The 40,926-nt window shown below is 61.8% G+C and carries 30 protein-coding genes and 1 other RNA gene (1 of these 31 only partly in view); 14 read left to right on the top strand and 17 right to left on the bottom strand.

Going from position 1 to position 40,926, the window contains the following annotated elements; genetic code table 11:
* Nucleotides 1-168 precede the first annotated feature (168 nt).
* Both nrdF and nrdI read right to left on the bottom strand, forming a co-directional pair.
* Nucleotides 169-1,167, bottom strand: coding sequence for a class 1b ribonucleoside-diphosphate reductase subunit beta (nrdF, locus tag QWU43_RS08715; protein WP_370914314.1), 999 nt, complete (start codon nucleotides 1,165-1,167; stop codon nucleotides 169-171).
* Between the two features lie 13 nt (nucleotides 1,168-1,180).
* Nucleotides 1,181-1,633, bottom strand: coding sequence for a class Ib ribonucleoside-diphosphate reductase assembly flavoprotein NrdI (gene nrdI, locus QWU43_RS08710; protein WP_370914315.1), 453 nt, complete (start codon nucleotides 1,631-1,633; stop codon nucleotides 1,181-1,183).
* An 86-nt stretch (nucleotides 1,634-1,719) separates the two neighbouring features.
* Here nrdI and QWU43_RS08705 point away from each other — a divergent pair, with 86 nt between their 5' ends.
* A complete protein-coding gene (locus QWU43_RS08705; RefSeq protein ID WP_370917624.1) occupies nucleotides 1,720-2,124 on the top strand; it encodes a pyridoxamine 5'-phosphate oxidase family protein in 405 nt (134 codons plus the stop codon).
* Complete coding sequence (locus tag QWU43_RS08700) at nucleotides 2,121-2,636, top strand: flavin reductase family protein (protein ID WP_370917623.1); 516 nt, start codon at nucleotides 2,121-2,123, stop codon at nucleotides 2,634-2,636. The genes QWU43_RS08705 and QWU43_RS08700 overlap by 4 nt, the downstream gene beginning before the upstream one ends.
* Here the strand turns inward: QWU43_RS08700 and QWU43_RS08695 are convergent.
* Nucleotides 2,633-3,334 carry a metal-dependent transcriptional regulator gene (locus QWU43_RS08695; RefSeq protein ID WP_370914318.1) on the bottom strand — a complete coding sequence of 234 codons (702 nt, stop codon included), beginning with the start codon at nucleotides 3,332-3,334 and terminating at the stop codon, nucleotides 2,633-2,635. The two genes, QWU43_RS08700 and QWU43_RS08695, sit on opposite strands and share 4 nt — an antisense overlap.
* Before the next feature lie 193 nt (nucleotides 3,335-3,527).
* Between QWU43_RS08695 and QWU43_RS08690 the strand changes: the two genes are divergently transcribed.
* Together QWU43_RS08690 and QWU43_RS08685 are read left to right on the top strand one after the other, a co-directional pair.
* Nucleotides 3,528-4,043 carry a type IIL restriction-modification enzyme MmeI gene (locus QWU43_RS08690; protein ID WP_370917622.1) on the top strand — a complete coding sequence of 172 codons (516 nt, stop codon included), beginning with the start codon at nucleotides 3,528-3,530 and terminating at the stop codon, nucleotides 4,041-4,043.
* A 146-nt stretch (nucleotides 4,044-4,189) separates the two neighbouring features.
* Entirely contained in the window at nucleotides 4,190-5,719 is a 1,530-nt protein-coding gene (locus QWU43_RS08685) for a nucleobase:cation symporter-2 family protein (RefSeq protein ID WP_370917621.1), read from the top strand.
* A 1,229-nt stretch (nucleotides 5,720-6,948) separates the two neighbouring features.
* On the opposite strand, the gene QWU43_RS08680 is transcribed toward QWU43_RS08685, so the two are convergent.
* The 8 genes from QWU43_RS08680 to ftsE form a co-directional block, all read right to left on the bottom strand.
* A complete protein-coding gene (locus QWU43_RS08680; RefSeq protein WP_370917620.1) occupies nucleotides 6,949-7,788 on the bottom strand; it encodes a hypothetical protein in 840 nt (279 codons plus the stop codon).
* Nucleotides 7,770-8,882, bottom strand: a complete 1,113-nt coding sequence (locus QWU43_RS08675) for an HNH endonuclease family protein (RefSeq protein ID WP_370917619.1) — start codon at nucleotides 8,880-8,882, stop codon at nucleotides 7,770-7,772. Before QWU43_RS08675 ends, QWU43_RS08680 begins: the two co-directional genes overlap by 19 nt.
* Nucleotides 8,879-9,382, bottom strand: a complete 504-nt coding sequence (locus QWU43_RS08670) for a DUF262 domain-containing protein (protein ID WP_370917618.1) — start codon at nucleotides 9,380-9,382, stop codon at nucleotides 8,879-8,881. Before QWU43_RS08670 ends, QWU43_RS08675 begins: the two co-directional genes overlap by 4 nt.
* 162 nt (nucleotides 9,383-9,544) lie before the next feature.
* Nucleotides 9,545-9,922, bottom strand: a transfer-messenger RNA (tmRNA) gene (ssrA, locus tag QWU43_RS08665).
* Between the two features lie 116 nt (nucleotides 9,923-10,038).
* Nucleotides 10,039-11,127, bottom strand: a complete 1,089-nt coding sequence (locus QWU43_RS08660) for a hypothetical protein (RefSeq protein ID WP_370917617.1) — start codon at nucleotides 11,125-11,127, stop codon at nucleotides 10,039-10,041.
* A 91-nt stretch (nucleotides 11,128-11,218) separates the two neighbouring features.
* Nucleotides 11,219-11,710, bottom strand: a complete 492-nt coding sequence (smpB, locus tag QWU43_RS08655; protein WP_370917616.1) for an SsrA-binding protein SmpB — start codon at nucleotides 11,708-11,710, stop codon at nucleotides 11,219-11,221.
* A 92-nt stretch (nucleotides 11,711-11,802) separates the two neighbouring features.
* Nucleotides 11,803-12,705 carry a permease-like cell division protein FtsX gene (gene ftsX, locus QWU43_RS08650; protein ID WP_370917615.1) on the bottom strand — a complete coding sequence of 301 codons (903 nt, stop codon included), beginning with the start codon at nucleotides 12,703-12,705 and terminating at the stop codon, nucleotides 11,803-11,805.
* A 38-nt stretch (nucleotides 12,706-12,743) separates the two neighbouring features.
* Nucleotides 12,744-13,433: a cell division ATP-binding protein FtsE gene (gene ftsE, locus QWU43_RS08645; RefSeq protein ID WP_370914325.1), complete on the bottom strand. Its 690-nt coding sequence runs from the start codon at nucleotides 13,431-13,433 to the stop codon at nucleotides 12,744-12,746.
* A 305-nt stretch (nucleotides 13,434-13,738) separates the two neighbouring features.
* On the opposite strand from ftsE, the gene QWU43_RS08640 reads away from it, so the two are divergent.
* Nucleotides 13,739-15,391, top strand: coding sequence for an AbgT family transporter (locus tag QWU43_RS08640; protein WP_370917614.1), 1,653 nt, complete (start codon nucleotides 13,739-13,741; stop codon nucleotides 15,389-15,391).
* 104 nt (nucleotides 15,392-15,495) lie between these two features.
* Here QWU43_RS08640 and prfB read toward each other — a convergent pair whose 3' ends face one another.
* Entirely contained in the window at nucleotides 15,496-16,602 is a 1,107-nt protein-coding gene (gene prfB / locus QWU43_RS08635) for a peptide chain release factor 2 (protein ID WP_370917613.1), read from the bottom strand.
* A 38-nt stretch (nucleotides 16,603-16,640) separates the two neighbouring features.
* Between prfB and QWU43_RS08630 the strand changes: the two genes are divergently transcribed.
* The 5 genes from QWU43_RS08630 to QWU43_RS08610 all read left to right on the top strand — a co-directional run bounded on the left by QWU43_RS08630 (nucleotide 16,641) and on the right by QWU43_RS08610 (nucleotide 22,678).
* Nucleotides 16,641-17,573 (top strand): inositol monophosphatase, encoded by a 933-nt coding sequence (locus tag QWU43_RS08630; RefSeq protein WP_370917612.1) that lies wholly within the window; start codon nucleotides 16,641-16,643, stop codon nucleotides 17,571-17,573.
* Between the two features lie 137 nt (nucleotides 17,574-17,710).
* The gene (locus tag QWU43_RS08625; protein WP_370917611.1) at nucleotides 17,711-19,519 is read left to right on the top strand and encodes an HlyD family efflux transporter periplasmic adaptor subunit; all 1,809 of its coding nucleotides are present in this window, start codon (nucleotides 17,711-17,713) and stop codon (nucleotides 19,517-19,519) included.
* 113 nt (nucleotides 19,520-19,632) lie between these two features.
* Complete coding sequence (locus QWU43_RS08620; protein WP_370917637.1) at nucleotides 19,633-20,307, top strand: ABC transporter ATP-binding protein; 675 nt, start codon at nucleotides 19,633-19,635, stop codon at nucleotides 20,305-20,307.
* Complete coding sequence (locus tag QWU43_RS08615; RefSeq protein ID WP_370917610.1) at nucleotides 20,304-21,602, top strand: ABC transporter permease; 1,299 nt, start codon at nucleotides 20,304-20,306, stop codon at nucleotides 21,600-21,602. The genes QWU43_RS08620 and QWU43_RS08615 overlap by 4 nt, the downstream gene beginning before the upstream one ends.
* A 215-nt stretch (nucleotides 21,603-21,817) precedes the next feature.
* Nucleotides 21,818-22,678: a hypothetical protein gene (locus QWU43_RS08610; protein ID WP_370917609.1), complete on the top strand. Its 861-nt coding sequence runs from the start codon at nucleotides 21,818-21,820 to the stop codon at nucleotides 22,676-22,678.
* A gap of 123 nt (nucleotides 22,679-22,801) precedes the next feature.
* Here QWU43_RS08610 and QWU43_RS08605 read toward each other — a convergent pair whose 3' ends face one another.
* Both QWU43_RS08605 and deoD read right to left on the bottom strand, forming a co-directional pair.
* On the bottom strand, nucleotides 22,802-24,226 hold the full coding sequence (locus QWU43_RS08605; RefSeq protein WP_370917608.1) for an MFS transporter: 1,425 nt from the start codon (nucleotides 24,224-24,226) through the stop codon (nucleotides 22,802-22,804).
* Nucleotides 24,227-24,258: 32 nt separating this feature from the next.
* Nucleotides 24,259-24,975 (bottom strand): purine-nucleoside phosphorylase, encoded by a 717-nt coding sequence (gene deoD, locus QWU43_RS08600; RefSeq protein WP_370914333.1) that lies wholly within the window; start codon nucleotides 24,973-24,975, stop codon nucleotides 24,259-24,261.
* Between the two features lie 151 nt (nucleotides 24,976-25,126).
* Here deoD and hisN point away from each other — a divergent pair, with 151 nt between their 5' ends.
* Nucleotides 25,127-25,912 carry a histidinol-phosphatase gene (gene hisN / locus QWU43_RS08595; RefSeq protein ID WP_370917607.1) on the top strand — a complete coding sequence of 262 codons (786 nt, stop codon included), beginning with the start codon at nucleotides 25,127-25,129 and terminating at the stop codon, nucleotides 25,910-25,912.
* Nucleotides 25,913-25,941: 29 nt separating this feature from the next.
* Here the strand turns inward: hisN and QWU43_RS08590 are convergent, their stop codons facing one another.
* The 3 genes from QWU43_RS08590 to QWU43_RS08580 form a co-directional block, all read right to left on the bottom strand.
* Nucleotides 25,942-31,476 (bottom strand): Rib/alpha-like domain-containing protein, encoded by a 5,535-nt coding sequence (locus QWU43_RS08590; protein ID WP_370917606.1) that lies wholly within the window; start codon nucleotides 31,474-31,476, stop codon nucleotides 25,942-25,944.
* Nucleotides 31,477-31,803: 327 nt separating this feature from the next.
* Nucleotides 31,804-33,060 carry a S1 family peptidase gene (locus QWU43_RS08585; RefSeq protein ID WP_370917605.1) on the bottom strand — a complete coding sequence of 419 codons (1,257 nt, stop codon included), beginning with the start codon at nucleotides 33,058-33,060 and terminating at the stop codon, nucleotides 31,804-31,806.
* Between the two features lie 173 nt (nucleotides 33,061-33,233).
* Nucleotides 33,234-33,647 (bottom strand): hypothetical protein, encoded by a 414-nt coding sequence (locus tag QWU43_RS08580; protein WP_370917604.1) that lies wholly within the window; start codon nucleotides 33,645-33,647, stop codon nucleotides 33,234-33,236.
* Between the two features lie 171 nt (nucleotides 33,648-33,818).
* Between QWU43_RS08580 and QWU43_RS08575 the strand changes: the two genes are divergently transcribed.
* The 3 genes from QWU43_RS08575 to QWU43_RS08565 form a co-directional block, all read left to right on the top strand.
* Nucleotides 33,819-38,825 carry a DEAD/DEAH box helicase gene (locus tag QWU43_RS08575; RefSeq protein WP_370917603.1) on the top strand — a complete coding sequence of 1,669 codons (5,007 nt, stop codon included), beginning with the start codon at nucleotides 33,819-33,821 and terminating at the stop codon, nucleotides 38,823-38,825.
* A 310-nt stretch (nucleotides 38,826-39,135) separates the two neighbouring features.
* A complete protein-coding gene (locus QWU43_RS08570; RefSeq protein ID WP_370917602.1) occupies nucleotides 39,136-40,125 on the top strand; it encodes a lysostaphin resistance A-like protein in 990 nt (329 codons plus the stop codon).
* 80 nt (nucleotides 40,126-40,205) lie between these two features.
* A protein-coding gene (locus QWU43_RS08565; RefSeq protein WP_370917601.1) for a hypothetical protein crosses the window boundary here: on the top strand, nucleotides 40,206-40,926 show its 5' portion. 53 nt of this gene lie beyond the right edge of the window; 721 of the gene's 774 nt are visible here — the first part of the coding sequence; its start codon is at nucleotides 40,206-40,208; its stop codon lies off the right edge, out of view.

Genomic DNA, 40,926 nt, shown 5'->3' with positions numbered 1-40,926 from the left:
GCATGTTTTATGAAAGCCAGCGCGAGATTAGTCGGACAGAACGCCACCAGGCCGGGATCCGGGCAGACCTGGATCCCCACGCTTCTCCGGCCCATCCGGGTCATTGTGATCCATGCCGGCGCCGAACCTGGAGCCACCGGCGCCGGATGAACGGAAGGTTAATATTCCTCAGAAGTCCCAGTCCGATTCCTCGGTCGATTCCGCTCGCCCGATGACGTAGGACGAACCGGACCCCGAGAAGAAATCGTGCGTTTCGCTTGACTCCGGTGCAAGGGCTGCCAGCACATCGGGTTCTACGCCCGCGGATTCCGCCTCGAAACGTGCAGGGTACCCAAGGTTCATCAATGCTTTGTCCGCGTTGTAGTGGACGAAAGCCATCACCCCATCGATAATGTCGAATCCGGCATAGAGATCCGAGGAGTAGTCGAGTTCCATGCGAAGAAGTTCCTCGACGAAGGTTCCGGTGAAATCCTCCATCTCATTGCGCCGCTCGGGATGCGCATCGAGACCGCGCTGGTACTTGTATCCCGAGTAGTAGCCGTGAACCGCTTTGTCCCGGAGGATCAACCTGATCATGTCTGCGGTGTTCATCATCTGCCCGCGTGCGGAGAACCGTAACGGCAGGTAGAAACCCGCGTACAGGAGGAGTGAGCTCAACAGCGTGGCGGCGACCTTTCGTTTCAGTGGGTCATCGCCGTAGTAGTGCGCCATCACCGCGGTAGCACGGCGTTGCAGCAACGGGTTCTTCACCGCCCATTCATAGGCTTCATCGATTTCGGCGGTCGAACAGAGCGTGCTGAACACCGAAGAGTACGACCTCGCATGCACGGCCTGCATGAACGCGATGTTCGCGTAGACTGCCTGCTCATGCTCGGTACGGGCATCGGGGATCTGTGAGATTTCGCCGACGGTCGCCTGCACCGTGTCAAGGAGCGTCAATCCGGTGAATACCTTCACCGTGAGCTGACGGGTCACCTCATCCATGTTCCGCCACTGTCCGAGATCATTGGAGAGCGGCACCTTCTCCGGTAGCCAGAAGTTGGCGGTGAGGCGCTGCCAGATCTCGAGATCCTTCTCGTCGGAGAGCCGGTTCCAGTTGACCGGTCGCAGCGGGCGGTTCTCCCCCGGACGCCACTGGGGTGGGGTGAGTGATTCTGTCGTCGTCATTCGTTCCTCGCTTTCAGGGTTTCTTTGCCGTATCGGGGCACTGCGCGGAGACGTCAGCGCACAGGTCCCGGAAAAAGTCGATGAGTCCGGCCCTGACGCGCTCGACATCCCTTGTGGTTCCGAGGAGTTCGAAACGGTAGAGCTCGGGGACGCCGCATTTGGCGGCGATGATCGGGCCGGCGCAGCAGAAGGCTTCGCCGAAATTCGTGTTTCCGCTTGTGATCACGCCTCTGAGGAGTGCCCTGTTCCCCGGTTCGTTGAGAAAACGGATGACCTGCTTGGGAACAGCCCGGGCCCTGGACCCGCCTCCGTAGGTCGGGGTGATCAGAACATAGGGCGCGGTCGCCTCCACCTTCGGATCTGAGACCCGTAGCGGTAGTCTCTGGGCAGCGAACCCCAGCTTCTGCACAAAACGCTCGGTATTTCCGGAGACTGAGGAAAAATAGATGATGCAAGGCTCGGACATGACGAAAACGCACGAACTTTCATTTACGGCCCAACGAACTATACTGACGCCGGTAACCGTACCCGACGTTCCAAGGAGAACCAACCATGCCAGTCATCACCACTGAAATGCGCGAGATGCTGGGTACCCAGCTCCCCATCCTCGCGACCGTCACCGACCCCACCACCCCAAACATCGGCCCCAAGCGGTCCCTCCGCGTCCTCGACGACACTCATCTCATCTTCAACGAGAACACCGGTGGGCAGCATCAGGCGAATATCGTGGCGGGTTCACGCGTCGCCGTCGCGGTCATCGACCGCGAGGCTCTCGACGGATACCGGTTCATCGGCACCGCCGAACTAGTCGACGAAGGCCCCGCCTGGGACAATGCCATCGCTTTCGCCAAGGACAACGGCATGGGCACACCGAAGCACGCTGTGGTCATCACGATCGAGGAGATCTACTCACTGCGCTCGGGCGCCAAAGCGGGAACCCGGGTCGACGACAAATGAGTTCCGATGCACTCCCCGCAGGTGAAGGTCTCCGAACGTTCTTCCGCGGATGCGCCTCCGGTGTCTGGATCATCACCACGCTCGCTCCGGACGGTGCCCCCGTGGGGTTCACCGCTTCATCGGTCGCGTCAGTGTCGCTCGACCCGGCGACCCTGACGTTCTCACTGCAGGCCGGATCATCGTCCTGGCCTGCGGTTGAAGCTGCCGAGGAGGTTGCGATCCATGCACTCGGAGTCGGGGATGCAGCTCTTGCCCAACGCTTCTCGACGTCCGGTATCAACCGTTTCGAGGGCGTCGATCACCTTCCGGGACCAACCGGTCTACCGGTGATCCGGGGCCTCGGTGCGGTACTCAGAGCACGGATACTCACCACGATCCCGGTCGGTGACTCCCGGCTGGTACTCGCCCAATGCGTGGAAACCTACATCGCCGGCGACCGGCCACCACCGCTCATCCATTCAGCGCGGAGTTACTGGACCGCCGAACCGGTGCACGAGAGCGAACAGGACTAGTCTTCCCGTCCTTCATCCGGAGCGGACACCGGAACCACCCGGATGCTCGCCGCGACGTCCCTGGCGAGCGGCACATCGTGCCCCCGGTCGCCCGATTTCAGAAGCATGACACCGGAGGTCTCCCCTGCGTCGCTGACTGTGAACTCCGCCCCCGGTACGATCCCCAGACTCCCGAGATGCCGGAGAACCGCCGGATCCGCATCACGGATCCGGCTCATCTGTACGCACTCCCCGACCGAGCAATCCACGAGCGGACGGAATGAACGCTCCGGCAGAACACCGTCAGAGGCCGGAATCGGATCACCGTGCGGATCCCGCTCCGGGTGACCGAGCGCGGCGTCGATACGCTCCAACATCTTCTCCGAGATGGCATGCTCCAGCCGGTCGGCGTCCTCGTGCACTTCATCCCACTCGTAGCCGAGCATCTCGGCGAGAAACGTCTCCGCGAGCCGGTGCCTGCGGACCATCTGCAGGGCGAGCGCACGACCCTCATCGGTGAGTGTCACCGAACCATAAGGTGCGTGATCAACGAGCCCGGCCAACGTCAGGCGACGAATCTGATCCGACACCGACGACGGACGCAGATCCAGGTGCCGGGCCACCTCCGAAGGTGTCACAGCACCGCCCGTCCACTCGGACAACGTCCACAGACTCTTCAGGTAATTCTGCGCGCTGTCAGTCAGATCCTCAAGATTCATACCCACATCCCACCGCAATCCGTGAGGACGACAATTTCGCACTGGGCCAGCGCTCGTCCTCATCCAGGTTCCATTACCCCCGACCTTATCGTGCACCGGAGACTTCTGCAGCGCCGGTGAGACCGCCACCAAGAAAACGGGCGCACCCGTATGGGGATGCAGGTTCATCTTCACGCACGTACACTCGTCGACCATGAGCAACGAAGAATACAACCTGGACCGTGAAACCATCGTCGACAACCTGACCGTCTTCGCGGACGCCCGCGCCGACCGCGCGAAGAGCTTCGCCGGCGGCGACGCCAAGATCGATGACACCGACGTCCGCCAGTTCTTCACCGGCCTGTTCCAGGCCTTCGGGACCGACCCGGACCGCGTCACCACTAGCTTCGAGGACGCGGATCGCCTGTCCGAGGGGTCCGACAACCCCCTCGCCATCTACTGGCCCGGCGTCATCGCGGGTGTCATGAAGAAGCCCGGCTCCGACCTGGAGGACGCCATTCAAGGGGCCCTGCAGACTCTCGCCGCCCAGGCCGAGATGCCCGAGTATCTCCTCGTCACCGACTACGTGAACGTGGCCCTCATGAATCTCGCCGACGACTCCGAGACCACTAAGTTCCACGTCGGTGAGTTCCCGAAGCACGTCGACGAACTGATGAGCCTCGCCAAAAAAGAAATCGACCCCGAGGAAGAAGAGGACGAGTCCAAGTAGCACGGACCGTTTTCCCGCACGACCCCGACCGGACGCCCGTCCCGGCCGGGGTCTTCTTCGGTCAAGGGCTCATGTCCGAATTTTCTCACGGTAACTATTGAGTCCTGTCAGACAACTCGTACTAAAGTCTCAAGCGGTGTTTCCCGATGGGCACCACCCCGGAATCCCGGGTCAACGCGACCACCGCACGAACCTTGTCGACGGTGGCCCCGCCGCATCCCCGACCACCCCCGATAGATGGGTCCGCCACGTTGAGCTCCCCGAAGAACGAGTCCACAGCACTCGACACCCCCGACAACTCCGTCCACCCCGTCGACCAGATCCCGCCGGCCACCCAACTCTGGCCACTGTCCTTCCAGCATGTCCTGGCGATGTACGCCGGGGCCGTCGCGGTTCCGCTCGTTCTGGGTGGGGCGATGATCGAGGCCGGACGGATGCAACCGTCCGACCTGCCCTATCTGATCACCGCCGACCTCCTCGTCGCGGGTATCGCCACGATCCTCCAGTGCGTCGGCTTCCTGCGTCTCGGCGCACGCCTGCCGATCGTCCAGGGCTGCACCTTCACCGCCGTTCCCCCGATGATCGTCATCGGCGTCAACTACGGACCCGCCGCGATCTACGGTTCGGTTCTCGCCTGCGGCCTGTTCATGTTCCTCATGGCACCGGTGTTCGCGCGGATCCTCTGGATGTTCCCGCCACTGGTCACGGGAAGCGTCATCACCTGCGTCGGACTCTCCCTCATCCCCGTCGCCGCGAACAACATCTCCGGCGGCTACGGCGACGACGCGGGCAGCGTCGCCAACATCAGCCTCGGACTGTTCACCCTCCTCGTCGTCCTCATCATCGAACGCTTCGCACCCGTCGCAATCGCCCGGACCTCCGTCCTCATCGGACTCGCCGTCGGCACCATCGTCGCCGCATTCATGGGCAAGGTCGACCTCTCCGGCGTCGGGGAGGAAAACTGGGTCGGCGTCGCCACCCCCTTCCACTTCGGATTCCCCGAGTTCCCCGTCTCCGCGGTCATCGCCCTCGTCCTCGTCGGCCTGGTCACCCTCGTCGAAGCCACTGGCGACTTCCTCGCCGCCGGCGAGATCGTCGGGAAGAAGGCCACTCCCCGCCAGATCGCCGACGGCCTGCGTGCCGACGGATTCTCCACCATGCTCGGCGGCGTGTTCAACACCTTCCCGTACACCGCCTTCGCCCAGAACATCGGCCTGCTGGCCATGAGCCGGGTACGGTCCCGCTACGTCGTCGCCGGTGCAGGCGCCATCCTCGTGGTACTCGGCCTGCTGCCCAAACTCGGCGCAATCATCGCCGCTGTGCCGACCCCGGTTCTCGGCGGGGCCACCGCCGCACTCTTCGGCATGATCGCCGCCTCCGGAATCAAGACCCTGACCAAACTGGAGATGAACCAGAACTCCGTCCTGGTCATCGCGGTCTCACTGACGATGGGCCTGCTTCCGGTCATGCACCCGACCCTGTTCGAGCAGTTCCCCAACTGGTTCGGCACCGTGTTCAACTCCGGCATCACCACCGGAGCATTCACCGCGATCCTGCTCAACCTCCTCTTCTTCGGAACCAAACGAACCCCCGCCAACGCAGGCGTGGACCTCGACGAAGCAGAACTCGCGGGTATCGACGCCAACGTCTACAAAACAGGTACGGAACGCAGCTAATTCGCGCCCCGTACAACGGGCACGACCCCGCTCTCCGGCAGTTAGTGTCGTCGGAGGGTGGGGTCTTTTTCGGTTCAGGGCTGCGTCGGGGGGCCGGGCGACGATCTTTTACCGTGGGTTCCCCGCACCACTGCTCCGGATCGGGCTCCGGCAGGAATGTGATTCGGTCCGAGAGGTGGTCCGATCACACACGCGTCAGGCAACACCTTCCGGCGCCCCGGTTGAGGCTCCACCGACAGATAGGTGCGCACACAGCGACACCAACGGACTCCCCGATCTCTGAACTCCACCTGCCCAGACATCCTCCGTCCTTATCCGGAAAAGCTCCCCGGATTCCTGGACCGGCCCCGGCTCCTCCACGCTTCTTCCCGAGAGGTGACCATCATTCAGTCAGAACAACGCCGGGGAGACCCGAGGATGCAAACTGACTCGACCAGGAATCTGAAACTGACCGTCTGCGAATGAAGAACAGCCACAGGCCGGCGCCGGTATTCCAACCGAAGAACGAGCCCGGTGAACCCTGACGATTGTCGCGGTCAAAGGAGTATTCGCGGGAGAACCGGATCTCATCCAGGGCAGACAGTCGCGGCGATCAATGCATGCCATGTGCGAACCAGAGCGAATCTCCTCGCACTCGGCAACACGATCGACCCCATCAGACGGTATATACATGCGTTCACTATTCCGTCGCTGTCCACGCTGGGTATCGACTACCTGGGGAAAACCGGCACGCCGACAGCAGGCTGTCGAAGAAGTGGAATGCTCCGGACCGCTCCGCCACCGAGTGCCTTCCCATTCCGCTTCCCCGATCGGAGCTTGAGAGATCTCCGTATCGGAGGCTGTCTCGTATCCCCCCAACGGTGCGCGAAACCGTATCTTGAGTCTTTGTGACCAGATCCCCCCCCCGTCAGGCGCACACGATGTTCCCTCTCACCTTTCAAAAACACCGCACCAATCGCGGAACCCGAACCAAACACAGGCGTACCAATTCACGGTCTCACCGTTGCAACTCATCTGACACCGCGCAGAACCTGGATGGAGCCACCCCAGGAATTTCTGCGTGGCATTGAACACAGCGGTGGGCGGCGACTTTGTTGAGGCCGATCTATAGGATTGTCCTAGGTCGCAAAGGTTCTGGCGGGAACTCCAGGGACTCTGACCCCTCCCACAGTACGGGACCATCTGCCCTCGACAGGAGACGCCGATCCGGAATGAAATCAAAGATCACCCTAACCGAAAGTCTCGAGCCTTTTGAGCCACATTGATATGACGCCCGAACGGATTACCTGTTCAAACTCCGCCCCTCCTGTCAAATGACTGACATTCAACATCAAACAGATGACAGCAAGTATCTCTTCTTCACCCGAATTCGCAACAATCTCGCTGGAGTAATAGTCATACAGTCGCTTCGGGTGAATCACTTCACGCGGATCTTGAACCACGAGATTCAGTTGCAACATTTTTCCAGAGAATTGTTCCAATAAGGCGGAAAAGTCCTCTTCTCGCGCAGAGTTGTTGCCAACCTCTTCAAATCTAGGCAAAAACACCAGAAGCTCCCGAAACCGGTTGTGGTCCTTGTGCTTGTTCTCGACCTCATCCTTCAAGGAGCGCAACGAAAAGACCAGATCATCCTGATCTAGATCGAGGTGTTCAAACAGGCTCCGTAAAAAGCTGATCTTCGATTCCGTATTAGAACCAGGTGGAATGCAGAGTTCGTCCGAAACCCGAATAAAATCGATACCACGATCATTCGTTACAATATCTTCTGGCGACTGCAGGCGCCTGAGATAGAGTGACTTCTCTGAAAACTCCAATAGCTTGGTTCGATGATCCCGCACAAGAGTCCCCAGGACTCGGATCAACATTTCCTGCCAACTGGAAACGACGATCATTGATGAACCCAGGTCATAACCAACGATTGATCGACCGGTGAAGTTAATGTCCGATGACAGAGCTTCGGTTTCCAGAGAATTTTCACGCGGTTCGAATTTGGTTTCAGGATACGCCCAATAGGAAATAGCGAGCTCTTCGAGGATCTTTGCGCGAGATATCAACTCGGGAAGCCCCAAGATTCCTGCTCCTTAACCATTGCATTGAGCCTGTACGGACTACTGACAAAACCTTCGGGAGCTTCTTTCTTTTCCCGGAATGAACGATTGGAGTATTCGGAGTTGTATCCCGTAACCGTTAGGTTGGCTATACGGTGAACCCACTCCGCATGAATCTTTTCACAATCTTCTCCGAGCTCACTTCTCCATTTTTCCGTGAGAGTTTGTGGAATTATGTGCTCAATCGAGATATCACCTCGCTTCAACGCATTAGAAATATCTCGAACGTCTTTCGATTTGCCGTTCTCAAGACAGTCGAAGAGATACTGACGGTAACTTGGGCGCATTCGGTAGGAGTTTCTTTGCGTGAACTCTCTACGAAACTCTTGGTCACCCGGAAAACGACCTCCTCCACCCCTGCGGAGTAACAAGTAGGTGAGTATCTCCGAGTATGGTTCATCATTTTTACGTAGTTTAACTAAATCGGCATACGCGGTCGAAAATATCTTATTGAGCGAATTTGCAGCGATGGAGCAGGTTATTCTTCTATACAGGTAGCTCTCCAATATCTTGACCACTTGCAGAAAATCTTCGCCTGTTGTTACCTGCCTGCGAACATCCCGCAACAGAGGCATCAGGAGGGGAAGTACGACATCACCCTTAATATCATTAAACCTGCGAAGAACCGTATCGACTGCAACAATACCGGTTTCGGCATTTTCTATCTGTCGGCAAATGATAGAATACTCCAGCAGGCTTTCCAGAACCTCCGAAATATCTTGTTTATCTCGAAGGATGTATTCTTTAAAATCTTCATATACTGCATTTTTGTTCGGTGTGCGTCCAGTTTCTACCACGAGCCACCAGCGGATGAACCAGTCAGTATTATAGTCCACAGCCTTCTCCATCGGATTCCAGTACCGATCGTAGAGCTTGGCTTGCGTCACCGTGCCCTGCCCCATTAATACTAGATTTCGGATTTTATCGGCCTCGCTCAATGCGAGACCGGTGGAATTCAGGGACTCAAAAATTCTCTGAGGATTATCGTGAGCTTCCAAATCGAGTTGCATGACCTCTAGGCGCTGGATTGCTTTCCAAACATCATCCGCTGTCAAAGACAGGTATGGTCGAGCCTTTCCATGAAGTACAGATAATTGCTGATCACATTTGACGAACTGCTTCTACTCCCCCCTTCAACAAATAGCTGTTCATACGCGGAGAAATCATCTTTAACTGGTTTCAATTTGAGCTTGATGGTTTCGTTGTCGTCTCGCAGCAGTAGGTAGGATTCTTTGATGTTTTTCGACAGGGAACCGTCGCTACATTCGATTGCACCCTGCTCAATAGCGTGGACCAGTGCGACCATCAGGAGACTGACAGTGGTCAGCCGTTGCTGCCCATCGATGACCACCCATTTCCAAGAAGACTCGGAGACTCCAACTACGGCGCCGAAAAAGTGCTTCGGTCGTCCCTCGTCGATTATGTTTTCAAGGTCGTCAAATAAACGTCTGCACTGCTTGACGGTCCAGTCGTAGTTTCTCTGGTAAACCGGTATTATTATTTCTTTATTTGCCCCATCGTAAACTTTCCATACTTCTTGCATGCTCCCTTTCATTTTCCGCCCCCTTTCGGATCTAAAAAAGCAGTTTAGTTCGGGTAGTCTGTGGGCTGTAAATTCGTGCCATCGGGATCAAAATACTGCGATTCTGGAACATTATTCTATACTAATGAAAAAGAGGATGTTCCCGCCCAGCATGCTGGGCGGGAACATCCTCTTTTGTGGAGCTGCCGGGAATTGAACCCGGGTCCTCCGTAATCGCGCCAGGGCTTCTCCGTGCGCAGTTCGCGCCTGATCTCTGCTCGGCCCTCCGGCTCGGACGAACTCGTTCCGGATGATGGGCCCAGTCAGCGGTGAGAGTCCCGGACGGCCCCGCTGACGCGGCCGGACGGCAAGTCCCTTGATCGATGCCGGCTACCAGGTCAGGGACGAACCTGGGCCGACAGACACGCGGTCGCTGGTATTAGGCAGCGAGGGCGTAGTCGCGCTGAGTGTTCTCGGCGCTTATGAGGTTGCTACGACGCTTACGGTGGTCTCTAGCCTGCACCGGCACGCTTCCCCTGGCTTGATGCACGAAGTCGAAACCATATCAGCCCCTTGCATCCTGCGGTGTCTCCTCGGTTTCCCTCGGGTGGCCGCAGTCCTGTGGTGGGTCGTACGTTGACCACAGGAGCACTTACTTTACGCTGCGGGGCGCTGACCTGCAAGCGGGTTCATCGCTCATCTGGTTCATCCGGTTCCGACGGTGGTTCGGGGGTCTCCCCCTCGTCGAGGTCGTCCCGTCGCTCGTTCGGTTCCCCGGGTTTTTCTGTCCCGGGGCTTCTCCCGGTTCCGGTCTGCTTCCACTGCTCGCGGATTTTTCGGGATTTTCTGCCGTTGCGCAGCGATACGATCCCGACGATGAGTCCGATGACGATGGGCAACCATACTCTGGGGTGGTCGAGCAGCCATTCCAACCATCCGGGTATCTCGTAGTCGGGCCACGGGATCTTCGGGAGGTTGATGTCGGGCCAGGGGATGGCTGGAAACCTGATTATGGGCCAGGGGATGGAGGGGAGGTTGATGTCGGGCCAGGGGATGTCGACGTCGGGTAGCCGCTCGATGATCCAGTCGATGATCGTCCCGATGATGCGGCCGATCAGCGGCAGCAGTACCAGGGCAATGATTGCCCAGCCTGCTTTACCGAGGCCTGCCCCCAGTGGGTAGAGCAATCGTTTCCAGGGGGTTTCCTCCATCTGCCGGTATCGGTCTTCGGCGTGTGATCCGGGGGGTGGGGTGAATTCGATGATCTCGCCGCCCTTGCGGAACAGAACGGAGCGGATTTCGTGGAGGGCGTTTCTGTCGATTTTCAGGCAGGGCGCGCTCTTGTTCTTCGCTGCCCGGCTGTAGGTTCCGGAGGGTATCCGTTCGTCGATCCGTACCGTGATGGTCTGGGCCACGGGGAGTCGGCCCCGGATGGCGCCGTCGACGGTGATGAGGACGCCGGTGGTCACGGCGTCCCGTGCCCGGATCACCGCCGCGTCAATTTTGTCGCTGCGGGTTTTCAGCAGTGGTGTCCTTCTCGCGGTGTCGGCGGCGCCGTTGAGGAAGGAGGACATTGTCGTGGCGCCGAAGATGGCGCTCTCCGCCCAGTCGGCTTCCTTCTTCGCGTGTTTGTCCACGCTTCCGCCGGCTTCTTCCACCCCCTCAACATCCTCCTTGGACATCGGCCAGCGGGGGTCGAGTTCACGCAGTTCCCCGGGGCTGCCGAGGGTGAGTTCAATTCGGCCGATCTCGGGGTGGTCGAGGTGCCAGTGTTCCACTGCCGGGGGACTCCTTATGGGGTGGCGAACGCGTCGTTCCGCCAATTATAGGTAGCCCGAAACGACGGGGATGTGCGCCCCGAAACGGTTCCTATCCCCTGATCCCCTTGATGCGGCGGCCGAGCTCCCGGGTGATCTCCCGTTCTTCGGTGCGACGCTTGATGTCCTGGCGTTTATCGTAGTCCTGCTTGCCCTCGGCGAGTCCGAGCTCGACCTTCAGGCGTCCGCCGACGAAGTACAGCTTGAGGGGCACCAGCGTGCGGCGGCCGTCGCGGACCTTGCCCATGAGGGAGTCGATCTCGTTGCGGTGCAGCAGGAGCTTGCGGGTGCGGCGTGGGGTGTGGTTCGTCCAGGAGCCGCGGGAGTAGACGGGGATGTTGAGGTTGTGCAGCCACACCTCCCCGTTATCGATCATGGCGAAGGAGTCGACGAGGTTGGCCTTGCCCTCGCGCAGTGCCTTGATCTCGGTGCCGACGAGCACGATGCCGCACTCGTAGGTGTCGAGGATCTTGTAGTCGTGGCGAGCTTTCCGGTTGGTCGCGATCACCGGGTTCTCGTTCGCCTTTTTCTTCTTCTTTGCCATAACCCGTCCGATGTTACCGCACCTGTCGCGTGCCGACGCCCACCTCACTCTCCGCTGTTGCGGGAGGGGCGGGCGTCGGGTGGTACAGGGGGTTATTTGCGGACGTACAGGCGGAGGGTGACCTGCGCGGTGATCGCCGCGAACACGACGCCGACGAGGGCGACGACGGGCGCGATGACCCAGATGTCGCCGGTGGTGACGGGCGCGATGAGCTGGGAATCGTAGAGGCCTTTGAGCGCCTTGTCGACGACGAAGTTCTTGCCGGCGATGAGGCCGAGAACCGCGAGCACCGAACCAAGTAGCGTAGCGATGACGGCCTCCAGGACGAAGGGGGCCTGGGTGAACCAGCGGGAGGCACCGACCATGCGCATGATGGAAATTTCCTCGCGGCGGCTGAAGGCGGCGATCTGCACCATGTTCGCGATGAGGAAGATAGCGGCCAGCGCCTGGATGGCGGCGACGAGGAAGGTGGCGTTACGCACGGCGTCAAGGTTATCGGTCGCGGAGCGAAGATCGTCGATCTGGTCGATGACGGTGTCCACCTGGGGCAGATCCCGCACGGGGTCGAGCGGAGAAGTATCGAGGGGGTCCTCGAGCCTGACATGAACCGCGGCGGGAAGCGCGTCCGGGGACGTTGCCTCGACGAGCGCGGGATCGGTGTCCTTGAACACTTCGACGAAGTGCTCGTAGGACTGTTTACGGCTGCGGAAGGTGACGGACTCGACGCCGTCGGAGCCGTCGAGGGCGGTGAGTACCTCGCGGCATGGTTCGGTTGAGCAGTCGGTGTCGTTGGCGGAGATGTCCTCGTCGAGTTGGATCATCACCTCGACGCGGTCGAGGTAGATGTCCTTGGTGCGTTCGGTCATCCCGGTGACCAGGAATCCGGTGGCGAGCAGTGCCAGGGAGATGGCCGTGGTGATGATCAGGGCGATGGTCATGGTGAGGTTTCGTCCCAGCCCCTGGAACGCCTCGCGGGCGACGAATCGGTATCGCATGCTTTTTCTGATTCTCCTAGAGAGGTGACCGGGGTGGGTTAGTGACCGACGCCGTAGACGCCGTGGGCGTCATCGCGGACGAGCCTGCCGAGGTGCAGTTCGATGACTCGGCGGCGCATCTGGTCGACAGCCTGGGCGTTGTGCGTGGACATCACGACGGTGGTGCCGGTGCGGTTGATGCGGTTGAGCAGCAGCATGATGTCGTTGGAGGTTTCGGGGTCCAGGTTGCCGGTCGGCTCGTCGGCCAGTAGCACCAGGGGCCGGTTGACGAAGGCCCTTGCGATGGCGACGCGCTGCTGCTCGCCACCGGAGAGCTCGGCGGGGAATCGGGTGCCCTTGGCCTCCAGTCCGACGAGTTCGAGGGTTTCGGGGACGAGCTTCTCGATGACGCTGCGTTTCTTGCCGATCACCTCGAGCGCGAACGCTACGTTGTCGTAGACGTTCTTCTTGGACAGCAGGCGGAAGTCCTGGAACACGTAGCCGACCCGCTGCCGTAGCTTGTTGACCTGCGCACCACGGAGTTTGTTCACATGGAAGTCACCGACACGGACGTCCCCGGAGGTGACGTTCTCTTCGCGGAGCATCAACTGCAGGAATGTCGATTTGCCGGATCCGGAGGGCCCGATGAGGAAGACGAACTCGCCTTTGTCGATGTGCACGGAGATGTTGTCCAGTGCGGGCCGGGTCGAGGTTTTGTACGTCTTTGTTACCTGGTCGAAGGTGATCACACCCGTCACCTTAGTTCATTGGCGCCACTGGCGAAACTTTGGACACTTCCTGATCTGCACCTGTGCCGCTACTGTGACCTGCGGTTTTCTTCATCAAGGTGGTGCAAGTGACAGGCCAGGCCCCATGCGCCACACAGACCGCATTCCCGTACGAGACGGTGGTGGGGGGAACCACGACCGCTACCATCGTCCCAAAGGTCGCACCTCGGTAAGGTACGCCGCTGACCGGGTACTACATTCATCGCCCCCACCATCTGCCCCGACCCCCGTGGTCCCCGAACCGACACCAGGAGTCGTGAGAAGACATGACCGACAGCAAGAACGCCGCCACCCGTGCCCCGGCCACAACCCCAGACACAGGCACGGGCACGGCGAACAGAGAGAAAAAACGAGATCAGGCGGGTGGTTTCCTCGGACTCGTCGAACGCCTGGGGAACATGCTTCCCGATCCCTTCTGGCTCTTCGTCATCCTCTCCGGTCTGGTCCTCGTCTCCAGCTTCATCGGCGAGAAGATCGGCATGACCGCCACGAACCCCTCCACCGGCGAGGAGGTGCGGGTTACGAACCTGCTCTCCACGGACGGACTCCAGCGGATGATCAATGAGGCCGTCCCCAACTTCACCTCATTTCCGCCGCTGGGACTGATCATCATCGTCATGCTCGGTGTCGCCGTCGCCGAATACTCGGGCCTGATCGGCGCCGCCATCCGGGGAGCGATCGGGCGCGTCGGCCCGACGATGCTGACTTTCGTCGTCGCGCTGGCCGGTGTCACCGGTTCCATCGCATCCGACGCCGTGTACGTCATCCTCATTCCCATCGGAGCCACCGCCTTCCGACATGTCGGCCGCTCCCCCATCGTCGGCGCGATGGTGGCCTTCGCCGCAAGCTCCGCAGGGTTCAACTCTTCGCTGATCCTGAACATCACCGATGTCCTCCTCGCCGGACTCTCGACGTCCGCGGCGCAGATCGTCGAACCCGGCTACGAGGTCTCTCCGTTGGCGAACTACTTCTTCGTCGTCCCCTCATCCATCATTCTGGCTCTCATCATCACCGCCGTCACCGAATTCTTCGTCCGACACAAGGCCCGTGAGCTCATCGACCATGACCAGGTCAACTACGAGGCCGCCAGCTTCGGGGAGACCCCGCCCAACGCCGCCGATGACGCAGGTGACGCGGAGAAGGATGAGACCCAGCTCGAACTGCACGACGTCGAGAAGCGTGGACTCATTCAGGTCGCCGTGTGGTCGCTGGTTCTGCTCGCCGGTTACTTCGCCGCGATGTTCATTCCCGGTTCCCCGCTCCAGGGCGAGGATGGCTCCGTCATGGAGTCCCCACTGATCCGCTCCATCGCCGTCGCCATCGCCGTGTACTTCTTCATCGTCGGGATCATCTACGGTCGCGCCACAGGAACAATCACCGAAGCTGCGGACGTCCCCGAGTTCATGGCCAAAGGCATCAGAACACTCGTCCCCATGATGGTGTTGTTCTTCGCAGTCGCCCAGTTCCTCGCCTACTTCACCTGGTCCAACCTCGGGGTCTGGTCCGCCATCCACGGCGCGGAGCTACTCTCCCGGGCGGACCTGCCGAACCCCGTCCTCTTCGCACTGTTCGTGCTCCTCGTCGCTGTCCTGAACCTGATGGTGACCTCCGGGTCCGCACAGTGGGCGCTGATGAGTCCCGTCGTCGTACCGATGATGATGTACGTCGGTGTCTCCCCCGAGGTCAGCCAGATGCTCTTCCGCATCGGTGACTCCCCCACCAACATCATCACGCCGATGAGCCCCTATTTCGCTCTCGCCCTGACCTTCCTGCAGCGCTACTACAAGCGGGCCGGCATCGGGACACTCATGTCCCTCACGCTCCCCTACTCCATCGCGATGCTCGTCGGCTGGTTCCTCTTCTTCCTCCTCTGGTACATCCTCGGACTACCACTCGGCCCAGGGGTACCGGTGCGCTGACTCTCACGGCACCCGGATCACACGACAAACGGCCCTTCCCGATCACCACGGGAAGGGCCGTTCACATACTCAGTGCCGAAGCAGGCCCCGGCGGGTACGGCGGATCAGTTCTTGTTCTGCTGCTCCGACATCCGCCAGCGGATGCCCGCCTCCAGGAATCCGTCGATCTCGCCGTCGAGAACCTTCGACGGGTCATTGACCTCGAAGTTGGTGCGCAGATCCTTGACCATCTGGTAGGGGTGCAGCACATAGGAGCGCATCTGATTGCCCCACGAGTTCGACCCGTCCCCCTTCAGGGCGTCGAGCTCGGCGCGTTCCTCCTGGCGCTTGCGTTCCAGCAGTTTGGCCTGAAGAACCCGCATGGCCGACGCCTTGTTCTGGATCTGGGACTTCTCATTCTGGCAGGTGACCACGATGCCGGTGGGTTCGTGGGTGAGCCGGACCGCGGAGTCGGTCGTGTTGACGGACTGTCCGCCGGGGCCGGAGGAACGGTAGACGTCGACGCGGATCTCGTTGTCGGGAATCTCGATGTGGTCGGTGGTCTCCACGACGGGCAGGACCTCGACCTCTGCGAAGGATGTCTGGCGGCGGCCCTGGTTGTCGAACGGGCTGATCCGCACGAGGCGGTGGGTGCCCTGCTCCACGGACAGCGTGCCGTAGGTGTAGTCGCCGTGGACGACGAAGGTGGCGGACTTGATGCCGGCTTCCTCCGCGTAGGAGATGTCGTAGATGTCGACCCTGTGCCCGGTCTTCTCCGCCCAGCGGGTGTACATCCGCATGAGCATTTCCGCCCAGTCAGCGGCGTCCACGCCGCCGGCGGCGGAACGGATATTGATGACGGCCTCACGGGCGTCATACTCGCCGGAGAGCATGGTCTTGACCTCGTAGGCCTCAATGTCCGCGCGCAGATCACGGCGTTCCTCGTCGACGAGTTCGGTGGACTCATCCTCCTCCTCGGCGAGCTGGTACATCACCGGAAGGTCCTCGAGCCGCTGCCGGAGTTCCCCGACTTTGCGCAGCTCGGCCTGCATGTGGGAGAGCTTCGAGGTGACCTGCTGGGCGTGCTCGGGATCATCCCACAGCGTCGGGTCGGAGGCCTGCGCCTCGAGCTCACGGACGCGGTCGGCCATCGCCTCCGGATCCATCACCTTCTCGATGGTCGTCAGCGTGGCGTCGAGTTCATTGAGGTCTGCGATTACATCAGGTTGCACAGTGGTTAACACTACCGTGACGGTGCACAATGGGCAGCATGAGCGAGCCGCGCCAGCGCATAGAACCTCCGTCCGTCACCGCCCCCTCCACGGACAGGACCGTTCCGGACCCAACTGGATCCGCTACCACAGATCTGAGTCACTACTACGGAACGGACACCCGGAAGCTGGTTTCGGAGTTCACCACCGTGCACGCCGGATCCACCGACGTCGAACTCGCGTGTGCCCTGGTTCGTACCGCAGGCCAATTGGCGTTGACGATCCGGGAGAGCGGAGGACTCGATGTGGACTACAAAACATCGGTCTCGGACGTCGTCACGGAGGCCGACCGGGCGGCGGAAACCTTCGTCTCCGAGGCACTGGTTGCGTTGCGCCCGGATGACGGTCTTCTCGGTGAAGAAGGTGCTGCCCGGCGCTCGACCTCGGGGCGTACCTGGGTGATCGACCCGGTGGACGGGACCTACAACTTCACGTCGGGTTCGGACTACTTCTGTTCCGCTATCGCCCTCGTCGACGGCTCCCCCTCCGCGCCGTCGCGTCTACACTTCGGGGCGGTGCACCGCCCCTCCCACGACACCACGCATCTCGGGGGGCCGGGGATTCCCACAACGGTGAACGGAAAGGCAATCGGACAGCTCAACGATGCCCCCTGCGCCGAGGTGTCACTGGCCACCTACGTTCATCCGACATTCCTCGCCGAAGACACCGTCCGGGATGCGTGGTTGGCCGTCTCCACCCGCTTTGCGACACTCCGTATGCTCGGCGCAGGCTCCCTCGATCTCTCGGGTGTCGCGGAGGGAAAACTCGGTGTGTGGACCCAGCACAGCGTCGCGGACTGGGACTGGCTACCCGGCCGGGCCCTCGTCGAAGGAGCAGGCGGATCCTGCCGCAAGATCGAGGCCGGAGGAAAAATCTGGTGCGTCGCCGGCAACCCCAGGGCCGTCGAGGAGATCGCCGCAATCTGGTCGTGATGGTCGGGAGACACCCGCGCGGTGTTGATTCACCCTCAAATATACGGGGGTAGCCTCTGGAACACGCCCGTTCCACACACTTAGAGTGGGATGACTACCCCTGTTCGCCTCACCTAGCGGAAGGAGTGCTGCCTCCAGTGCGCCACTCATCTCAGTCAACTTTCTTTGAGCGGTCGGTGCCCGGTGGTCGCACCAGACTCCTGGCCGTGACCGCTGTCCTCGCTCTCGGCCTGGTGGGATGTGGATCGAATGATGACACGACCCTGGCTGCCCACGAATATCGTGTGGTCAAGATAGGTGACGTCGCTCAGGAGCTCCAGGCGCAGGGAACCATCACCGCAGGTGAAACCAGGTCGGTGAACACCGCCCTGACCGGCCCGGTCAATACCCTGAACATCGCGGTCGGTGACAGGGTCGAGGCAGATCAGATCATCGCGACGATCGATGTGTCCGAACAGGAGCGTGCCCTGCGTGATCAACAGGCACAGCAGGCCGATGCCGTCGCCGGTGCGGTCAACGGGATTGAGCAGGCGCAGCAGGCGTACGACCAGTACCAGGAGAGCCTCAATGAGGGACTCAACCCCGAACTGAACGGTGCGGAGTCAGCGCTCCGTACGGCGACCACCGCCTACGACAATGCACTGCGCTCGTTCGATGAGAAGAAATCCCAGGTCAAAGCGGGTCGTGATGAGCGACTGGTCAGCCAGGAACAGGCCGTCGATGCCGCCCGCAAACAGGTATTCTCCGCCTCCCTGAACGTCGCCCGCGCCGGAGTCGGATCCATTGCCGCGGAAACCCGGGGTGTGGAACAGAATCTCGATCTCGCCGCGGACCTCGCCGAGTTGTCGGCCCTGCGCAGGGAACTGGCTGATGCCGCAGGCGATCAGGAGAAGACGGCGGAGATCTCCGCGAAGATCGACGCTCTGCAGGCCTCGATCAAGGCCCGACAACGGTCAGACAGCATCATCCCGGAGCAGGAGATCAACGCACACCTGGGCACGGTCGAGTCAGTGGCGAACCTGGCGGATTCCGTGCAGTCGCTCAACCGGCAGCAGCAGGCCTACGACGCCGCCCTCCGCTCGGTCAACTCCGAACTGGCGCAGTCGCAGCGAGACGTCGCCGCAGCCTTCGATCAGAAAAAGGATGCCGCCGTCGCCCTTGAGACCGCACGGTTGAACACCCGGCACCAGTTGCAGAATCTCACGAGTGGTATCGAGCAGGCCCGACGTTCCGCCCAGGCCACCAGATCCGGATCCAACCGGACCGCTGAGTCCCTGAACGCCGATATCGCGTCAAGTACGGTCCGGGCACCCTTCGCCGGTCTGGTGATCGCGGTTCCCGCCGAAGTAGGTAAGCCTGCCGCGGGTTCCATTGCGACGATCGCCGATGACACCGGTCTCACCGTCACCGCGCAGATCCCGGAGATCGACGTCGCGAAACTGTCCCCCGGTGCAAAGGCGGAGTTCACGACCCCGGCGACCGGTTCCCGCACCTACAAGGGCACCGTCTCCTCCGTCTCGCCCGTGGCCTCGGGGGTGGCGTCGGCCGCAGCCTCCGGAGCTACCGCCGCTGGTGGGCCGACGAAGGACACGAAGCCCACCTTCGCCGTCGTCATCCGCGTCAACGGCCCCACGGATGGTCTCCTCATCGGCGGATCCGCGAAGATCCACATAACGTTCGCGGAGGAAACCGACACGATCTCCGTGTCCCGTGACGCCGCCTACGACCGGGATGACGGTACGAAGGCCGTTCTGGTGGTCACCGAGGACGGCACCGTCGAGGAACGCAGCGTCACCCTCGGCACCGCAGGTGACTTCACCGTCGCCGTCAGCGGTGGGGACCTCAAGGAGGGGGACAAGGTGATCAACCAGGGTTCGACCCATCGGTATCTCATCGGCCAGAAGGTGAAACTCGACACCCCCGAGGACGGAGACGACGGGCGATGATCGTTCGCCGGAGAAGGAACTCTCCCGCAGGTCGCCATGCCCAAGTTCCCGCGCATCCGGACGCCACCGCCCCCGCACCGGGACAGACGGACACTCTTGGCCTACTGCTGGAGATGCGCGGGATCACCAAGACATTCAACATCGGCACCGACAATGAACTGACAGTGCTCCCGGGGTGCGACTTCACCGTCAAAAACGGTGAATTCGTCTCGGTCGTGGGCGCCTCCGGGTCCGGCAAGTCGACCCTGATGAACATCATCGGGCTCCTGGACTATCCGACGTCCGGTCGCTACTTCTTCGGTGGCGTCGACATCCTCCGCATGCCGGGTGACAAACTCGCCGAGTACCGCAACCACCACATCGGTTTCGTGTTCCAGAACTTCAACCTGATCGGCCGGATGAGCGCAGCCCGGAACGTGGAGATGCCGATGATGTACGCCGGTGTCGGCAGGAAGGAACGCAGCCAGCGTGCCGAGGAACTCCTCGACCTCGTCGGGATGAGCGAACGGATGAAGCACAACCCAAACGAGCTGTCCGGTGGACAGAAACAGCGCGTCGCCATCGCTCGGGCCTTAGCGAACAACCCCGATCTGATCCTGGCCGATGAACCGACGGGCGCGCTGGACTCGGTGACCGGTCGCCTCGTTATGGACATCTTCCACAAGCTCAACACCGAGGAAGGGAAAACAATCGTCCTGATCACCCACAACCCGGAACTCGCGGCGGAGACGACACGAATCGCCACCATGACCGACGGCCGACTCGATAACGGGGTGGCGGACCGATGACCTACGCTGAAGCGATCCGCCTGGCGCTGGGAAGTTTCCGCAGCAACAAGATGCGTTCCCTCCTGACCCTACTGGGTGTGATCATCGGTATCTCGTCGGTGATCGCGATCCTCACCCTCGGGGCCTCGCTGAAGGCACAGACGGTCGAGGGGCTCGCCGCCGCAGGCGTCAACGACTATGTCGTGAAGGTCGAGTCCCGCCCCAAGGACGGTGAGGAGCAGACCGAACAGTCCAACGCGTTCATGTACGTCCCGCCGGAACCCGTCGCCGCATCCTCAAAGATCACCCCGCAGTTCATTGACGTACTGTCCGACCGGTTCAAGGGCCGGATCAGTGGTGTGGCGGTGGGGGCCATGTCCTATCATCCCGGAGACGCGGCCTCGTCCGATGCTCCGGAGACCACCCAGAGCGTTACTCTCAGTGCAGTCAACCCGGACTACATGGCGATGCAGAGCTTCGAAATCGGCTACGGCCGTAATCTGGCCGATGATGACATCACCGGGGAACGCTCCGTCGCGGTGGTGAACCAATCCGTCATTGACTCCTTGTTCGCGGGAGATGCCGCTGGTGCACTGGGCCAGACCATCGACTACACCTCCTCCGACGGATCAACGTTCCCCCTGATGATCGTCGGCGTGATCGCGGAGAAAGGGAAGGGCGGACTGCTCTCCGGCTCGTTCAAGGAGTACCGGATCTACGCCCCCTGGACCGTCGATTCCCGGTTGAACACCGATGATCCGGGGCTCTGGGATCAGGTGTCGGTCCGGCCGTCCCCTGGGGTCAACGGCGAAGCGCTGCTCGCTGATCTCAATTCCTTCCTGGAGCTCGCCTACGCCGATGATCCGGAGTTCACCGCCAACGCCCGGGACATGAGCAAAGACTTCGAGATCCTCAAGACGATCATCGATTCACTCAGCATCGGGCTGTCCGTCATCGCCGGGATATCCCTGCTCGTGGGAGGCATCGGTGTCATGAACATCATGCTCGTGACGGTCACCGAGCGGACCCGGGAGATTGGTGTGCGTAAGGCTCTCGGTGCCCGGAATGCGGACATCCGCAGGCAGTTCGTCATCGAGTCGATGATCATCTGTCTGCTCGGCGGAATCATCGGCGTACTGCTCGGCGGTGCACTCGGCATGGTGGGAGCGAAGTTCCTCGGGAAGATTGTTCTGCCCCCGTTGATCGGCGTCATCGTCGCCCTCGGCTTCTCCATGGGCATCGGCGTATTCTTCGGTTTCTACCCGGCGGAGAAAGCGGCACGGATGCGACCCATCGACGCCCTGCGCTACGAATAGTATCTTAACCCGTATCATTTGCAGGGCAGTGTCGAACCACGAAAAACACCCGGTTACCCTGTACATGGTCGACAGCATCAACCGGAATGGTGGTGTGCATCGGGTACCCTGATGGATCCTGGTACAAGGGGACCAGATGGAGCACCGGATGTCATTCATCCCACCGGAACAACCTATCAGCGCACCCACTCGGTGCACACGAAGGAGAACACACAGTGGCAAGAGACGATTACCCCAACTACCCGGGGGGAAACTACCACCCGGAAAATGACAGCAATCCCTATAACGGCGCTAACAACTACGGTGACGGCTCCGCCGAAGGATACGCAGGGGCCGCGCCCTACAACAACGGTCGGAGAATGGTGCAGGGCGACGGCAAGGTCCGCGTCATGGAAAGTGTCGGCTACGGCTTCCGCACCGTATTCGCTTCTCCGCTCGCGTGGATCGTCACCACGCTGGTCGTGGGTATCCTGTCCGTGGTGATATTCGGTGCGGGATTCGCCGCAATGTTCTCCCAGATGTCGGCGGACGGTGCCTTCAACCCGGAGACCGGGGCGACACCGGATACGGACAGCTACAACTTCAACCCGATCATTTTGATCCTCTTCACTCTAATCATGATCGTGGTTCAGGTGATGTTCGCCACCGCCGCGCTGAAGGCTGCGGACGGAAAGAAGATCACCTTCACTGATTTCTTCGGTGGCCCCAACTTCGTCAAGGCTCTGGTGTTCGTCCTGATCGTCGACATCATCACGTCCGCAGTCCCCTACCTGCTGCCGGGCGTGCTCCAAATCTTCGTGAACATTGCTCTGATCTTCGTCGGCCCGCTGTACATGCTGATGTATCTCTTCGTCCTCGACCGGGGAGCATCCTTTGGTGACGCCGCGAGGCAGGGATTCCAGGCCGGTACCCGGAACTATCTTCCGCTGCTCGGTTTCTCGATCTTGTGGGGCCTGATCCTTATCGTGTCCGCGATCCCGCTCGGACTCGGCATGCTGATCACCGGGCCCGCGTACATCACTGCCCTCGCCTACGTCTACCGGCAGGCCAGCGGCGGTACCTACCCGGAAGACTGATTTCCGGTTGATTTCTCCGTCAGAAAGATCCGCCCCGCACCGTGTGACCTGGTGCGGGGCGGATCGTCGTTTCAGTACGAGTACCGGATAGAAGTGACTGCGGGACGGTTCCGAGTGACTCCGTTACCGGGCGGTGGGCACGGAGGGATCGTCACCGGCCGCCGCCCGCTGCTTCTCGGCGGTGCTCATCCGACGGTCCGCGAGCAGGTAGACCGCGCTGCCGATCACGGCGACGAGGGTGATGATCCAGAGGACCGTGGCGTACTGAACCCCGGTATCCGAGGAAGCGGTGGTGGCAAAGCGGAAGAACTCGAACTTCAGGTCCATGAGCTTCGCGGTGTACGCGATGCCCACCGGGATGGCGATGTTGATGGTCAGGTTGTAGAACCCGATGGCCACACCGGACTTCTCCGCCGGAATGGTGGAGATCGCGGTGGACACGAGCGGCGCGTAGAGCAGTGCGAACGCTGAGGCAAACAGGATGATCGAGATGATCAGGACAGCGACACTGGCGGTGGTGAACACCGCGGGGAGCGCCAGCGCGAGAACGATTCCGGCGAGAGCGACGGTGATCGTCTGCCGTGAGCTGAGATACTGGCCGATCTTGCCGGACAGTGCACCGACGACGATGGCGACGGCGTATCCGGGGGCCAGCAGCACCGATGCCTCGTCGATCTCCATGCCGTGGAGATCGGCGGTAGCGAACGGGAACATGAAGATATAGGCCAATTGCACGGAGTAGACGACGAGCACGAGGACGAGCGCCCAGACGTAGCGCCTGTTGGTGAAGAACTCGGGACGGACCAGGGCGCCCTTGTGCGCGGTGATGTGCCAGATGAAGCACGCGGTCCCGAGGACGACGGGGAACAGGTACAGCCAGTTGAAGTCCTGCATGAACAGCATGACCGAGGTAGCGATGACCGCAATGAGGAAGAGTCCGAGCACATCGAGGTGACTGGACACGGCCTTCGCCGGTGGGACCCGTTTGATCAGCACTGGGATGGTGAACACGAGGATCAGGGGGACCAGGAACATCGCGGTCCAGGACACGGTGGTCGCCAGGAATCCGGAACCGAGGATGCCGAAGAGCAGGCCCGCCTGGAACGCGGACGTGGAGAAGCCGAGGTAGGTCTTCTGGTCCTTCGCATCCAGGTACTTGGTGACGTAAATGACGTAGAGGGTTTCGGCGGCGGCGAGGCCGGTGGTCTGGATGACGCGCCCAGCGAGGACCATAGGCCAGATGTTCTGGAAGAAGAATCCGATGAGTGATCCGGTGACGATCAGGGCAATACCGGCGATCATCAGGGATCTGATGGAGAACGCGTCGGCGAGTGCCGCGTAGACCACGGCGCCGATGCCGATGACGATGCCTGCGAGGGTGGCCTGCAGGCTAACGGTGGTGACGCTCAGGTCGAGGGCATCGGCGATGGGCTTCGACATGAACTTGAAGCCATTGTCGATGACGAGGCAGAACACGAAGCTGAAGAGCAGGATCGGCACCGCCCTTTTGGGGTTGACGCCGCGCCCTGCCGAGATGGGGGTGTCCATTGGTGTGGTGCTCCTTGATACGGGTGAATCGGCTAGACGCCGGCGAGCGGTAGGGCGAGCTCCATCATCCGGGTGAACGCGGTCTGTCGTTCCTCGGGAGTGGTCCGCGCTCCGGTGGCGATGTTGTCGGAGACGGTGAACAGGCCGAGTGCGTCGGCACCGTTGGCAGCGGCGACGGCGTAGAGGCCTGCGGTCTCCATCTCGACGGCGAGAACCCCCATCCTCGCCCAGCGGTCATTGGCGGTCTCATCGGCGTGGTAGAAGATGTCGCTGGACAGGACGTTGCCGACATGCGTCTCCACACCCTGCTCACGGGCCTGCTCCTGCAGCGCGGACAGTAGCTTCCAGGAGGCGGTCGGGGCATAGGTGCCGGGAACGTTGTACTGGGAGAGGAAGTTCGAGTCGGTTGATGCTGACTGTGCGACGACGATCTCGTACAGGTCCAGGTCCTTCTGGAATGCTCCACAGGAGCCGATGCGGATGAGCTTGCGGCAGCCGAAGACGTTGATCAGTTCCCAGGAGTACAGGGAGATGGAGGGGATGCCCATGCCGGAGCCCATCACCGAGATCTCACGTCCCTGATAGGTCCCGGTGTAGCCGAGCATGTTGCGGACATCGTTGAACTGGACGGCGTTGTCGAGATAGGTCTCGGCGATGAATTTGGCGCGCAGCGGATCACCTGGGAGCAGGATGGTTTCGGCGATGGGGGCGCCTTTGGGGTTGATATGCGGGGTGGATTCGGTACTCATGACGCATCTCCTTGTGTGTTGTTTTCGGGCGAAGGGGTGGTGGCCCGTACTTCCTGACCCATTGTGACCCAGTATGCGAACATTTGTCCATGTAATTTTTTTCATTTGTTCCAGAGGTTCCGGCTGCGCACCTCGCCTATCATTAGTGGACATGAGCACCTACGCCGATGACCTCGCACTGGCCCTTGAACTCGCCGATATCGCGGACACACACACGCTGGACCGGTTCGAGGCATCGAACCTCACCGTCGAATCAAAGCCGGACATGACGCCGGTGAGCGACGCCGACATCGCGTGCGAGAAACTCCTCCGGGAACGACTGTCCACCGACCGTCCGGCGGATGCGGTACTGGGTGAGGAGTTCGGCGGTGACGCCGCCCTCGAAGGGCGCCAGTGGGTGATCGACCCGATCGACGGCACGAAAAACTACGTCCGCGGTGCTCCCGTGTGGGCGACACTCATCGCACTGCTCGTCGACGGGAAACCCGTCGTCGGCGTCGTCAGTGCCCCGGCCCTAGCACGCCGCTGGTGGGCCGCAGATGAGCAGGGCGCCTGGCGGTCCTTCTCGGGCGGCTCCCCCAAGCGTCTCCGGGTTTCCGGGGTCGCGGACATCGCGGATGCGTCGGTGTCCTTCTCATCCCTCGACGGTTGGCGGGATCGCGGACTTCTCGACGCATTCCTGACGCTCTCCGATGACACCTGGCGGCTGCGGGGATTCGGCGACTTCCTCTCGTATTGCCTCGTCGCGGAGGGGGCGGTGGACGTCGCCGCCGAACCCGAGGTTGCCCTGTGGGACCTCGCCCCGCTCGCGGTGCTGGTCACCGAGGCGGGCGGTCGTTTCACCTCCCTCTCCGGGGTCGACGGCCCTTCCGGCGGCGACGCCCTGGCCACCAACGGTCTGCTCCACGATGAGCTGCTGGGGAGGTTCACGGTGTGAGCACCGCTCCCCTCCCCGCGACCGTGTCCTCAGCGGTGGGGGAACCACAGGGGCGGCAGTCCCGGGAGCGCCGGAACCAGCCCACTGTGCAGGAGCGCAAACCCGATGGCCCCGATGAACAGCGGCAAGGCGAGGAGCAGCGCCAGGAAACTCCGCCCGACGGAGGATCCCGCGTCCGGGGCTTCGGGACGGTCCGGCACAGCAACGGTGAAAGTCGTGCGCGCGGGGCTTTCCCCGGGCCGGATCGTGACCACGGTGACCGTCACGGTCTCACCCGCGGTATCCGGCGTGGGCGCGACCCGCACGGTACCGTCAGCCGCAATGCTCACACCCTCCGGGGATCCTTCATCAAGGCTGAATTCCACCCCGGTGAGATCCGTGTCCGGGGCCGGGGAAACCGTGACCGTTCCATCGGGGTGGACCACCGGCTCGCCGTAGGGAACCGGGGTCGGCGCGGTCCATGCGATGAAGGGAACCTCGACGACATCCTGTGAGCCGTCGGCGTAGGTGACCAGAACCGTCGCGGGGGTGCCGCCGTCACCGGTTGTGGTGACCTCCCCGTCCTCGGTCACCCGCACACCCGGTGCACCGCCGTCCACCAGTGCGAACCGCAGCCCGTCGGGGCGGGCCCCGTCGAAGACGATGCGTGAGGCGAATGCCACGGGCCGCACCGGCTTGAGTCCGGTCTCCACCTGCGGATCGTGGGTCTCCGCACCGGTTCGGGTGTTCTTCTCGTGGACGACGAACCGCGCCGTGGTCGAGGCCGTTTCTCCGCCACCCGGGAAGGACACGGTGACGGGAACCTCGACGATCCCCTCGGCTGTCGCGAGGTGGCTCCGGGTCGCGGCGATCCCGACCGCGCCGGTGGCGTGGTCGATGACGACACCGGCGGGCGCCCCGTCCGCGAGATCGAAACGCAGCCCGTCGACGGGCACGGAGAACCGCCCGCCGTCGACCCGGACGAGCGGTTCAGCGAAGGCGTCGGACCCCGTGGCCACGCTCACCGCCGGGTAGATCACCCGGGTGTTCTCCGCCGTTGGAACCGCCGCGGCACCGACGGCAAACACCACGGGCACGGTGACGGTTTCCGCGTGCTCATCGTTGAACGTGATCTGGACGGGAATGGTGATCTGGCTGTCGCGGTCGTCGTCCGTGACCGCGATGGTGAGCACACCGGTGTCAGGTTCGAGCGTGACCTCCCGATCAGTGAGTGCCGTGACGTTGAGTATCCGCCCGGCGCGCCACAGATCGACGAGTTCACCGGTCTCCGGGTCGTGCTCACCCGCGTGCCGCGGACGGTACTTCGGTGCGAACCGGAGCGGCCCGGAGGTGGCGCTCCGGGCATCGTTGTCCACGGTGACGGGGTCGTAGAAGAAGCGCACTGCCGCTGCCACGGAACCACCGTGACCGTGTTCATGGTCATGTCCGGGGTCCGTCACGGTGGTGCGGAGTGTCGCCACGACGCTGGTCCCGTCGGGGTAGGTCAGGGTGACCGGGAGGTCGACCTGCTGACCCGCGAGACGGTCGGGGGCAATGAAGCTCAGCAGATCGGGATGGTGTTCGCGGCGGGTGATGTGCGGGGAGAACTCGTCCCAGACGTCACCGGTGGGGTCGACGGACTGGATGAGCCACCGCTTCGGCCCCCAGCGGTAGTGGGAGTGCTCCCCCGCGAAGGCATCGACGGTGACGACGGTCCGGTGCCCGGCCTCGGCGGTGAGGTTCGCGGTGAGTCCATCGGGCACGATGGCGTCGGCGTAGCTCTGTGTGTGATAAGCGAGTTCCCCACGGGCGGCGTCGCCGTCGGTGAACTCGACGATGATGTCGCCCCTTCCGTCCCCGGGTTCACCTGCGGGTGTGTAGGTGACCACGCCGGTCGTCGGGTCAATCTCCATGCCCTCTGGCGCGTCCAACAGGATGAAGGTGGCGACCAGGTCACGGGAGACCTCCGGAACGAAGATGGGGGCGCTGACGGAGGTCTTCCCCTCCGCAACGCCGTAAAGGTCACGGTAGATGACGGAAACATCGCTGCTGGCCCGGTCGACGGTGAAGGTGGCATCGGCGGTCGCGGTGGACCCGCCGGGCAGGTGCGCCGTGACGTTCAGCGTGCGGGTCTCCCCCGCGTGGGCCACGGGATCGAGGAGGGTCACCTCACCGGAGTTGCGGTCCACGGTGAAGAGGTCGGCGTTCTCCTGCCCCGGGGTGGCCTCGAACCAGGTGCCGTAGACGGTGGGTCGCTGCGTTCCGGCCGCACCGTTGACGAAGGTGGGCAGGACCGCGTTCTCGTTGGTCACGTGCTCGTCCTCCAACCCGATGTGAACGCGGCGCTCCGGGTAGGCGAACGTCAGTTTGTCCAGGTAGGCGTCCCGCGTGAAGTGAACGACCGACATCCGGCTGGAGCCGTCGCGGTAGGTCACCCGCACCGGCACATCGGCCTCTCCGACGCCCGCGGCGAGGGTCGTGGTGACCCTGCCTGTCCGGGGATCGACCGAGGCGTCGGTGGTTGCCTCCGGGTCCGCGAGTTCATAGGTCGGCTCGGGCGCGGGCGCACCGTGCGGTGCGCCCGACCGCACCACATGAGTCGGCCAGCCGCCGGTGACCGGGGATGAGCCGGTGATGTCGGTGACCCAGTCGTAGACCGTCGCATAGGACACCGCCATCGACGTCGTGGTCACGTGAACGTTCTGGGTGTACCGGGAACCGTCGCGGAACACTGCGGTGACCACTATGTTCCGGGAGTCATCCGCACCCATGATTCCGTCGTCGATGGTGATCACACCGGAATCATCGATGCTGATGCCCGGTTCCGGGGTGACGAGTTCAAAGGACACCGGATCAACGCGGAGGAATGCGGTCTCCGGTTCCACCCTGATCGGGCCCACCGCGAGCAGGTCCGCACTGTTGTAGTGGATGCGTGAGCCGGCGAGGCTCACCACCTCAACGTTCAACGGCGCACTCGTGGTACCGCCACCCGCGAAGCTCACCTCGACGAGGGCCCGGACACCACGGGCCGGGGCATCGTCCGGCACCTTGGCGGTGACCACACCGGTCCCCGGATCCACGCTCAACCAGTCGGGGGCCCCGTCGGACAGCCGGTACGTCGCAGCCACCGGGCCAGCACTCCCCCTGGGATGCGGGATGACATATGGGCTGAAGGTGCGGGTTTCACCCCGCACGACGCGCAGATCCCCGTAGTCGACGGTCGGCGTCAGGACGCCGCTGTCGCTCACCCGGACGACCCACGCGACATCACCACCGGTGCCGTCGGCACGCCGGATGCGCGCCGTGGTCGCAAACGTCTTCCCCGCATCAGCGGATTCCGGGGTGAACACGATCCCCTTCCCCGTGAGGGTGAACCTCCCGGATGCGTCATCGACGAGCGTCACATCGCCGGCCGGTATCCCGCCGCCGAGATCCCACGTACTCGCCGCACCGGACGGTACCGTCTCGTAGTTGTCGGCGGGCAGCTCATAGTCAACCGGGTTGTCCACGATTCGCACCGTCTGGGTGGTGGTGAGCTGCTGCCGTGCGCCCTCGGCGTCGACGATCTCCACCGCGACGTCCACCGTGAAGCTCGTCCCCGTCGGGGCGTCGGCGTCGACGCGGACCGCCCGATCACAGTTGGCGTACCCGAAGCCCTCCTCGAGATGCACACCCGCAGGCAGGGACTCGGGCGCGGTAACCGTGCAGGTGGAACCGCCGACGCCGGTGAACTCCGGGAAACGCTCAACGGTTCCCCCGAAGTCCGCGTCGGTGAACAGCAGATCACGCAGCGTCAGGTCCCGGTCCGAGCCGGGGGTGAGGTAGACGTCCCGCATGCTGTAGCTACCCTGCGGGCCCGCCGCGAGAACCACATCGACAAACGCCCCGGAATCCAGGGTGGTGAACACAGCGACATTCCGGTCCGTGGAACCATCCAGGTAGGTCACGGTCACCGGAACCTTCAGGATCTCCGCCTCCACTACCGCTGACCGGGGGACCGACACGGTGCCGTCCGCGGCGATCGACGCCCCCGCGGGCGGGTTCTGTCCCAGGGTGAAGGTGAGTTCCCCAGGCTCGGTGCCGTACTCCCGGTCATCGTCGGTGACGAGCACGGGGGAACTGACTTCTCCCTCTCCCGGCTTCACATCGACGATGTTGTTGTAGTGGTTGTCGTGTCGGCCGTTGTAGGGACGGGTGAACAGCCGGACCGGGGCGGTCACCGGTTCGTGGTCACCGACGACGGGGGTCGCCGTCACAACGAGGCGAATCTGCTCCCTCCCCGCCTTCGGCGCTGTGAAACGGATGACCCTGTTCCCCGGCTCTTCCTCGGTTATCTCCGCATCGACGTCATCCGAGGAGACGGTGAACGTGTAGCCCATGGCATCGACTGGTTCCTCCCCGCGCATGAGTTGCGGAAGCGGCACGGAGGCTTCCCGTCCCGGGATCACCTCGCTCCCACCCACCGGTGCCAGGTGATAGTCCCCGATGCCGCCACCGGCGGATGGGGTGACCCGGACGGTGAACATGATAGGGACGTCGCCGGACGGCAACCCGACCGATACCTGAACCCGGTAGTCACCGGGGGCGACACCGACACCCGGTAGGGCGAGGATCGAGCCGTCCGTCACCGTGACCCAGTCCGGCCCCTCGGTGATCTCGACAGGCACGGGCAGGTTGTCCGGTATCGTCCATCCGTTCTTCTCATAGCGGACGGGAATCACCGAGTGGGCACCTGCCGACACCGGGGTATCCGGGATGACGGGGGTGATGTCGGATGCGGTACCGACGTTCCAGACGGCGACGTCGTCGGTGGCACTGCCGTCCCGGTAGGTGATGGTCACCGGCAGCGTGAGCGTGCGGTCGTAGACGTCGGGTGTAACCACGAGTTCCACCCGATCATCACGGATGCGGGCCCACGGCGGGGTATCGACACCCGCTCGCGGGAGTATGGAGGCGATGAGCTGCGCCGCCTCGTAGTCGTTGCTGCGCCCGTACTCCAACTCCACGGGGGCGCTCTTTGTGAGCACATTGTCCACTGTGACCGGAACGAGCGTGTATCCGCCACGGTCCGCCATCCGCCCCACCGCTGTCTGCACCTGGACGATGCGGGTCGAGCCGTCGAGGAACGTGACCTCAACGTCCACCGGGGCGTTCGGTCCAGGTGCAGCACCCTCCGGCGCCTCGTACACGACGTTGCCGGTGTCGATGTTCACCGACAGGCCCGGGACATCGTCGACCAGTCGGAACGTCATCAACCCCCAGGTGCCGACGGGAAGCCCGGTCGTGGCGTCGTAGACGTCGGGGAAGGACTCCGCAACCACGCCCGGGGTTCCGGTGATCACCGGGTAGGTGATCGCGATCGTGGAGAAGTCCCAGGCGTGCCCATCGCTGTCCTCCGAAATCTCCGCTGCCGTCGCCACTTGTGGAACAGTGATCGGGGCGACGACGAATGGTGTAATCAGTGCCACGGAGGCGACGGCGGCGATGTAGGCGACCCGGGCAGAGCGGCTTGACCGGGATCTGCGGGTCAGTGGGGATGTGCGCATGAAGTTGTCCTGTTCCTCGATGGTGGTGACCGCGACCACCGCGTCGTTCCTCCCGCTGAGGTTGGCGACGGGAAGAAGTGAGGCGGATACGGCGGCGGCTCGAAGGTATCAGTTTTCCGGTGTCCCATTTGGGCACTTTTCAACAGGAACGAGGCCACCATCATCGACTCAACCAGTATAAATGCCTATTGAACTGGACATTCATTACCGTTAGGGCATTGAAAACTAAGAGAAACAACCTTCCCCAGCGGGGCGTTTTTACCCCTTATTGGGGCTGTATTTCATTAGCTAACTTGAGTGCTGGTTCCCGGACATAAAAAACCGGCCCCACACAGGAGCCGGTACAAATGGGCACTCAGATCACCCTCAGCGACCTCGTACCGCCGCGAACGGTCCCCCCTCCGGAGGGAGCACGAAACCCGCCCCTGCAGCTCCCCCGGCATTGAGGTTATCGGTGATCGCATCAATCGTCGGACTCGCGGTCGGCATGAAGAAGGGCCCCTGGAGCGGACTCCGACAGGACAGGTTGTGGTCCGGGAACACACCACCCGACACCACCCCGACGAGCCGGTCCCCGGCGAGCAGCGGAGCACCCGAATCCCCACGCATGGCACACACCTGAGAGAAATTGACCCGCTTCTCACTGATCCACGACGTACCGCACGTGTGCCCGGTGGCGACCCCCTGCTTGCACAGGATCTCCCCATTCACCGGCGTACCGCCGACCGAGTTCACCGTGACACCGTTGTAGCTGCGCGTGAGTTCAGCTCGATCATTGAACTCGATCACCGAATAGTCGTAGTTCCTGCTCGACGCCACAACCGTGCCAGCCTGCCCCACTTCCCAGGAGTCGGCCGAGATCACCGCCTCCCCCGGATTACCACAGTGACCAGCGGTAATGCCCACCGCACGACCCTCGGCATCATAACCCGCTACCCCGAGGGTGCACAGGGTCTTCGGGCCGATGAACACGGGGGTACCGGGACCGAAAAGCGACTTCCCCCTGCGCTGCGCCGCGAAGGACTCCTCCGGGATGTCCGGGCCATTGAACCAACTACCGCTCACCCGATTGAGTACCGGGCCGGGGCGACCCGCCATGAGCTGTGACACGACATCCGTGCGCCACTGGTAGTTCGGCCCGCGACGAGACGCGTCAAACGTGCTTTCTACAGCAGATACGGCACCACCATCCCACCAGATACCGTCACCGTGCACATCGGAGGAATCATCCGGCGCAACCGCCTCAGCAGCCGCTATCACGTTGTCCGGGATAATCTGGCCGAGCCCACTACCGATCGCGGCCTCATTGAGACGCTTCGCCGTGTCCGCAGCCCCCACCCCGGTGCCTGCGCGGAGCGCACCGTCAACAGCCCGATCAATATCGGTCTGAATCTCCCGGGCGACCGATCGAACCTGTTCGGTCACATCCGACACCGGATCCGCCTCCGCCGCAGATGCCTGTGGTGCCACCATGAGTAACCCGATACCGATGATGGTGGCAGGAAGGACACGGCGGAGTTTGACCAGGTTGGGCATGAAGACGCTGACTGCTTTCACAAGAATGGGATGACTCTCCGGCACACGGACGCTGCGCACCCGGAGACGATTCGCTAACAGGTACATACTGCCACAGAATCTCCCTTTCCCCGGACTGCCGACGCAGGGGTGTCACTTCTCCGGCACCCCCAGGAACAGAACTGTGTCACCTCACGCACGCAACAGCCGCAGGTAACCACGTTACTTCGATTTAACCTGGGGATTTCCGGATAATTTCGACTTCCCGCGGCCCGCGGGAATCAGTCCGCCGCCCGTGCCCACGCCGCGGAGAGGAATGCGACCGCGGCAACCAGGGATACGGCCACGACGATGAAACCGACAGCAACGTGATCGGTCCACCACGGCACAGGTAGCCCCGCATCCGCGGCGTCGATCCCCACGGAGAACGCCGCCCCCAGATAGCCCAGCGACGCGAGAAATACCCCAGTCGAAACGACCGCCGTCCATTCCATGGCACCGGCACCTCTCCGCAGAGCCCGTACCGCCAACACGATGAGGATCACCGGCACCACGAAGAGCACCGGACCACCGAACACGGTCGCGGACAGAAGGAGCACGACGACACCGGCCCACGCGGCGCAGGCCGACAACACACCCAGCTCTCCCCGCAGGACAGCTCCGACACTGACGAGAGGTGAGCGTTTCTCGGTCATTGACAACTCCTCGGATCTCGGGTGAACGGTATTTGTTGGCAGCTAACCACCCCTTCACTGGGCATGTCAACAGGTCCGGGCCACCGGGCGTCCCTGTCGCCACACCCCCAAAAGCGGCGACACCGACCTCATTCGCCGTGGTACTCGTTCCACTACGACACAATGGTCCCCATGGCTTCCAAGGTTTCCATCGACGATGTCGTCACAGCGCTCCGTGAACTCGACTCCAACGCAGCGAGAGGACTGGAGTTCGAGAAACTGATGGTGCGCTACTTCCAGCTCCACCCCATGTACTCGCAGGAGTACGACGAGGTGTTGCGCTGGAACGACTGGAAGTACAAGGACCCGAGCGCTGGAGACACCGGCATCGACCTAGTCGCGCACCGCGCCGAGGACGACTCCTGGACGGCGATCCAGTGCAAGTTCTACGAACCCACCACCACACTGCAGAAGTCCCACCTGGATTCCTTCTACACCGCATCGGGGCGCACCTTCGTCACCGACACCGGCGAACGGAAGTCCTTCAGCAACCGGATCATCGTCTCCACCACCGACCGGTGGGGAAAGAACGCGGAAGCCTCACTCGAGGGTCAGACGATCCCCGTGCAGCGCATCGGCCTCGCCGAAATCGCCGACGCCCCGATCAACTGGGAGATCGCCTACCCCGACTCGGACTACGCCATCGAGTTCTCCCTCACCAAGCGCAAACGGTTCCGCGCGCGTAAGCACCAAAAGGAAGCCATCGACGCGGTCTTCGCTGGTTTCCGGGACCACGACCGCGGCAAGCTGATCATGGCCTGCGGTACCGGCAAAACATTCACCGCGCTAAAACTCTCGGAACAATTGGCCACGAAACTCGGCGGCCAGGCGAAGATCCTGTTCTGCGTGCCGTCGATCTCCCTGCTCTCCCAGACGCTGAAGGAGTGGACCAGCCACTCCGAACACGACCTCCGCGCCTACGCGGTGTGCTCCGACAAGAAGGTGTCCAAAGACGCCGAGGACATCGCCACCTACGAGCTTGAGGTACCGGTAACCACGGATGGTGTCGAACTCGCCGCCAAGATGCGCCACCGCCGCCGCGCGAAGGGCCTGACAGTCGTGTTCACCACCTACCAGTCACTCCAGGCCATCCACGAGGCCCAGAACACCGACAATGGCACCGACCCGTTCGACCTCATCATCTGCGACGAGGCACACCGCACCACGGGTATCACCCTCGCGGGCGAAGACGCCTCGCACTTCGTGCGCATCCACGACAACTCCTACATCAGGGGCACGAAGCGGCTGTACATGACAGCCACTCCCCGACTGTTCGGCGAGGACATCAAGAACAAAGCGGAGGAGCACTCCGCCGAACTGTGTTCGATGGACGACGAGGACACCTACGGTCCCGAGTTCCACCGCCTGAGCTTCGGGGCAGCCGTGGAGAAGGGACTGCTCACCGACTACAAGGTCCTCGTACTCGGTATCAACGATCAGATCGCCGCCGATACCCTTCCGCAGGCCCTTGAAATGGCGGGTGCAGCCGGGAACCTCGATGACGTCTCCAAGATGATCGGCGCGTGGAACGGCCTGGCCAAGCGGTCCAGCACCACACTCGACACCGGAAAGGACCAGGCCACCGGGTTCCCCGAAGGCGCAGCACCCATGCGTCGAGCGGTGCTGTTCGCCTCGGACATCGCCTCATCCAGGAAGTTCACCGATCTGTTCCCCTCCGTGACGAGTGTCTATTCCCGGAACCTGGAGGAGAAGGCCGCGACCAACGAGGCAATCTCCACCCAGAATCTCGACCTCACCGTGGACGCCAAACACGTCGACGGAACCATGAACGCCCTCCAGCGCGGCAACATCCTGCGCTGGCTGAAGTCCGACGCGGTCCCCGAGGATGAATGTCGCATCGTCACCAACGCACGGTGCCTCTCCGAGGGTGTGGACGTACCCGCACTCGACGCGGTGATCTTCATGAACCCGCGTAACTCCCAGGTCGATGTCGTGCAGTCTGTCGGCCGGGTGATGCGTAAATCGGAGGGGAAGACCTACGGCTACATCATCCTGCCCATCAGTATCCCCGCCGACAAGAAGCCCTCCGAGGTGCTCAACGACAACCAGAAATTCAAGGTCGTCTGGCAGATCCTCAACGCGCTGCGCGCCCACGACGAGCGCTTCAACGCGACGGTCAACTCCGCGAAGCTCAACGCCAGTAACGCTGCCCTGAACACCACCATCCAGCCCGCGTTCATCGATGTCCCACCGAATGACACCCCTGCCCCCGCCGATCCGTTCGTATCGAATCCCGATGTCACGACCCAGGCTCCGGAGCCCGGGAGCACCAGCCACGAATCGACCCGCGACCCCTCCTTCTCCAGCCAACAACTCGCCCTGTTCTCCATGGAAAAATGGCAGGAGGCCGTGTACGCCCGCATCGTCGACAAGGTGGGTACCAGAACCTACTGGGAGGACTGGGCGAAGGACGTCGCCAACATCGCCGACGCACAGATCCTGCGCATCAACCGACTGCTCGATACTGCGGACCCGACGGTCGCCACGGAATTCGACGAGTTCCTCAAGGGACTACGCGCAAACCTGAATGAGTCCATCTCCCGCGACGACGCCGTCAGCATGCTCTCCCAGCACCTGATCACCGCGCCCGTCTTCGACGCCCTGTTCGCCGAGCACGACTTCGCGCAGCACAACCCGGTCTCCCGGGTCATGCAACGCATGGTCGAGGCCCTCTCGGACAAGCGCCTCGAATCAGAGACCGAATCCCTGGAACGGTTCTACAGGTCTGTCCAGGTCCGAGCCTCCGAGGTCACCACCGCCGAAGGCAAGCAGCAGGTGATCAAGGACCTGTACGAGCGCTTCTTCAAACTCGCCTTCAAGAAACAGTCCGAAGCTCTCGGCATCGTCTACACCCCGGTAGAGATCGTCGACTTTATCAACCGCTTCGCGGACTGGGCCTCCCGCAAGCACTTCGGACGTGGACTCACCGATGAGGGGGTGCACATTCTTGACCCATTCACTGGTACGGGTACGTTCCCCGTGCGGCTTCTCCAATCCGGGTTGATCCGTAGAGAGGATCTGGCGCGCAAGTACGCCACCGAGATCCACGCGACCGAGATCATGCTCCTGGCGTACTACGTCGCGGCCGTCAACATCGAGACCACTTACGCCGCACTCAACGCGGACGAGGACGGCAACACGGGCGGATACCAGCCCTTCGAGGGCATCGCGCTGGCCGATACCTTCCAGATCACCGAGGACGATGACGCGATGGATCTGGGTATGTTCGTAGAGAACAATGACCGGATCGAGCGCCAGAAGTCCGCGCCCATTCACGTTATCGTGGGTAACCCGCCGTATTCCGTGGGGCAGAACAACGCCAATGACCTCAACGCGAACGTGAAGTACCCGACCTTGGACAGGCGTATCGAGGAAACTTACGCGGCGCGTTCGACAGCGAAGAACAAGAACAGCCTCTACGACTCCTACCTCCGTGCCTTCCGTTGGGCCACCGACCGCATCGGCGACCACGGAATCGTCGCGTTCGTGTCCAACGGCGGCTGGATCGACGGCAACACCGCCGACGGAATCCGATTGAGCCTCGCCGATGACTTCAGCGAGATCTACGTGTTCAACCTCAAAGGCAACATGCGGAATTCGGACTACAAAAAGGAAGGTGGGCAGATTTTTGGATCAGGATCACAAGCAACCATAGCCATCTTCATCGGAATCAAAACGCCGAACGCTGAAACCTGCACGATCCACTACAAGGACATCGGCGACTACCTCACGAGAGAAGAGAAACTCGCAATCCTCGAACACAGTATGCCAGAGAACATCGAATGGCAGAAGATCACCCCGAACAACCACGGAGATTGGGTCAACCAGCGCTCAGAGGAGTTTGAGACGTGGCCTGTACTGGGAAACCGGAATTCACGAAATAAATTGGTCTTTAGACACTACAGCCGAGGACTTGAAACAGGAAGAGACTCTTGGGTTTATAATTTTAATCAATTAAAAATACGAAATAATATGGCAATACTCTTGTCAGAGTATAGAAAACTGCTAAAAATGTGGTTACGGTTTGAAGGGACTTTTAAGAAATTCAAGACTACCAGTGACTTCACTCTTGAACCCACAAGAATAAAATGGACAACTAGCCTCGATAGACGATTTATTAATGGGTGGGATATTCCGACAAACTACAGCTCTATAGCAAAAGGTTTATATCGCCCATTTTGTATACAATACCTTTATTTTGACCCTATACTGAACCATAGGCGTGGCGAGCTTCCAAAAATGTTCCCGACAGCGAAGCACGACAATATGGGAATAGTCCTGACCGCCCCAGCTTCACATTTCGACTTCACAACTTTTGCCACCGATCTCCTTCCCAATCTCCATACACTGGATACAGGCCAGTTCTTCCCTCGCTGGACCTGGGAGCCCGTGGAAGCCCCGGCTGGAACCCTCAACTTCGGTTCCACCGCCATGTCAAAGACCGAACCATGTACCGAGGGCGAGATCCTCGACGGCTACCGACGGGTGGACAACATCACCGATGAGATTCTCGCCATCTACCGGGATGCGCTCGGTGGTGACATCTCCAAGGACGACATCTTCTACTTCGTCTACGGGCAGTTGCACGACCCGAACTACCGGGAGGCCTACGCCGCGGATCTGAAGAAGATGCTGCCGCACGTGGAGACGCCGTCGTCACGCGAACGGTTCGATCAGCTCACCGAGGCCGGACGAAAGTTGATGGATCTGCACGTCAACTACGAGGATGTCGATCCCTATCCGGTCGATGTGCAGGTGAAGAAGTCCGCTGATCCCGATGACCGGGAGACGTGGCGGGTGACCAAGATGAAGTGGGCGAAGAAGAAGGACCCGGAGACGGGCAAGAACGTCAACGACACGACCACGATCATTTACAACTCGAAGGTCACCGTCTCGGGTATCCCCGAGGAGGCGGAGCGCTATCTCCTTGGTTCGCGCTCCGCGCTCGGGTGGATCATCGACCGCTACCAGGTGAAGAAGGACAAGGCTTCCGGCATCGTCAACGATCCGAACGACTGGTGCGATGAGGTCGGCAATCCGCGCTACATCGTCGACCTGATCGCCAAGGTCACCCGCGTCGCGGTGGAGACCGTGAGGATCACAGATTCGCTGCGCTAACGCAACGCGAGGTACCGGACCCGTGGGGTTACTCTCGCGGGTCCGGGCTTCGGTTCCACGACGAGCGGAGGCGCGCCCGTTGCTGCTGCCATCTGGAGATTTCGTTGCACACCCCCCGACAATGGTCCCACACGGAACCGTTTCATTTCCGGTCCGAATGTGTAGCGTGGGATACAGCACGATCACTTTGTTCCTCGGGCCCACACAGCAGTGGTGTCCGTACCCGGCAGTCAGCCCCGCCGCCCGTCACATCCCGACGGGCGCAACGGGACCAGACTGCGGCCCTTTCCCACAGAGAACGGACCTTTTCATGTCACCAACACCAGAACAAAAGCCCTCCAGTTCGGGGCGCCACGCAGCCCCGAAGACCAGGACGCTGCCCATACCTGTGGTGGATTTCGATGAGCGCGTGGCCCCGTGGTGCAAGCGCAACGTCGTCATCTGTGTCATCGTTCCCACGATCCTCGCCCTGGTGCTTCTGAACTGCGGTGACATCCTCGTTGCCATCACCAGTGAGCTTTTCGGTGGTCTCGCTTCCCTGGCCCCGGCCTCACCGATCAGCATCGGGTCAACCATCGGGCGCATCGCAACCGTACTCCTGTGTGTTCTACTGCTCACCAAACTTTTCCGGTTGACATTGCCCGATCTCGGTATGGTCCGAGAGAACCGCTTCGGCACCTGGATCACCGGCGTCGGGTTCGGTTTCGCCGCTGTGACCGTCGTCTACCTACTCAATGTGATCTTCGGGACCCTCGATGTCTCATTCACCCTGAAGATGAGTGAACTGTGGGTGCTGCTGCTCGCGGCTGTCTTCTTCGCGTTCCAGGGGTTCTTCGAGGAACTGCTCTTCCGCTTTTTCATCATTCCTGCCTACGCCGCGAAGCTCACGGTCGCCGGAGCCATCGGTCTGTCGTCGATTCTGTTCGCTTATATCCACATCAATAACCCGAACCTGACGGTCTTCGGCATGGTGAACCTGGTGCTCTACGGTGTGGTGTTCGGTGTGATGTATTGGCGTACAGGGAATGCCTGGTTCGTCGCCGGTTGGCACAGTGGCTGGAACTTCGTGCTCGCGATGATCTACGGCTCGCATGTCTCGGGCAACGTATTGCCGGGCTCCATCCTGTCCTCGACACCGAGCGGTAGTGAACTGCTCAACGGCGGTGACTTCGGGCTCGAGGGCTCAATGCTCACCACCATCCTGGGGATCGCGATCATCGTATGGTGCATCAAGACGAACCCCGAGTCGAACCTCGGCCTGTTCACGCGACCGTCGAAACCCACCCGGGCACTCGCCTGACGCCATCCGATCTGATCCCAGCCTACGGCACCCCTCCGCCCGGACAGGCTCAGGGACAGCACATTCAGAGAAAGAGAAATATGGAGCTTATCTCTGCCGACCTCGACGATCTGGTCACAAAACTTGAGTCGACGGAGCACCAGATCCACGAGGAACTGATGTGGACGGACGACGAACGTTCCGATCACTCGAGGTTGGCGGAGCTGGTGTCGAGACAGCGGGAACGCTTCCGGCCCTCCGACTGGATCGGCCAGTGGGACAAGGATCCTGACCCGGTTCCGTTCCCGCCACCACCGTTCCTGACGGATCAGCCTGATCACGAGTACCTCTCGGTGACCAGGGAGCGACTCTTCGAACTCGGTGAGAACATCTGCGACGGCACCGAGACAGACGTGCTGAACTTCTATGTCGCCGTCTATGCCTGGGGAGCAGCGCAGGCTAACCTGCAGATATATCGGGGAGTTCAACCCCTGAAAGACCCTCGGACACCCGGGCGACTCCTCGCGGGGCTGCGGGCCGGTAGGGAATCGGCCGAGGCCGGCTACCGGGCATTCCATACCGGGGGCGCGGCGAAGATCCACAAACTCGGCCCGTCTTTCTTCACCAAACTCCTCTACTTCGCCGCTGGCCGCTCTGCCCCGTCCGACGAGCGTCACCCGCTCATTCTCGACAGCAGGGTCGCGAACGCTCTCGGCTGGAATACCACGGACGGCTGGAGCGTCGCCCAGTATGCCCGGTATCTGGACACCGTGCGGGTTGTCCGGGAGCACTGGGGACGGGAAGACCTGCCCACGGATGTCA

This window comes from Corynebacterium sp. CCM 9204 (assembly GCF_041357695.1).
Taxonomy (GTDB): domain Bacteria; phylum Actinomycetota; class Actinomycetes; order Mycobacteriales; family Mycobacteriaceae; genus Corynebacterium.
The sequence above is the reverse complement of the archived record's forward strand: the minus strand, read 5'-3'. Positions and strand labels throughout refer to the sequence as shown.

Excerpts from the sequence above, each read along its gene's own strand:
- nrdF (WP_370914314.1), bottom strand. The coding sequence starts at position 1,167 with ATGACGACGACAGAATCACTCACCCCACCCCAGTGGCGTCCGGGGGAG.
- nrdI (WP_370914315.1), bottom strand. The coding sequence starts at position 1,633 with ATGTCCGAGCCTTGCATCATCTATTTTTCCTCAGTCTCCGGAAATACC.
- QWU43_RS08705 (WP_370917624.1), top strand. The coding sequence starts at position 1,720 with ATGCCAGTCATCACCACTGAAATGCGCGAGATGCTGGGTACCCAGCTC.
- QWU43_RS08700 (WP_370917623.1), top strand. The coding sequence starts at position 2,121 with ATGAGTTCCGATGCACTCCCCGCAGGTGAAGGTCTCCGAACGTTCTTC.
- QWU43_RS08695 (WP_370914318.1), bottom strand. The coding sequence starts at position 3,334 with ATGAATCTTGAGGATCTGACTGACAGCGCGCAGAATTACCTGAAGAGT.
- QWU43_RS08690 (WP_370917622.1), top strand. The coding sequence starts at position 3,528 with ATGAGCAACGAAGAATACAACCTGGACCGTGAAACCATCGTCGACAAC.
- QWU43_RS08685 (WP_370917621.1), top strand. The coding sequence starts at position 4,190 with ATGGGCACCACCCCGGAATCCCGGGTCAACGCGACCACCGCACGAACC.
- QWU43_RS08670 (WP_370917618.1), bottom strand. The coding sequence starts at position 9,382 with ATGAAAGGGAGCATGCAAGAAGTATGGAAAGTTTACGATGGGGCAAAT.
- smpB (WP_370917616.1), bottom strand. The coding sequence starts at position 11,710 with ATGGCAAAGAAGAAGAAAAAGGCGAACGAGAACCCGGTGATCGCGACC.
- ftsX (WP_370917615.1), bottom strand. The coding sequence starts at position 12,705 with ATGCGATACCGATTCGTCGCCCGCGAGGCGTTCCAGGGGCTGGGACGA.
- QWU43_RS08640 (WP_370917614.1), top strand. The coding sequence starts at position 13,739 with ATGACCGACAGCAAGAACGCCGCCACCCGTGCCCCGGCCACAACCCCA.
- QWU43_RS08630 (WP_370917612.1), top strand. The coding sequence starts at position 16,641 with ATGAGCGAGCCGCGCCAGCGCATAGAACCTCCGTCCGTCACCGCCCCC.
- QWU43_RS08620 (WP_370917637.1), top strand. The coding sequence starts at position 19,633 with ATGCGCGGGATCACCAAGACATTCAACATCGGCACCGACAATGAACTG.
- QWU43_RS08615 (WP_370917610.1), top strand. The coding sequence starts at position 20,304 with ATGACCTACGCTGAAGCGATCCGCCTGGCGCTGGGAAGTTTCCGCAGC.
- QWU43_RS08605 (WP_370917608.1), bottom strand. The coding sequence starts at position 24,226 with ATGGACACCCCCATCTCGGCAGGGCGCGGCGTCAACCCCAAAAGGGCG.
- deoD (WP_370914333.1), bottom strand. The coding sequence starts at position 24,975 with ATGAGTACCGAATCCACCCCGCATATCAACCCCAAAGGCGCCCCCATC.
- hisN (WP_370917607.1), top strand. The coding sequence starts at position 25,127 with ATGAGCACCTACGCCGATGACCTCGCACTGGCCCTTGAACTCGCCGAT.
- QWU43_RS08585 (WP_370917605.1), bottom strand. The coding sequence starts at position 33,060 with ATGTACCTGTTAGCGAATCGTCTCCGGGTGCGCAGCGTCCGTGTGCCG.
- QWU43_RS08580 (WP_370917604.1), bottom strand. The coding sequence starts at position 33,647 with ATGACCGAGAAACGCTCACCTCTCGTCAGTGTCGGAGCTGTCCTGCGG.
- QWU43_RS08575 (WP_370917603.1), top strand. The coding sequence starts at position 33,819 with ATGGCTTCCAAGGTTTCCATCGACGATGTCGTCACAGCGCTCCGTGAA.
- QWU43_RS08570 (WP_370917602.1), top strand. The coding sequence starts at position 39,136 with ATGTCACCAACACCAGAACAAAAGCCCTCCAGTTCGGGGCGCCACGCA.